The sequence below is a fragment of the Streptomyces sp. NPDC030183 genome, from assembly GCF_055573455.1.
On sequence record NZ_JBVIBK010000020.1, the window covers coordinates 115,742 to 171,930 of the forward strand.

The window sequence follows — 56,189 nt, forward strand, 5'->3', positions numbered from 1 at the left end:
GTGAGGCCGCTTCGTCCGAGGGCGGGGCGATGGGGGCGGTCGGGTGGGGTGCGGGCGCCGTGTAGGCCGTCCCGTCCGCCGGTGGCGCGAAGGGGGCGGCGGCCGTGGACGCGGCGACGGGTGGCGGGGTCCACGCGGGAGGGGTCACGTCGGCGGGGGCCGCGAACCCACCGGGGCCGGCCCAGGGCCGGGGTGCCTCGGACTCGGGGGCGGAGTCCGTCGTGGTACCGGCGGTGGCCGATTTGTCGAGCGACACCCGGTCGGCGCCCGCCACGTCGGCGCCCCCGGTCTTGTCGAGCACGACCTTCCGAGCGGGCGCGGCATCCTCGGCGTGCGAAGGGGCGCCGCCGGTGCCCGGCACGACCACCTCCGGCCGCGCCGGAACAACGCGTTCGGCCTGGGGCGCCGCATCCTCGGGCTGGGGACGGAAGTCCTCGACCTGCGGAACAGCGCCCTCAGGCCGCGGGGCACCGCCCTCCACCTGCTGGGCAGCACCCGCAGCACCCGCCGCCGCCGGAACAGCGTCCGCAGGCGGCGAACCCGCACCCTCAGCCCCCGGAGCAGCGTCCTCACCCCGCAGACCGACACCGCCGGCCCGCAAACCCACACCCTCAGGCCCCCCACCGGCGGCCTCGACCCCGGCCCCCGCTATCGCGTCCTCCCCCGAAGGCGCCCCGGGGCCGCCTCCCGGCAGTGGTGTGTCAGCCGGTGGCGTTGGGAAGCTGGCCTCGTCGGACGGCATGCGCGGGTCCCCCTCTGTTCCGTTCCGCGTCGTGGCGCTGCGTCTCGTGGTCCCGTCGGATCGCTGACCGGTCGTACCGGATGACGGGTACAGAATCAGCCGCGCGTTCGGTCATGCTAAAGCCCTGGGCATTCGACGCGGATCGCCGCCTACGATGATCCCCGAGTCATCGATCAGCCGATCACCCGCGTCCCCCGACGACGACCTCGGTCCGGGCCGGACGCCGTTCCCGGGAGGAACCTTGACCGACCACCGCAGCGCGCCCGGCGGACCCGTCGCACCCGGCACGCCCGTGACACCCGCCCCCGGCACCCTCGCCGCCTCCGGCCCCACCACCGCGCCCGGCGGCTCCGGCGCCCGCGACCTGCACGCCTTCATCGCCGGCCTGCCCAAGGCCGAACTGCACGTGCACCACGTCGGCTCCGCCTCCCCCCGGATCGTCTCCGAACTCGCCGCCCGCCACCCCGACTCCAAGGTGCCGACCGACCCCGAGGCACTCGCGGACTACTTCACGTTCACGGACTTCGCCCACTTCATCCAGGTGTACCTGTCCGTCGTGGACCTGATCCGCACCCCGGAGGACGTCCGGCTGCTGACGTTCGAGGTGGCCAGGGACATGGCCCGGCAGCAGGTGCGGTACGCCGAGCTGACCATCACGCCGTACTCCTCGACGCGTCGCGGTATCGACGAGCGGGCGTTCATGGACGCGATCGAGGACGCCCGCAAGGCGGCCGAGGCCGAGTTCGGGACCGTGCTGCGCTGGTGCTTCGACATCCCCGGCGAGGCGGGACTCGTGTCGGCCGACGAGACCGTCCGGCTCGCCACCGACGACCGGCTGCGCCCTGAGGGCCTGGTGTCGTTCGGGCTCGGCGGTCCCGAGGTCGGCGTACCGAGGCCGCAGTTCAAGCCGTACTTCGACCAGGCCATCGCGGCCGGCCTGCACTCCGTGCCCCACGCCGGCGAGACCACCGGCCCGGAGACGGTCTGGGACGCGATCAACGACCTGCGCGCGGAACGCATCGGACACGGCACGAGTTCCGCCCGCGACCCCGAACTGCTCGCCCATCTCGCCGAGCACCGGATCCCCCTGGAGGTCTGCCCCACGTCGAACATAGCGACACGCGCGGTCCGCACCCTCGACGAGCACCCCATCAAGGAGTTCGTGCGGGCTGGGGTCCTGGTGACCGTCAACTCCGACGACCCGCCGATGTTCGGGACGGACCTCAACACCGAGTACGCGGTCGCCGCGCGGCTCCTCGACCTCGACGAGCGGGGCGTCGCCGAGCTCGCCAAGAACGCGGTGGAGGCGGCCTTCCTCGACGAGCCCGGCAAGGCGCGGCTCGCCGCCGAGATCGACACCTACACCTCGGCCTGGCTGGCCCCCTGACCCGCACCGGAAGACGACCCGCACCGGAAGCACCATGAACCCCCTGCGCACCCTCACCGCCGTGGCCCATCGCGGCGCCCCGTACCGCCATCGCGAGAACACCCTGGACTCGCTGCGGGTGGCGCTCGCGCTGGGCGCGGACGCCGTCGAGTTCGACGTACGCACCACCCGTGACGGTGTGCCGGTCCTGCTCCACGACTCCACGCTGAAGCGGCTGTGGGAGCTCGACCGGCCGCTGGCGGCGCTGTCCGCCGCCGAGGTGCGTGGGCTCACGGCGGACGGTGTACCGACGCTGGCCGAGGCGCTGGCCGCCACCGGGGACAGCCGGGTCATGGTCGACCTGCCCGGTGCGGCCGACCCCCGGGCGATTCGGCAGGTGGTGGGCGTCGTCCGGGAGTGCGGGGCGCAGGAGCGGGTGTACTACAGCGCGGGCGCCGACACGATGCTCGCGGTGCGGGCCGCCGCCCCCGCCGCCGAGATCGCCCTCACCTGGAAGACCCTCGCCCCGCCCCGTCCCGCTCTCCTCGACGCCGTACGTCCCCGGTGGCTCAACTACCGTTTCGGGCTGGTGAGCCGGGCCCTCGCGGACCACGTCCACCGCGACGGCCATCTGCTGTCCGTCTGGACGCCGGACACCCGGCGCTCCATGCGGCGGCTGGCGGACCTCGGGGTCGACTCCATCACCACGAACCGCATCGACACGCTGTGCGCGCTGCGGAACGGGAACTGACGACCGCTCGCCCGGGCCACGCCGCCCTCACACCTCTCAGACCGTGGCCGCCACCGGCGCCGTGGCCGACGGCAGCGCCTCCAGCCGCCTGATCCGCTTCCACACGACGTACAGCGGAATCACGCCGAACACCCCGAACGACATGTCGATCAGCGACCACCAGAAGGGGATGCCCCGGATGGGCCCGCAGATCAGGGCCAGCGGGATGATCCCCGCGCAGGCGATCATCCCGACCTCGACGACCCAGATGTTGCGCACGGGGTCGCGGTACGGCCCGTAGAAGGCGACCGCGATGACGAGGTGCGCGAAGGCCAGCCAGTCCGTGCCGTACAGCAGGAACGGGTACTGGGCATCGGCCTCGTCCAGTCCGGCGCGCACCCGCCCGATCCACTCCGTGAGCCCCGGCAGCTGGTCCCCGACGGACAACGATCGCATCAACTCCTCGGTCCAGCGCAGCTCGTGGACGAGCGGGAACGCCGTGGCACCGCTCAGTACCAGGCAGACGACGAAGAAGACCAGCCATGCGCGGATGCCCTTGACCAGGGCGGCTCTGTCGCTCATGGCAGGAGCGTACGCCCGGAGTTGAACGCGTTCAAAACCACCCCCCCTCTGCCAGCGAGGGGAGTGATTCGTGACGACCATGTGCGCAGCCCTTGAAGAAGGCTTGCGGCCCTTTACCGACTGCCGTAGTTACGTGAATCATGAACCTGTTCAACCGTGCTGCGTCCTCGCGCCGCCCGGCTCCCCCCACTGCCCGACAACTCCCCGACGAATCAACGGCGTTCGCCGCCACCGGCACGCTGGATCCCGCTCTGGCGGGGCTGACCGGAGAATGGATCATCGACCGGGCGCACAGCCGTATCGGTTTCTCCGTCCGCCACGCCCTGGTGACGACCGTGCGCGGAGCTTTCACGCAGTACACGAGCCGGCTCTATTTCGACGGCCGTGACCCGTCCCGCTCACAGGCCGAGATCCTCCTGTCCACCGCGTCCGTCGACACCGGCGTGGAACAACGCGACGCCCATCTGGTCGGCCGCGACTTCCTCGATGCCGCGACCTACCCCCGTATGCGCTTCGCCAGTACGGCGGTCCAGCTCGTCGGCGACGACGTCTACCGCATGACCGGCGATCTGACGATCAAGAACATCACCCGTCCCGTCGACCTCGAACTCACCTACATCGGCCATGTCGTCGACCCGTTCGGATACGAGCGGGTCGGCTTCGACGGCACGACCACGATCAACCGTTCCGAGTGGGGTCTGACCTACAACCAGCGGCTCGCCGAGGGCGGCGCCATGGTGAGCGAGAAGGTCCGTCTCCAGTTCGACCTGGCCGCGATCCGCCAGTTCCCGGGCGCCTGACGGGCGCGCGACACCACCGCCCGGGGCACCCGCCCCGGGCGACTCGGCGACTCGAAGACCGGGCGGCCTCCGACGCGGGAACGGGCGGTCACCCCCCGGCGGCCTCCCGCGCGATCCGCTCGAACTGGGCGCCCATGGCCTCGGAGAGCGCCTGGGCGGCCGAGAGCGGTCGCACCATCACCGTGAACTCGTCGATCCTGCCGTTCTCGTCGACATGCAGGAAGTCACAGCCCTGGAGCTGCTTGCCGGCCACCGCGGCGGTGAACACCAGCGCGTGGTCGCGGCCGTCCGCGTTGGCGATCTCCCGGACGTAGGTGAAGTCCTCGAAGACCCGGGACACGGCCCGCAGGATCGCGGCGGTGATGGCCTTGCCCTCGTACGGCTTGAAGGCGACGGGGCTCGTGAAGACCACGTCGTCGGCCAGCAGGGCGACGGCGGCGTCCATGTCGCCGCTCTCGACGGCCTTGCGGAAGGAGTGCATGAGGTCCACCTCGGCTATTCAAGAAATTGGCTATATGAGGTGAGGCTAGAGGCGTACGTCTTCCCGTGTCCACAGGCACAGAGCAGGGGGTAGGTCACCTCGTTGAGTAGTCACAGCGCTGCTAGCGTGGACCCCATGGCTTTGCGGAACGCGGTGATGGCCGCGCTGCTGGAGGGCGAGGCGTCCGGGTACGACCTCGCGAAGGCGTTCGACGCGTCCGTCGCCAACTTCTGGATGTCGACGCCCCAGCAGCTCTACCGGGAACTGGAGCGCATGGAGGCCGAGGGACTGGTCGCGGCCCGCGTCGTCGAGCAGGAGCGCCGCCCCAACAAGAGGCTGTTCTCGCTGACGGACGCGGGGCGGGCTGCCGTGCGCGCCTACACCACCGAACCCCTGGGCAAACCGTCCGCGATCCGCGACGAGTTGATGGTCAAGGTGCAGTGCGTGGACGCGGGCGACATCGAGGCCGTCCGCAAGGCCGTCGCCGAACGCATGGAGTGGGCCACGGCCAAGCTGGCCCGTTACGAGCGACTGCGTCGGCGTCTGCTCGACGGGCGCTCGGAGGAGGCGTACTTCGCCGAGGCCGAGCGCGTCGGCCCCTACCTCACCCTGCTGCGCGGCATGTCGTTCGAGCGGGAGAACCTCCAGTGGGGCGACATGGCGCTCCGCCGCCTCGACCAGCGCGCGGCCCTGCTCCACACGGAGAACTGACCGCCCGGGCACCCTCCGGCCGGCGACGCGCTCGACGCGTCGCTACTCAACCAGGTGAGTGGTCCGGTGTGGTCACGGGCACCGGCAGCAGATCGGGCCGCTTGGGCCGACGGCCGTCGCCGGAGGACCGGCCGCGCAGCCGGCGCAGAAGCCAGGGGCCGAGGAAGGTGCCGGCCCAGCGCACTTCGGCGCCCACGGCCCGCAGCGCCGAGGCCGCCGCCCCCTCGGCCGGCAGCGGCAGCGTCCACCGGTCGTCGGTGCCGGGCAGGCCGAGCGCGTACGCGACGGCGTCCGCGATGCGGTCGTGTCCGAGCGGCCCGGCGTGCAGCCGGTCGGCGCTCCACAGCCTCGGGTCCGTCACCACGGGATGGGCCGCCGTCTCCGCCACCACCACACCGTGGCGCGCGGCGGCCTCCCGGACGCGTTGGTTGAGCGCGACGACCCGGCGGCCGAGCGGACGGGCCACCGGCGTGACGCGCCCGATGTCCGGGAACATCAGCGTCGCGACCGTGGCGCCCTGCGCGGTGAGCGCGGCGAACATGGCCTCCAGATGACCGGCCACCTCGTCCACGTCGCAGCTCGGGCGGAGTACGTCGTTGACCCCGGCCACCACGGTGGCGAGGTCCGGCCGCATCGCGAGCGCCGGGGCCAGTTGCTCGGCGCGCACCTCGCCCGCCTTGCGGCCGCGCACGGCGAGATTCGCGTACAGCAGAGCGGGGCTGTGCCGGGCGACCCGCTCGGCCAGCCGGTCCGCCCACCCCCGCAGCCCGTGCACGTCGTCGCCGTCCCCGACGCCCTCCGAATGACTGTCCCCCAGGGCGACGTACCGCAGATACGCACCGCTCGACACGGGCCGACCGCCTCCTCGTCAACGCCGCCCCTCTGAGGGCGAACTCCCACTCACCTAGGCAACCACACACCTAGGTGCATTGTTGACTATCACGATAACGCCGGGTCCCGAGCCCCCACAACATCGGCCGTCACAGCCCCACGATCCCGTTCCACCGCTCGGCGAACCCGGGGCGCTCCCCCGGCGTGATGTCGCGGGCGATCGCGAGGCGGGACCGCATGGTGTCGTCGGGGAAGATCAGGGAGTCCTCGGCGAGCGCGGCGGTCTCCGCGTCCGGGGCGGAGGCCAGGACGTCGCGGGCGGCGGGGACGGGGCAGACGTAGTTCACCCAGGCGGCCAGCTCCGCGGCGACCTCGGGGTCGTAGTAGTGATCGACGAGGCGTTCCGCGTTGGCCTTGTGGCGGGCCAGAGCGGGAATCATCAGGGACTCGGACCACAGCTCGGCGCCCTCCTCGGGGACGACGAACGCGATGTCGGGGTCGTCGGCCTGGAGCTGGATCACGTCGCCGGAGTACGCCTGGCAGGCGAGGACGTCACCGGACGCCAGGTCCTTGATGTAGTCGTTGCCGGTGAAGCGGCGGATGTGGCCGCCTCGGACACGGGTCTCCACCTGGTCGCAGATCCGGTGGAAGTCGTCCGCGGTCCAGCGCGTGACGTCGACGCCGTTGCCCTGCATCAGCAGCGCGAACGCCTCGTCCAGTCCGGAGAGCAGGGTCACGCGCCCCTTGAGGTCGTCCGCCCACAGGTCGGACAGCTGGCGCAGCTCGCGGCCCACCTTCCGCCGGTTGTAGGCGATCCCGGTGATCCCGGACTGCCACGGCACGGTGAAGGCGCGCCCCGGATCGAAGGCGGGCGAGCGCAGTTGCGGGTCGAGGTGGGCGGTGACGTGGGGCTGCGCCGCCCGGTCCATCTCCTGCACCCAGCCCAGCCGTACGAACCGGGCGCACATCCAGTCGCTGAGCACGACCAGATCGCGCCCGGTGTCCTGGCCGTTCATCAGCGCCGGGCCGACCTTGCCGAAGAACTCGTCGTTGTCGTTGATCTCCTCGACGTAGTCGACCCGGATCCCGGTCCGCCGTTCGAACGCCGCCAAGGTCGGCCTGCGCGACTCGTCCACGTCATCGGTGTCGATGTACAACGGCCAGTTCGCCCAGCTGACCCGCTTCTCCACGGTGGACCGGTCCTGTCCGGCCCGGTCCCCTGGCGCGACATACGCGGCAGGCACCCCGCACCCGGCGAGCCCGCCGGCCAGCGCACCGGAACCAAGGGCGCGCAGAACACAACGACGGGATGGAGGACGGGCGTTGCCCCGCGGTACGAACATCACCGCAGCATGCCGCCCGGCCTCCACCCCGTGCAACGAGGCCGACCGCCCGTCAGTCCAGGGACGTCATCACGTGCTTGATCCGGGTGTAGTCGTCGAACCCGTAGCCCGAGAGGTCCTTGCCGTAGCCGGACTTCTTGAACCCGCCGTGCGGCATCTCCGCGACCAGCGGGATGTGGGTGTTGATCCACACGCACCCGAAGTCCAGCGCCTTGGACATCCGCATCGCCCGGCCGTGGTCCTTGGTCCACACCGACGAGGCCAGGGCGTACTCGACGCCGTTCGCCCACTCGACGGCCTGGGCCTCGTCGCTGAACGACTGCACCGTGATGACCGGCCCGAAGACCTCCTTCTGGATGATCTCGTCGTCCTGCTTCAGGCCGGAGACGACGGTCGGCGCGAAGAAGTAGCCCTTGTCACCGACCTGCTTGCCACCGGCCTCCACGCGCGCGTGCGCCGGCAGCCGCTCGATGAACCCGGAGACCTGCTTGAGCTGGTTGGGGTTGTTGAGGGGACCGAACAGCACGTCCTCGTCGTCCGGCTGCCCGGTCTTCGTGTCGGCGGCGGCCTTGGCCAGCGCCGTCACGAACTCGTCGTGGATCGACTCCTGCACCAGCACCCGGGTGGCCGCCGTGCAGTCCTGCCCTGCGTTGAAGAAGCCCGCCACGGAGATGTCCTCGACGGCCTTGGCGATGTCGGTGTCCTCGAAGACGACGACCGGTGCCTTGCCACCCAGCTCCAGGTGGACCCGCTTGAGGTCCTTGGACGCGGACTCGGCGACCTGCATGCCCGCCCGTACCGAACCGGTGATGGACGCCATCGCGGGCACGGAGTGCTCGACCATGAGGCGGCCCGTGTCACGGTCACCGGTGATGACGTTGAAGACGCCCTTCGGGAGGATCGCCCCGATGATCTCGGCCATCAGGACCGTGGACGCCGGCGTGGTGTCCGACGGCTTCAGGACGACCGTGTTGCCCGCGGCGATCGCCGGGGCGAACTTCCACACGGCCATCATCATCGGGTAGTTCCAGGGCGCGACCTGGGCGCAGACGCCGACCGGCTCACGGCGGACGATCGAGGTCATGCCCTCCATGTACTCGCCGGCCGAGCGGCCCTCCAGCATCCGGGCCGCACCCGCGAAGAAGCGGATCTGGTCGACCATCGGCGGGATCTCCTCGGACCGCGTGAGTCCGATCGGCTTGCCTGTGTTCTCCACCTCGGCCGCGATGAGCTCCTCGGCCCGCTCCTCGAACGCGTCCGCGATCTTCAGCAGGGCCTTCTGGCGCTCGGCCGGTGTGGTGTCCCGCCAGCCGGGGAACGCGGCCGCTGCGGCGGCCATGGCCGCGTCGACGTCGGCCTCGCCGGACAGGGGCGCGGTCGCGTAGGCCTCGCCGGTCGCGGGGTTGACCACCTCGGTGGTCCGTCCGTCGACGGCGTCGCGGAACTCCCCGTCGATGTAGTTACGCAGACGACGCAGCTCGGTGCTCACTGCCGTGCCCTCCAGATGTGGGTTGCAGATGGGGGTGTCCATCCTTTGAGACACCACCCTAATCCGCCGCCCGACGTTTTCAACACCCCCGACGCCAGACTGGCTGCGAAATCCGCAAGCCACGACCCCGTAAACAACGAATTTCATCGATCCTGCCTTGCGGAACTGTCGATGTCTCGTGCACAGTGTGCTCGTGGCCAGTCGAAGCGCAGAGCAGAGGGACTCCCGCGAGCCCCGGAGGGACTCCAAGGAGCCCAGGAACGGCACCCCCCAGTTGGACGCCGTCTCCCTCGCCATCGTCCAGCAACTGCAGGAGGACGGCCGCCGGCCGTACGCCGCGATCGGCAAGGCCGTCGGCCTCTCCGAGGCGGCCGTGCGCCAGCGCGTGCAGAAGCTGCTGGACCAGGGCGTGATGCAGATCGTCGCCGTCACCGACCCGCTCACCGTGGGTTTCCGGCGCCAGGCGATGCTCGGCATCAACGTCGACGGCGACCTCGACCCGGTCGCGGACGCGCTGACGGCCATGTCGGAGGTCGAGTACATCGTGATCACCGCGGGTTCGTTCGACCTGATGGTGGAGGTCGTCTGCGAGGACGACGACCACCTCCTCGAGGTGATCAACAAACGCATCCGGACCCTGCCCGGCGTGCGCTCCACCGAGAGCTTCGTCTACCTCAAGCTCAAGAAGCAGACCTACATGTGGGGAACCCGATAACCGTGAGGACGCGATAACCGTGAGCCCCAAGGACCTCAGCAAGACCGCGTACGACCACCTGTGGATGCACTTCACCCGCATGTCCTCGTACGAGAACTCCCCGGTCCCCACCATCGTCCGGGGCGAGGGCACGTACATCTACGACGACAAGGGCAAGCGGTACCTCGACGGTCTGGCCGGTCTGTTCGTGGTGCAGGCGGGCCACGGCCGCACCGAGCTCGCGGAGACCGCGCTGAAGCAGGCGCAGGAGCTGGCCTTCTTCCCGGTGTGGTCCTACGCCCACCCGAAGGCCGTCGAGCTGGCCGAACGCCTCGCCCACCACGCGCCCGGCGACCTGAACAAGGTCTTCTTCACCACCGGCGGCGGCGAGGCGGTCGAGACCGCCTGGAAGCTCGCCAAGCAGTACTTCAAGCTGGTCGGCAAGCCGACCAAGTACAAGGTCATCTCCCGAGCGGTCGCCTACCACGGCACCCCGCAGGGCGCCCTGTCGATCACCGGCCTGCCCGGCCTCAAGGCCCCCTTCGAGCCGCTGGTCCCCGGCGCGCACAAGGTACCGAACACCAACATCTACCGCGCCGCCCTCTTCGGCGACGACCCCGAGGCGTTCGGCCGCTGGGCCGCCGACCAGATCGAGCAGCAGATCCTCTTCGAGGGCCCCGACACCGTCGCGGCCGTCTTCCTGGAGCCGGTGCAGAACGCCGGCGGCTGCTTCCCGCCGCCGCCCGGCTACTTCCAGCGGGTCCGCGAGATCTGCGACCAGTACGACGTGCTGCTCGTCTCCGACGAGGTCATCTGCGCCTTCGGCCGCCTCGGCACGACGTTCGCCTGCGACAAGTTCGGCTACGTCCCGGACATGATCACCTGCGCCAAGGGCATGACCTCGGGCTACTCCCCGATCGGCGCCTGCGTGATCTCCGACCGCATAGCCGAGCCCTTCTACAAGGGCGACAACACCTTCCTGCACGGCTACACCTTCGGCGGCCACCCGGTCTCCGCGGCCGTCGGCCTCGCCAACCTCGACCTGTTCGAGCGCGAGGGCCTGAACCAGCACGTCCTCGACAACGAGGGCGCGTTCCGCTCGACGCTGGAGAAGCTGCACGACCTGCCGATCGTGGGCGACGTCCGCGGCAACGGCTACTTCTACGGAATCGAGCTGGTCAAGGACAAGGCGACGAAGGAGAGCTTCGACGACGACGAGACCGAGCGGATCCTGTACGGCTTCCTGTCGAAGAAGCTCTTCGAGAACGGTCTGTACTGCCGCGCCGACGACCGGGGCGACCCGGTCGTCCAGCTCGCCCCGCCGCTGATCTCCGACCAGTCGACCTTCGACGAGATCGAGCAGATCCTGCGCGCCACGCTGACGGAGGCGTGGACCCTGCTGTAGCCCCGGCCGCACACCGGCCGTCCGGCGCCGCGAACGGCCCGGGATGCCCCCGTACGAGTGAGATGGGGGCGTCCCGGGCCGCGTGACGTCCGGCCCCGCCACCCCGCTTGCCTAGCGTGCCTGGTAACCGATCAGCCCTGCTTTCGTTCCCCCGGACGGGGACTCCCCACGGCAATCCCTGATCCGAACCGAGGTGTACGCCCATGGTGGCCCCGCCGGACAACGACGTGCTCTGGGCACGTGGTCTGACCTACGCGCACGACGGCTCGCCCGCGCTGCAAGGCGTGTCGATGGGCGTACGGGAGGGCGAGATCCTCGCCGTGACCGGTCCGCGCGGCAGCGGCAAGACCACGCTCCTGCGCTGTCTGTCCGGACAGCTGCGGCCCCAGCAGGGCGAGGTGTGGTTCAACAGCATCCCGGTGCACACCATGGGCACGGTCTCGCGGGAGCGGCTGCGCCGGGACCGCTTCGGCTGGATCGACCCGGAGCCCGCGCTCGTCCCCGAACTGAACGTCTGGGAGAACACCGCCCTGCCGCTGATGCTGCGCGGCACGGGCCGCCGGGCCGCCAAGGCCGCCGCCCTGGAGTGGCTGGAGCGCCTCGACATCCGCGACACGGCCCGCAAGCGGCCGCACGCCCTGCTGCAGTCCGAGCGCCAGCGGGTGGTCGTCGCCCGCGCCCTGGTAGCCGCGCCCACCGTGCTCTTCGCCGACGAGCCGACCGCCCCCCTGCACCGCGCCGAGCGCTCCCACGTCCTGCGCACGCTCACCGCGGCCGCCCGCTCGCACGACATCACGGTCGTCCTCGCCACCCACGACGCGGACACCGCCGCCCTCGCCGACCGCACGGTGGCCCTGCTGGACGGCCGGTGCGTGAAGACCGTCCACCTCCCGTCCGCCGCCGACGGCGGGCCCAGGCCGACCTGGCGGGGGGAGAGCCGGACCGCCGCACGGGGCCGCACCACCGCACGGGGCCGCACCCCCGGGACGGAGGACGGCGGCGCCCCCGCGCGGGAGGACGACCGCGCCCCCGCGCGCGGTCACGCCCGGTCCGCAGCGCGCGGTGAATCGCGGCCCACGGCACGTGGTGAGGCCAGGTCCCCCGCCGAGGGCGAGCGCCTCGCCAGCACCGTGGGCAAGGCCCGGCACGCCGCCGGGGACGGCGGCCGGCCCGCCTCCGAGACCGAGCGCCCGACCGCCGCCCCCTCCGGCCGACCGGCCGATGCCCGAGCCGACCGGCCGGCCGCCGCGGCTCCCGAGGGCGACGGACGAACCGTCGCGGGGGACGGCGGCTCCGGCAAAGGAGACCGCCCGTCCGCCGCCGAGGGAGGAGGCCGGGCCGCGTGCTCGCTCTCCGTCTAGCCCGCCGCGCCCACCCGGTCGTCCAGCTCCGCCGGCTGCTGGTCGCCGCCGCCTCCGGCGGCACGGGATTCCTGCTGCTGTGCGCCCTGGGGCACGCCCTGTCGCATCCGCACGCCCCCTCCGGCTCGGTGCTCCGGCTGCTGTGGTGCCTCGCGCCCGCCGCCGCCACCGTCCACTTCGCGGTGACGGTCGCCCGCACCGATCCCGGCACCCGGCCGCGCCCCGGCCTCTCCGCCATCGGCCTCGGCCCCGTCCGCCTCATGGCCGTCTCCGCCGTGACGACCGCCCTGTCCACCACCCTGGGCTCCCTGCTCGCCCTGTTCTTCTTCCTCCATCTGCGCGGCGACCTCACCGGCATGCCCTTCGACGGCATCGCCGCCGACGTCCTCGCCGCCGACCGCCCCCTGCCGCTGCCGGCCGCCCTCACCCTCCTGGCGCTGGTCCCGGTCGTGGCGTCCGTGTCGACGGCGCTCCTCCTGCGCCCCCGGGGCCCCCGGACCCGGCCCGCCGGACCCAGGGCGCGCTTCATGGCGTACGACACCTTCGACATCCGCCGCCAGGTGCGGGAACCCGCGGGCGCGACGAGGTTCGAGGAGGAGCCGGAGCCCGACGAGGAGACCTCCACGTCCGCCGGGGCCGACCAGCCGCCGGCCCCGCGCCCCGCGCCCGGCGGCCTTCCCTGGGGCGTCGCCGTGCTCGCCGTCGGCCTCGCCGTCGAGACCTACGCCGGGCAGTCCGACGCCGGGCAGTCCGACGCCGGTTCCGCCCTCGCCCTCCCCGGCGGTTTCGCCGACAGCCCCGCCGGGGTGCTCGGCGGCTGGCTGCTGACCGCGCTCGGCCTGGTCCTCGCCGGCCCCGGGCTCACCCACCTCACCGGCCGGCTGCTCCAGGCCGTACGGCCGGGGGCGCTCAGGCTGCTGTCCGGGCGGGTCCTCCAGGCGGAGGCCCGGCGGATCGGGCGGCCGCTCGGGGTGGTGTGCGCGGTGGCCTCCGGTGCGTACGCCATGGTGACGCTGTCCTCCGGCGCGCGCCCCACGGTCGGTCCGCTCACCCTGCTGGGCGCGCTCGTCGTGACCGGCTGCACCGTCCTCACCCTCGCCACGGCCGCCGTCGAGGCCCGCCGGGCGCACGCCGACACCACGGCCGCGCTGCTGCGGCTGGGGGCGCCCGCCGCCCTCCCCCGCCGGGCGGCCCTGCTCCGCGCGGGCGCCCTGCTCGCCGTCTTCGGCCCGCTGACCTGGACGGTGGCGGAGCTGGCGGCTCTTCCGCTGGCCTCCTGACCCACCGTTCGGGGGCGGCTTCGAGGGCGCCGGAAAACTCGTACGAAAAAATCCGCGACCGGCGATGAGTTTCGCCGAGGGACCCGGTCTACCCCTGCAAACGGACCGAGACCCAAGACGGACCGACCGACGCCCAGGGGAGAGACCCGCATGTACCAGCAGATGATCTTCGTGAACCTGCCCGTGAACGACCTCGACGCCTCCAAGAAGTTCTTCACGGAGCTCGGGTACTCCATCAACCCCCAGTTCAGCGACGAGAACGCCGCCTCGGTCGTGATCAGCGACACCATCGTGGCGATGCTGCTCACCAAGCCGTTCTACGCGACCTTCACCAAGAAGGAGATCGCGGACGCCACCCGGACCAGCGAGGTGCTGCTGTGTCTGAGCGCCGAGAGCCGCGAGAAGGTGGACGAGCTGGTGGAGAAGGCGGTCGCCGCCGGAGGTACGGCCTCCGAGAAGGTCCAGGAGATGGACTTCATGTACGGCCGCGCCTTCGACGACCTCGACGGCCACACCTGGGAGGTCGTGTGGATGAACCCCGATGTCATCGAGGGCTGAGTCCCGGGGGTCCGGCCGTGCCTAGCATGGGCGGGTGCAGACGATGCCCGCCCATGCGGCCCACCACGACGACCGCGAGATCGAGACGATCGAGGAGTTCGACGCGACCGTCTCGGCACGCGGCACCCTCTCCGGATACCGCGTCCAGGCCGTCGACCTGACGGACCGTACGCGCGAACTGCTGGCCACCGACGCGGCGGGTGCCGTCTTCCTCGGCTGCCCGATGCGCGAGGACGCGGCGGCGAAGATCCGCGCGGACGGCGCCCTGGTCTTCCCGCCCGTACCGGGCCTGCCCTTCAACCCGTACCGGGGCCTGCTCTACTCCCCCGACGAGCTCTTCGCGTCCCTGTCCGAGGGCGGTTACGAGGCGACGCCGGACGCCCGCTCGTACGCCTGGTTCCAGCGGACCAAGGCCGACCGGGACATCTTCGCCTCCACCCTGCGCGCCGTCCACGACGACTCCGTCTCCGACGCGCTCGACGAACTCCTCGTGGGCGCGCGGGTGGTCGGGGTGATGGGCGGCCACGCGATGGCCCGCGGCACCGATGCCTACGCGGGTGCCGCCCGCCTCGGCCGGAGCCTCGCCCGCTCCGGTCTCACGGTCGCCACCGGAGGCGGCCCCGGCGCGATGGAGGCCGCCAACCTCGGCGCCTACGCCGCCCCGTACGACGGCGAGATGCTCACCGAGTCCCTGCGACTGATCGCCAAGGCACCGAAGTTCACACCGTCGATCACCGACTGGGCGACCGCCGCGTTCGAGGTGCGCGCCCGCTGGCCCAAGGGCGGCACCTCCGTGGGCATCCCCACCTGGTTCTACGGGCACGAGCCGCCGAACCCGTTCGCCTCCCACATCGCCAAGTACTTCGCCAACGCCACCCGCGAGGACGGCCTCCTCGCCCGCTGCGACCACGGCGTCGTGTTCCTCCCGGGCGCGGCCGGCACCGTCCAGGAGATCTTCGACAACGCCACCCCCAACTACTACGAGTCGCGCGGCGAGCCAACGCCCATGGTCCTCGTCGACCGCGCCCACTGGACGGAGAGGCTCCCCACCTGGCCCCTGCTGCGTTCCCTGGCCCGCGGCCGTTCCATGGAGTCCCGGATCGCGCTCGTCGACCGGATCGAGGAGGCCCCCGAGGCGCTGGAGCGGCTCCGGGCATGAGGGCGGGTGTGGGGCGAACAGGGAGTAAACGCGTGGGCTGCTCATCAATGGACACAGCCAACGGCTCGGACACTTCTTCGGATTGACAGTACTTACGGCGCGCTTATAAACCTGTGAGGCACATGGGGAAGCCGCTTCACCGGCGGCGCCTCCGTCACCCCCACTCCCCTGTGCTCCCCGTGAAGGGCAAACGTGTCCACATCTCCCCGAATCGCGCGAGCCGCGCGTTGTCTCGGTGTCGCCTCCGCCTCCGCCGCACTCGTGTTCGGCGTCGCGGGCAATGCCATGGCCTGCAGCATCAAGGACTTCTCCGCCGTGGCGGCGTGCGACGGCGGCCAGGGCGTCATCCGTGTGACCGATGTGGACCCGCTGGGCGTCCCTGCCGAAGTCACCGTGTACCTGGAGAACAACGGGGCCGACCTGCGCAAGGTCGGCACCCAGGTCATCGAGGGCTCCACCGCCGAGGGCGTGACCGTCACCTTCGACGAGAAGTGGACGCCGAAGGCCGAGTACCGCATCCACGTCGCGGCGGACACGTACGTCGACGACGACCTGCCGATCCTGGTCGCGCCCGACAAGTCCTGCACCAAGGCGGACGACACCCCGCCGGCCGGCTCCGAGGAGCAGGACAAGCCCGGGCAGCCCGAGAAGCCGGGCAAGCCCGATGGGCCTGGGAAGCCCGATGAGCCCGGGAAGCCCGCCGAGAAGAGGCCGGCCGAGGAGGGGAAGGGTCTCACGCCGTCCACCTCGGAGAGCGATACGCCCGCGGGTTCGGGCGGCACCAACAACCTCCCTTCCCCCGAGGATGACTCCAACCTCGCGGAGACCGGGGCCGACTCCCGCACCGGTCCCATCGCCGGTGCCGCGGCGGCCTTGGTCGTCCTGGGCGCCGGTGCCGTGTTCTACAGCATGCGGCGCCGCGGGTCGTCCATGCGCTGACCCTCCCCGTACGGCCGTGCGGCCCGCGCTCCTCGTCGAGGGACGCGGGCCGCACGCGTGCCGGGAAGTCTTGCACCGGGCGGCTCGCCCGCGCGGCTCACCCGAAGCTCGCCCGCTCCAGCCAGAAGTCCAGCAGTTCACGGTCGCCCAGGACCTCCAGCCGGCCCCCGTCCGGGGGCAGTCGGCGGTAGAAGGCGAACAGCACCTCGGTGAGCGGGCCGCGCAGCGCGACGGTCGCCTTCTCGTGGCCGCGCCGCCAGCGCACGCCGTCCTCGGTCAGCTCGACGATCCACTCGGCGTTCACAGCGTCGGCGGCGTCGGTGGCGTGGAGGTGGATGCTGCGGCCGGGGCCGCGCAGTTCGGCGGCCGCGTCGTGCGGCATCGTCCGCTGGACGAACTCGACGATCTCCAGCCACTCGTCGATCGCGTCGGCGGCGATCTCCGGCGCCACCTCGTACGGCAGCCCGGCGGCGAGCGTCGCGTCGGCCCGGTGGACGACCAGCTCATGGGTCATCCGGCGGGCCCAGAACCCGGCGGTCCGCTCCCAGCCCCAGGACCACACCGGTGTTCCGGGCCCGGCCTCCCTCAGTGTGGCGAGCAGTTCCTCCCCCGTCCGAGCGAGCCAGGCGTCGAGCGCGGCCGGGTCCCCCTGCCGCTCGGGGCCCTCGTACAGCGGCACCCGTTCCTCGGGTACCTCCTCCTCCGCCCGCGTGCGTACGTTGAGTTCGACCCAGCGCAGGGAGCCGCCGGTGTGCCGGACGAGCTGTTCCAGCGACCAGTCGGGGCAGCTCGGCACGGTCGCCGACAGATCCGCGCCGGAGGTCACGACATCCCTCAACCGCCTCAACTGGCGTTCGATCTCGGCGCAGTAACGGTCATGGCGGGCCTGGGGTGAGAGCGTACGCAGCATCATGGTCCCGGACCCTATGCGGGTGGATCACCGCCGAGCACGAGGATTTCGGCGGCGTCGAAGGCCACGCCCACCCGGTCTCCGGGGTCCGGCGCGTCCCGCAGCGCGCACGCCGCCTCCAGCCGTGGCGCGCCCTCGGGCTGGAGGTGCACGGCGACATGGGTGCCCCGGAAGGTCCGCGCGGCCACGGTGCAGGCAAGTCCGTCGGCGGCGTCGACCAGCCGTACGCCGGCGGGCCGCACCAGCAGCGCGCCGGGCCCCTGCGGCGAGCCCTCGGGCACCGGCACCTTGCCCCAGGGAGTATCGGCGGCCTGGCCGGTCACCGTCGCGTCGACCACATTGTCGAAGCCGAGGAAGCGGGCCACGAACTCGTCCGCCGGCCGCTGCCACACCTCCAGGGGCGTACCGGACTGGGCGATCCGTCCGTCCCGCATCACCACGACCCGGTCGGCCAGCGCGAACGCCTCGCCCTGGTCGTGGGTGACGGCCAGCACGGTCGTGCCCAACTCCGCGAAAAGTTCCCGGAGTTCGACGACGAGTCGTTCCCGTAGCGAGCGGTCCAGCTGGCCGAGCGGCTCGTCGAGCATGAGCAGCCGGGGGCGCGGCGCGAGGGCCCGCGCCAGGGCGACTCGCTGCTGCTCACCGCCGGACAGTTCCCCGACCCGGCGGCGCGCGGCTCCGGGCAGTCCGACCAGCTCCAGCAACTCCCGTACGCGCAGGGCGCGTTCGTCCTTGGCGGCGCCGTGCATCCGTGGACCGAAGGCGACGTTGCCCGCGACGTCCCGCTGCGGGAAGAGCTGATGGTCCTGGAACATCAGGCCCACCCCGCGTCTGTGCGCGGGCACGCCCGACTGGTCGTGCCCGTCCAGCGACACCCGTCCGGCGTCGAGGGGCTGGAGCCCGGCGACCGCCCGCAGCAGGGTCGACTTGCCGCTGCCGCTCGGCCCCAGGACGCATACGATCTCGTGCTCGGCGACGTCCAGATCGACTCCGTCGAGCACCGGCCGCCCGTCGAACCGTACCGTCGCGCCCTCGATCCTCAGCAACATCAGAACTCCCCCGTGCGATCGGTGCGGAGGCGCTCCAGGACCAGCAGGGCCACCGCGCACACCACCATCAGAATCGTCGAAAGGGCCATGGCCTGGCCGTAGTTGAGGTCGCCGGGCCGTCCGAGCAGCCGGGCCACGGCGACCGGCAGGGTCGGGTTGTCGGCGCGCGCGATGAACACGGTCGCCCCGAACTCACCGAGCGACACGGCGAAGGCGAACCCGGCCGCGACCAGCAGCGCCCGCCGGACGAGCGGCAGGTCGACCTCGCGCCACACCCGCCACGGGGACGCCCCGAGGACGGCCGCCGCCTCGCGCAGCCGTTCGTCCACCGCCCGCAGCACGGGCAGCATGGTCCGTACGACGAAGGGGACGCCCACCAGGGCCTGGGCGAGGGGCACCAGGATCCAGGAACTGCGCAGGTCGAGCGGCGGTTCGTCCAGCGCGATCAGGAAGCCGAAGCCGACGGTGACGGCGGACACCCCGAGCGGCAGCATGAGCAGCGCGTCGAAGCCCCGGACGAGACGGTCGGTCACAGGGGTCTTCCCGTCGTCGCGCGGGCGGGTGCGCAGGGTGAGGGCGGCGGCCGCGAGGCCGCCGACGAGGACGGCGATGGCGGTCGCGGCGCAGGCGTAGCCGAGCGAGTTGCCGATCGCCTCGATCGGCGCCACCAGGAAGATCCCGCTGTCGCCGCTGGTCAGCGCCTTGTAGTAGCCGAACCCCGGAGCGTCGAGCGACCGTTCGACCAGGACGCCCAACGGCAGCAGGATCAGCAGGGCCACCGTGGCGAGGACCCCGGCCAGCAGCGCCCACTGCCCCGCGCCCCGGGGCCGTCGTGCCGTGAGCGACGCGTCGACCAGGCGCAGCGCGACCTCCCGCCGCCGCACGGTCCAGGCGTGCACGGCGAGGATCAGCCCGACCGCGGCGAACTGCACGAGGGTCAGCACGGCGGCGGTCGTCAGGTCGAAGATCTCCGAGGTCTGCCGGTAGATCTCCACTTCGAGCGTGGAGAAGGTCGGGCCGCCGAGGATCTGCACCACCCCGAACGAGGTGAAGGTGAAGAGGAACACCATCAGGGCGGCGGCGGCCACGGCGGGTCCGAGAGCGGGCAGGGTGACCTTCCGCCAGGCCGCGAGCGGGGACGCGCCGAGCATCCGCGCGGCCTCCTCCTGCCTCGGGTCGAGCTGCGCCCACAGTCCGCCGACGGTCCGGACGACGACCGCGTAGTTGAAGAACACATGGGCGAGCAGAATGGCCCACACGGTGGTGTCCAGCCGTACGCCCCACAGCTCGTCGAAGAGTCCGCCCCGCCCGACGAGCGCCAGGAACGCGGTACCGACGACCACGGTCGGCAGCACGAAGGGCACGGTCACGACCGCGCGCAGGACGTCCTTGCCCCGGAAGTCGAAGCGCGCGAACACATAGGCGCCGGGCAGCGCGATCAGCAGGGTGAGCGCGGTCGAGACGAGCGCCTGCCAGGTGGTGAACCACAGCACGTGCCGGATCCCGGAGTCCCCCAGTACCTCCGCGATCCGGCCGAACCGCCATCCCCCGCCGCGCCCTTCGGTGCGCAGCCCGCGTACGACGATGGCGGCGACCGGGTAGGCGAAGAACACCCCGAAGAACGCGACGGGCAGGGCCATCAGCCCGAGCCGCGCCGCGCCGCGCCCACGGGTTCCCCGCCCGGGCACGGCTCCCGCCGCCCCCGGAGGCTCCTCGGCTACTTCAGTACGAGCGAGGTCCATGACTTGACCCACTCGTCGCGCTTCTCGGCGATCTTCGCCGGCGCCATGGTCTCCGGGTCCTTCGCGGCCGGGCCGTACTCGGTGAACTCGGCGGGGACGGTGGCCCCTTCGAGCACCGGGTACACGAACATGTTGAGCGGCATGTCCTCCTGGAACTTCTTCGAGATCAGGAAGTCGATGAGGGCCTTGCCGCCCTCGGCGTTGCGCGCGTTGCTCAGCAGTCCCGCGAACTCGATCTGCCGGAAGCAGGTCCCGGTGGCGACGCCGGTGGGCGCGGTCTTCGGACGCGGGTCGGCGTAGATGACCTCGGCGGGCGGCGAGGAGGCGTACGACACGACGAGCGGCCGGTCGCCCCCCGCCTTCTTGCCGTCCGTCGACCCGGAGAACTCCTGGTAGTAGGCCTGCTCCCAGCCGTCGACGACCTTGACGCCGTTGGCCTTGAGCTTCTTCCAGTAGCTCTCCCAGCCGTCGTCGCCGTACTTCGCGGCCGTACCGAGGACGAATCCGAGGCCGGGCGAGGAGGTGGAGGCGTTCTCGGTGACGAGCAGGTCCTTGTACTCGGGCTTGACCAGGTCGTCGAACGTCTGCGGCGGCGCGATCTTCTTCTCGCTGAAGTACGCCTTGTCGTAGTTGACGCAGATGTCACCGGAGTCGATGGGGGTGACCCGGTGCTTGCCCTTGTCGAGCTGGTACGCGGCGCCGACCTTGCCGAGGCCCTTCGCCTCGTACGGCTGGAAGAGGCCGTTGTCGAGCGCGCGGGACAGCAGCGTGTTGTCGACGCCGAAGAAGACGTCGCCCTGCGGGTTGTCCTTGGTCAGGATCGCCTGGTTGACGGCCTGGCCGGCGTCGCCGCTCTTGAGGACCTTGACCTTGTAGCCGGACTCCTTCTCGAACGCCTTCAGGACGTCCTTGGAGTAGCCGAAGGAGCCGTGGCTGACGAGGGTGACCGTCTTGGAGCCGCCGGACCCGGCGTCGTCGGACGACGACGAACCGCACGCGGACAGCGTGACGAGCCCGAGGCCGACGGCCGCGGCGACGAACGTTCTCATGTGCACTGATGTCCTCCTGGGGGTGGCCAGGAAGAGACGCGGCCCTGCCCGGGACTCCTCGGCGGGTTCCCGGGCAGGGCGCAACAGCTTGAGTGAAGACCGAACTTCCTACCCAGAATGACCTGGGCGAGGTTCAGAGGGTCTGCGGCCCGGATGCCGCACTCTCAGCGCTGTGGCGCTCCCCTGTCGGAATATGAAGATGTGTACGAAGGTCACCCTACCCCGTGGCCGGATTCCGACTCCCGCCCGTCCCCCGCTGTCGGCTACCGCTCGGCCACCCCTCGGTTACCGCTCGGTGGCTGCGAGCTGGCCGCAGGCCCCGTCGATCTCCTGGCCCCGGGTGTCGCGGATGGTCACCGGTACGCCGTGGGCGGCGATGGCCTCCACGAACGCCTTCTCGTCCTCGGGCCGGGAGGCGGTCCACTTGGAGCCGGGCGTCGGGTTCAGCGGGATGAGGTTGACGTGCACCGGCTTGCCCTTGAGCAGCCGGCCGAGCCGGTCACCGCGCCATGCCTGGTCGTTGATGTCGCGGATCAGCGCGTACTCGATGGACAGCCGCCGCCCGGACTTGGCGGTGTACTCCCATCCGGCGTCGAGGACCTCGCGCACCTTCCACCGGGTGTTGACCGGTACGAGGGTGTCGCGCAGCTCGTCGTCGGGGGCGTGCAGCGAGATGGCGAGCCGGCACTTGAAGCCCTCGTCGGCGAACCGGTGGATGGCGGGCACCAGCCCGACCGTCGACACGGTGATCCCGCGCTGCGACAGCCCGAGCCCGTCCGGCTCCGGGTCGGTGAGCCGGCGGATGGCGCCGACGACCCGGTTGTAGTTGGCGAGCGGCTCGCCCATCCCCATGAAGACGATGTTGGAGAGCCGGGCGGGCCCCCCGGGGATCTCCCCGTCGCGCAGCGCCCGCATGCCGTCCACGATCTGGTGGACGATCTCGGCGGTGGACAGGTTCCGGTCGAGCCCGGCCTGCCCGGTGGCGCAGAAGGGGCAGTTCATCCCGCATCCGGCCTGCGAGCTGATGCACATGGTGACCCGGTCCGGGTACCGCATCAGCACCGACTCGACGAGCGTCCCGTCGAACAGCCGCCACAGGGTCTTGCGGGTGGTGTCCTGGTCCGTCGACAGATGCCGTACGACGGTCATCAGCTCGGGAAGCAGCGCCTCCTGGAGCTTGGCGCGCGCACCGGCGGGGATGTCGGTCCACTGCTCCGGGGTGTGCGCGTACCGCGCGAAGTAGTGCTGCGAGAGCTGCTTGGCGCGGAACGGCTTCTCACCGATCGCCGCCACCGCGTCCTTGCGCTCGGCGGGCGTGAGATCAGCAAGATGCCGCGGCGGCTTCTTGGCTCCACGGGGGGCGACGAAAGTAAGTTCTCCGGGCTTCGGCATAACCCTCCCAGTGTCGCAGATCAACTCGGGGAGCCCAGGCCAGAGCGGGGTGGGGGTGGTCACCCGTGGGTGGCGCCTGTCAGCGTTGGCGGGTCTCGGACGGCCCGGATACGGCCCAGCGGCGATCACTCGTCAGCTGTCCGCCGCTCGTCGAACCTCATCTGGCAGCTGCATGACAGAAGACCCCACCACCGACCGCAGCCACTAGTGGATGCTGGCGGGCTTGCCTCGCGCACCCCGAGTACGTCGAACGATCTTCAGCCGGGCTTGGAGGTTGGACGTCACCTCGGGGCTGAAACGCACCTTACGCGTAGGCCTTCGATTTCAGCTTCATGCGCGAGCACGGTTGCTGGCGGATTGATAGTGGCTCGTGCACAGTATGCGCAGAACAAAGAATGCGCGAGCAGCAACTTGATCAGCACAGCAGGGGCAACAACAGGTGATTTGAGCGGAGCAGATTTAGGCCGCATCGGCCTCCCACTCCCATCAAGAACGGCGCGTCGGGCTCACTTGAGCTGAGCGGCGACGGCGCAGGTCCGTCACCTCATTGCGGCTGGCAGTAAACCTCGGGTACGTGTCCCAGACTTCGCTGCGACTGACAACGAATCGTGCGGCGGCAGGTCGCTCGCCCGAAGGCGGGAAGGGAGTCGGTTTTTTGAAGAGCCTGATGAGGGCCCTGGCAATATCCCGGGCATTGATTGCAGTAAGTAATAGCAAAAGTATTGAGGCGTCAGATATGAGGAGAATCCATATCGGACTCATTAATACCTCCATGCACGGCACTTAAGGCATCTGGTGCCCTAGTTTGCCAGGCCGTTGAGGTCGTCTGGAGGGCGCAACCAGCTCACTCGTGCAGCGCATTTGCCAGATCCGCTCACGCCCCCAACTCGATCACGAGGTCGGTGGAGTCTCAATGACCGAGTCAAGGGTCTCTGCTGGGCCGAGGGCGTTGTCAGGCGTCTGTGTCGGCGGCCTCTTCAGGTAAGTCCATGGCGTGGTTGTGGAAGAGGCGTTCGGCGTCGCGGCATGGGACGTTGAAGAAGGCTCGTTGAGCTTCGGCAAGATCGCAGTTTTCAGCAGGCCCATGGTCACGAACACGGCTTCCACTCCGTGGCACCCGTTGTCCTTGAGGAACTGCTGGAGCAGGTCCGAGTCGCCGGTGGTCTCCCAGACGGGCCGGGCGGCTTCCTGCATGGCGGCGATGCGCGCCACAGGATGCGAACCTGCGCTCCGGCCTTCGCCAGGTGAAGCACATCCGGGGCGAGACCGTGTTCGCCTCGTCCAAGTGCGACAAGGAACGCGACGTATGGTCCGTCCTCGGTTGCTGAGGCTCGGCGGGCTCACATGGATGCCTGCAGGCCAGTTGAGATCACGCTGCCGTGGAGGAAGCCGGTCGCCCGACGGTGTCGGCCCGTCGGCTCTTCACGAACACCGCGAGCGGGGTCGTGTGGGTCAACACCCAGGAGTGGAAGCCCGCACGCCATGGCTGGTCTAATCCCGACGCCAGGGACGACGGCAAGTACGAGGTCGCCGCGTGAGCACGGCATGCACGCGCTGAGACGCTTCTACGCGTCCGTTCTGCTGGTCACTGGACAGAGCATCAAGGCCGTCAGCCACCCTGCTTCGCCAACGCGTGTATCGATCACATCGCATGGACATGCACACCGACATGTGGGGGACGCCGACAAGGAAGCAACTTCAGGACCAGATCAGGACTCTCAACGATAAGCTCATTGAGCATGAAAAGGACGCCTATAGGGCACTGACGCCCGCACTCGATCGGTTCGCCGAAACTTTCTACCGTGATCGCAACAACGATGACGAGTGGGAGGCGCAGGCCAACAAGGCGGAGGCACTGGCCATCTCCGAGCGCCTAGAGGCTTCCCTGCGGCTCCTACTCCGCTTGATGCCGTCAGTCGACAGCAGGTTTGAGAGCCACCGCGATCAGTTCGTAAGTGTGGCGGACCGAGTGCCACTCACTTGGGACGCCGTCCGCGCGCTACGCGGGGAGGCTATACAAGACCTCCTGATAGACATCAACAAGCTGTACTGACGGCCCAGAAACGTCCCAGCAGCTCAAGTAGGCCCCCTCTCGGCACCAAAGGCGCAAGTAGGGGGCCCATTCGCGTCTGGTGAATGCCGGTTCTCCGGGCCTCGGCACCCACCCCGTGTCGCAGATCGACTCGGGTGCCCGACGGCCGAGGGTCCCGGCGTCCCGAGTCTCCTCCTTTCCCGGCCCCCGCTCCCCTTCGCACGGATGTGCATGCACCGAGAACCGAACACCTTCCCCGTGCGTGGTACCGGAGGACGTACACGGGAACGGGGGGACGCGAGTGGGATCCGAGGTACGCGTGAGGACTGTGGCGCTGGCCGCCCTGGTGGCCGGGGCCATGGTCACGGGGGCGGTGTCGGCGGACGGCGGGCAGTCTGCCCTGGCCGCCGGCTCCGCCGCGCAGCAGGGGGCCGGGAACACCACGGGAACGAGGGCCGGGGCCGAGCCGGCGGCGACCGTCACCTTGATCACCGGCGACCGCGTGGCCGTCGGCTCCGACGGCCAGGTCGTCGAGATCGTCCGCGGCAAAGGCCGCGACAAGATCGGCTTATCGGTGCGGCGCACGGCCGGTCACACCTATGTCGTCCCGCAGGACGCCCTGCGCCCCATCGCCGACGGGCTGCTCGACCGGCGGCTCTTCGACGTCGCGCGGCTGATCGAGGACGGATACGACGACGCGCGCCGCGGCACGCTGCCGTTGATCGTCGGCTACCGGAAGGGCATGGGGGCGAAGGCCCTCGCCGGCGCCCGCGACCCGTTCGCGGACGTGGCCGTCCGGGAGCGTCGGGCGCTGCCCGCCGTCGGCGGTGAGGCGTTCGAGGCGCCCAAGGCCGACGCCCCGGCGCTGTGGGCGGCCGTCACCGGCCGCTCCCCTGCCCGGACGGCGGGCGGCTCGGCCACGGCCACCCCCGAGCGGCCCCTCGCCCATGTCTGGCTGGACGCCAAGGTCCGGGCCGCCCTCGCCGAGAGCGTGCCGCAGATCGGCGCGCCCGTCATGTGGAAGTCCGGCTACACCGGCAAGGGCGTCAAGGTGGCGGTCCTGGATTCGGGTGTCGACCAGACCCACCCGGACCTCAGGGGCCTGGAGATCGCCCAGAAGAACTTCAGCGGGGCCCCTGACGCCAAGGACCGCTGGGGACACGGCACCCACGTGGCCTCCATCGTGGCCGGCAGCGGCGCGAAGTCCGGCGGCCGCTACAAGGGCGTGGCGCCCGACGTGAAGCTGCTCGACGGCAAGGTTTTGGCCGACAACGGCCTCGGCGACACCTCGGGCATCGTCGCCGGCATGCAGTGGGCCGTCGACCAGGGCGCACAGATCGTCAACATGAGCCTCGGCGGCGGCGATGCCCCGGGCCTCGACCCGATGGAGGCCGCCGTCGCCCGGCTCTCCGGCAAGGCCCTGTTCGTGGTGTCCGCCGGCAACAAGGGCGGCGACGGGCCCGGCACCATCCAGTCGCCCGGCAGCGCCCCCGCGGCGCTCACCGTCGGTGCCGTGGACAAGCAGGACCAGCTCGGCGACTTCTCCAGCCTCGGCCCGAACCGCGACAGCACACCCAAGCCGGACATCACCGGCCCCGGTGTCGAGATCACCGCCGCCCTGACCACACAGAGCGAACAGCCCTCCGGTGAGGGATACGTCGCCCAGACCGGTACGTCCATGGCCGCCCCGCATGTCGCGGGCGCCGCCGCCCTGCTGCTCCAGCAGCACCCGGACTGGAGCGGGACCCGGCTGAAGACGGTCCTGACCGGCTCGGCCAAGCCGAATCCGCGGCTGCACGCCCACCAGCAGGGCGCCGGCCGGGTCGACCTGGAGCGCGCGGCCACGGCCCACACGGTCTCCGAGCCCGGCTCCCTCGGCTTCGGCCTGCAGTCCTGGCCGCACACCGACGACAAGCCGGTCGCCAAGACCCTCACGTACCGCAACCTCGGCACCCATGCCGTCACCCTGAAGCTGACTGTCGCCGCGACGAATCCGTCGGGCGGCCCCGCCCCCGCCGGCATGTTCACCGTCAAGGACACCCAGCTCACCGTTCCGGCCGGCGGCACCGCCAGGACCACCGTCACCGCCGACACCCGCAAGGGCACCGTCGACGGCGTCTTCGGCGGCACCGTGCTGGCGTCCGGGGACGGCCAGGAGGTACGCACCGGTCTGGTGGTCGAGCGCGAGGTGGAGTCGTACGACGTCACCGTGCGGCACATCGACGCCGACGGGGCGAAGGCGGACACGTACGCGACGGTGATCACCCGCCGTGACGGGGACGGCGGCTACGTGGAGCTGCCGAGCCGCCCCGACGGCACGGTGGTCCAGCGGCTGCGCAAGGGCTCCTACCACCTGGAGAGCCTGGTCTTCGCCGAGGACAACGAGCTGGGCTTCTTCGTGCAGCCGGTGCTGGACGTGACCAAGGACGTCAAGGTCACCCTCGACTCCCGCAAGGCGAAGCCGCTCGCCGTGAAGGCCCCGGACAAGGCCGCGAAGCTCGTCACGTCCGTCGCCAGCTACTACGACGAGGCCCTGGGCTCGGGCAACTCCTGGTTCACCGACGGAGTGCCGCCGATCCGCACCGCCGCCCTCGGCCCGGCGTCCCCGACGCTGCGGGCCCAGTACAACGGTGTGTGGAAGAGGCCGGGCGCGGCCGGCAAGAACGTCGACTACCGGCTCGCCTTCCACCGCGAGGGCAGCTTCTTCACCGGGCTCGACCGCACCGTCACCCGAGCCGAGGTCGCCGAGGTGAAGCTCGGCTTCGGCGCCTCCGTGAGCGGGGCCGAGGGCCGCGTCCACGTCAGGCCGCTGGACGAGCTCGGGAACAGCACGCCCGCCCAGGAACCGCAGCAGCACAAGCTGCCGCTGTCCACCACCCACTACCTCAGCGCCGAAGGGGTGCGCTGGTCCTGGACGGCCGCACAGCTCGACGCACGCGGCGAGGCGCGCATGATCTACCGGAAGGAACGGGTCACCTACAAGCCGGGCTCCAGCCAGACGCTGAAGTTCAACACCGCGGTGGTCGGCCCGGACCTCCCGCCCGGTGGACTCGGCGGTCAGGGCGCCGAGCGGACCGGTGACACCATCAGCGCGATGGTCCCGCTGTTCACCGACAGCAGCGGCAACCCGGGGTTCTCGGCCGTCACCGGCGGCGTCGCCCGGCTGGAGTCCGGCGGCCGGATCCTCGGCGAGGGCCCGGCCACGGACATGCTGACCGCCGAGGTTCCCGCCGCGTCCGCCGCATACCGTCTGACGGTCGAGGCGAAGCGCTCCACCGCGGACACCTCCACCAGCACCGAGGTCGCCGCGGTGTGGACGTTCACCTCGGCGCGGCCGGCCCCGAACCGGACGGTGACGCTGCCGCTGTCGGCCGTGCGGTTCACGCCGAAGCTGAGCCTGACCGGGACCGCCCCGGCGGGCGGCACCCTCACGGTGCCCCTGAAGGTGAGAGGCGCGGCCGCCGCGGCCGGGCAGGTCGCCGCGCTCACCGTGAAGGTCTCGTTCGACGGGGGGAAGACCTGGAAGACGCTGGCTGTGAAGACCGACGCGAAGGGGGCGCGCACGGTCAGCGTGAAGCACCCGGCGAGCGCCAAGGCCGTGTCCTTCCTGGTGGACCTGAAGGACAAGAGCGGCAACACCGTACGCCAGACGATCACCAACGCCTACCGGCTCACCAAGTGAGGTGACCCAGGTGAGGTGACTCAGGGGCGGCGACCGTCGCCCCGACACCGCCGCCCGCCCGGCCCGGCTCCCGCACCACGGGGGCCGGGCCGGATCCGTCGGCGGCTACGCCGACGCGTGCTCCAGACGGTCCTTCAGATGCATCTCGTTGCGCGGCAGTTCCTTGCGGATCTGGGGCCGTACGACGAGGGGGACGAGGACCTTGCCGATGCCCCGGCCGTCGAAGCCGACCTCGACGGTGACACGCGAACGGCGGCCGTCGTCGAGCGGGGTGATCTCCCCGTGCACATGGGTGCGGACTGGGCCGTCGACGCCCTCCAGGCTCCAGGCACGCGGCGGCTCGTACTCGGTGAACTGCATGGTCATCGGGATGTTCCGGCGGCCGAAGTGCCGGGTGACCCGTACCCGGGAGCCGACACCGACGGGGTCGGTGCCCAGCGGCTCGCTCGCGACCGCGCTCTCCTGCCACTCGGGCAGATGGGAGAGGTCGCTGACATACGCCCAGACGTCCTCCGGGCGGCGGTCGATGTCGATCGATTCACGGAAGTCGGACATGTTGCCCGCCCCCTTTCGGCGTGATCCCCCTGGAAAAATCGTCCCACTCGACCGGCGGCACGGCCACGCCTCTGCCCGAGCACGAGCACGAGCACGAGCGAAGACAGAAGGGCGAAGGGACCGAGCAGCGCCCGTGTGCGGCGCGAACGGCGAAGGCCCCCGCCCTGTCGCCAGGTCGGGGGCCCGCGTGCACCGCGTACCCGTGGGGCGTTCCGGTCAGCCGGAGCCCACGAACAGCACCAGCAGCAGCCAGACCACCGGCGCCGTCGGCAGCAGCGAGTCCAGCCGGTCCATGATCCCGCCGTGGCCCGGCAGCAGCGTGCCCATGTCCTTGATGCCGAGGTCCCGCTTGATCATTGACTCGCCGAGGTCACCGAGGGTGGCGCTGGCGGCGACCGCGAGGCCCAGGAGCAGGCCCTGCCACCACGTACCGCCGTCGATGACGAACTGCATGAGCAGCGCGCCCGCGACCATGGCGAAGGCGACCGCGCCGAGCAGTCCCTCACGGGTCTTGCCCGGGCTGATGCGGGGGGCGAGCTTGTGCTTGCCGAAGCGCCAGCCGACGGCGTACGCGCCCGTGTCGCTGACCACGGTCAGCACCAGGAAGGTGAGGACCCGCTGCGGTCCGTCGTCCGCGGTGAGCATCAGCGCGACGAACGTGGCGAGGAACGGCACGTAGAACGCGGCGAAGACGCCCGCCGTGACGTCCTTCAGGTAGTTCCCCGGCGGTTCCGTCATCCGCCAGACGAGGACGGCGAGCGCGGTCAGCGCCATGGCCACCCACGCGCCCTCCGGCCCGCGCACGTACCCGGCGACGACCATGGCGGCGCCGCCGACCGCGAGCGGCACGAGCGGCGCCTTGATGCCCTTGCGTTCCTGCAGGCGGGAGGTGAGTTCCCACAGGCCGACCACGACGGCGACCGCTATGACGCCGACGAAGACGGCCTTGACGATGAACAGCGACGCGACGATGACCACGCCGAGCCCGACACCGACCCCTATGGCGGCGCTCAGGTCACGGCCCGCGCTCTTCTTCTGCGCGGCGGGCTGAGGGGCGTCGGGCATGGGCTCCGGCTTCTGCGGCGCCTCCCCATGGGGGTGCGCCGACGGCGTCTCGTCACGGAACAGGGGACCGGCCTGCCGAGCGGCCCCCCGGTCGTCGTCCTGGTTCCCGCCATGCGCGGGTACGTCGGGCACGATGGGCATGGGCTGAGTCTGCATCGGATGCCGGTCCTCAGCCGCATCGTACGGGTGACCCGCCGGGGCATGCCCCTGGACAGGTCCCCGGTCGGTCGGCGCCCAGTACCCGGCTTGTGGCGGCGCGCCCCAGGAAGAGTCGTTCATCAGACCTCGAGGAGCTCGGCTTCCTTGTGCTTGAGCAGCTCGTCCACCTGGGCGACGTACTTCGCGGTGGTGTCGTCGAGCTCCTTCTCCGCACGGCGGCCCTCGTCCTCGCCGACCTCGCCGTCCTTGACGAGCTTGTCGATGGCGTCCTTGGCCTTGCGGCGCACGGAACGGATCGAGACCTTGGCGTCCTCGCCCTTGGTCTTGGCCACCTTGATGAACTCGCGACGGCGCTCCTCGGTGAGCTCGGGGAACACCACACGGATGATGTTGCCGTCATTGCTGGGGTTGACGCCCAGGTCCGAGTCGCGGATCGCCTGCTCGATGTTACGCAGCGCGGTCTTGTCGAACGGGGTCACGACGGCCATGCGCGGCTCCGGCACGGAGAACGAAGCCAGCTGGTTGATCGGCGTCAGCGCGCCGTAGTAGTCGGCCACGATCTTGTTGAACATCGCCGGGTGCGCACGACCGGTACGGATCGCGGCGAAGTCGTCCTTGGCGACGACGACGGCCTTCTCCATCTTCTCCTCGGCCTCGAGGAGGGTCTCTTCGATCACCACTTGCTCCTGCGTGTCTTGAGTAGGCCCGGCTGCTGTACTTGGTCACGTCGGCGGCCGGCTGCGTCGCGTCTTGTTCCTGCACGGTTCCCGACCGGTAGGACATTGTCCATCCCCCGGTCAGGCTCCGTCCCCCGGGCAGGGGAAGGACCCGGTCAGGCCCGGCTTCCCTGATCACCCACGAGAGTGCCGATCTTCTCACCCTTGACGGCCCGCGCGATATTGCCCTCCTTGAGAAGCTCGAACACGAGGATCGGGAGCTTGTTGTCGCGGCAGAGGGTGATGGCGGTGGCGTCCGCGACCTTGAGTTCGCGGGTGATGACCTCGCCGTAGCCGAGGGAGTCGAACTTGACCGCGTCCGGGTGCGTCTTGGGGTCGGAGTCGTAGACCCCGTCCACGCCGTTCTTGCCCATCAGCAGCGCCTGGGCGTCGATCTCCAGGGCGCGCTGGGCGGCGGTGGTGTCGGTGGAGAAGTACGGCATGCCCATACCGGCGCCGAAGATGACCACGCGGCCCTTCTCCAGGTGGCGCACGGCGCGCAGCGGGATGTACGGCTCGGCGACCTGGCCCATGGTGATGGCGGTCTGGACCCGGCTGTCGATGCCCTCCTTCTCCAGGAAGTCCTGGAGGGCGAGGCAGTTCATGACCGTGCCGAGCATGCCCATGTAGTCGGAGCGGGCCCGGTCCATGCCGCGCTGCTGGAGTTCGGCACCGCGGAAGAAGTTGCCGCCGCCGATGACGACCGCGATCTCCGCGCCGTCGCGGACGACCGCCGCGATCTCCCGGGCGATGGCGTGCACCACGTCCGGGTCGACGCCGAGGCCACCACCCCCGGAGAACGCCTCTCCGGACAGCTTCAGCAGAAACCGGCCGTGTACTTTGCCGTCGTCGCTCTTCTGGGGCTTGGTGGTCATGGAGATCTCGCCTCTTTACGTGTCGCACATACGAAGAAGGCCATTGCCGGTGGGGTGATGTTCGCATCCCATGCGCGGCAATGGCCTCCTCGTCAGATCTGCTGTCGTCCGTCACACGCGCGCGTGCGACGGCGTACGCGAACGACTGCTTCCGACCCTATCGGGACCGGGCGTCCGTCGCGGTACGGACTCAGATGCCGACCTTGATGCGCGTGAAGCGCTTCAGGGTGACACCGGCCTCGTCCAGAACCTTCTGGACGGACTTCTTGTTGTCGAGCGCGTACGGCTGACCGAGCAGCGTGGCGTCCTTGAAGAAGCCGTTGAGGCGACCCTCGACGATCTTCGGCAGGGCGGCCTCGGGCTTGCCCTCGGCGCGGGTGGTCTCCTCGGCGACGCGGCGCTCGGACTCGACGACCTCGGCCGGCACGTCCTCCTTGGAGAGGTACTTCGGCGCGAAGGCGGCGATGTGCTGGGCGACACCCTTGGCCAGGTCGGCGTCGGCCTTGTCCAGCTCGACCAGGACACCGATCTGCGGGGGCAGGTCGGGCATGGTGCGGTGCATGTAGGCGTAGACGAAACCGTCGGCGAACTGCGCGAAGCGGTCCAGGACGATCTTCTCGCCGAGGTTGGCGTTGGCCTCGTCCACGAACGCCTGGACGGTCTTGCCGGCCTCGATCTCGGAGGCGAGCAGGGCCTCGATGTCGGCGGGGGAGGTCGCGGCGACGTGCGCGGCGATCGCGTTGGCGGCGGCCTGGAACTTGTCACCCTTGGCGACGAAGTCCGTCTCGCACTTCAGCTCGACCAGGACACCGGAGGTGTTGTCGTCGGCGATGAGGGAGACCACGGCGCCGTTCTCGGCGGAGCGGCCCTCGCGCTTGGCGACGCCCTTCTGGCCCTTGATGCGGAGCGCCTCGACGGCCTTGTCGACGTTGCCCTCGGCCTCGTCCAGCGCCTTCTTGCAGTCCATCATGCCGGCGCCGGTGAGCTCGCGGAGCTTCTTGACGTCGGCGGCGGTGTAGTTCGCCATGAGTCTGTGAGTCTTTCTCGAAGTCTGGGAGATCGGAGATCCGCGCGGTCCGGGATCCGCATCGGGATGTCGGTACCCATCCAGGTACGGATCCCCGACTCGGCGCTGACCTACGGGTGAACGGCGGGAGCGGAGTTCATGTCACCACTCCCGCCGTCAACACGACGGACGCTGACTGGGTCAGGCCTGCTCGGCCTCGGCGGCCGGGGCCTCGGCAGCGGCCTCGGCGGGGGCCTCGGCCGGAGCCTCGGCGGCGGCCGGGGCCTCCTCCGCCTTCTTCTCACCCTCGAGCAGGTCGCGCTCCCACTCGGCGAGCGGCTCGCCCGCGGCCTTCTCGCCCTTCTCACCGGTGGCGACGCGCGAGCGGGAGATGAGGCCCTCGGCGACGGCGTCGGCGATCACACGGGTGAGCAGGGTGACGGAGCGGATCGCGTCGTCGTTGCCCGGGATCTTGTAGTCGACCTCGTCGGGGTCGCAGTTGGTGTCGAGGATGGCGACGACCGGGATGTTGAGCTTCCGGGCCTCGCCGACCGCGATGTGCTCCTTCTTGGTGTCCACGATCCAGACGGCGCTGGGCACCTTCTGCATCTCGCGGATACCGCCGAGGGTCTTCTCCAGCTTGGCCTTCTCACGCGAGAGGACCAGGAGCTCCTTCTTGGTCAGACCCGACGACGCGACGTCCTCGAAGTCGATCTGCTCGAGCTCCTTGAGGCGCTGCAGACGCTTGTAGACGGTCGAGAAGTTGGTGAGCATGCCGCCCAGCCAACGCTGGTTGACGTAGGGCATGCCGACGCGGGTGGCCTGCTCGGCGATGGCCTCCTGCGCCTGCTTCTTCGTGCCGACGAACATGACCGTGCCGCCGTGGGCGACGGTCTCCTTGACGAACTCGTAGGCGCGGTCGATGTACGACAGCGACTGGAGCAGGTCGATGATGTAGATGCCGTTGCGCTCGGTGAAGATGAAGCGCTTCATCTTCGGGTTCCAGCGACGGGTCTGGTGACCGAAGTGGACGCCGCTCTCCAGCAGCTCCCGCATCGTGACGACGGCCATGGCCGTTCTCCTTGATTTTTCTCGGTTGTGCCGCGGACACCGGACGGCATCCGCGCCTGACGCCCACGATGCGCCGTTGCCGCTAAGGACCGAGGGGCGCTGATACGGACCGCTGAGGGCCACGTACCGGGGCGTGCGAAGTCGACCCGGTGACCCGGATCGCCTTCAGAAGTGTACGGGACCCGCGAGGCGCCGGGTGACGCCGATATCCACAACCGGCCAGTACTCCACAGATCCCAGCCATGATCGCTCCGCTCGGGCGACCCTTCGAGCATGTCTGACGAACGGAACGAGCAAGGGATTCGCCGAGGTCGCGGGGTCGGTCCATGGCGGTCGGATCGGTCGGCGCTGTCGACTGGCCTGCTGTTGGTGCTGCTTTCGGTCCTGCTGTCGGTGCTGCCGGCCATGACGTCGACGTCGGCGCCCCGCGCGGCGCCGGGCGCGCCGGACCCGCCCGGTGGGGCGGCCGAGGTCCCCGCGATCGGCCGGGCGTGGCCGGTCGGGCTGCGCCCCCTGGTGGTACGGGCGTGGCAGCCTCCGCCGACCCCGTACGCCCGAGGGCACCGGGGCGTCGACCTGTCGGCCCCCGCCGGCTCCCCCGTACGGGCCGTCGCCCCGGGCGTGGTGTCCTTCGCCGGCCGGGTGGCAGGCCGAGGAGTCATCTCGGTCGAACTGAAGAACACGGGCGCCCCTCCCCTGCGGACGACCTATGAGCCGGTACGGGCATCCGTACGAAAGGGCGACGAGGTGGCACCGGGGGACATCCTGGGCACCCTGGAGACCTCCCCCTCCCACTGCCCCACGAGCTGCCTCCACTGGGGCCTGCGCAGAGCCGACGCCTACCTGAACCCCTTGTCCCTGCTCCCGCCCTGGCTGCTCCGCAGGGGCCCGTCCCGCCTGCTCCCGGTGCGGGGGTAGGGGCCGACGCAGTCGGCGGGAGTGACACGGAGCCGGTTGTCGCGGGCCACGCCGACGCCGGCCGCACGCCCGGCGGCACGCAAAGGTGGCAGGGCCGCCGGGAGCGCCAGGAGCGTCCGCGCGGTCAGCAGGTCAATCGGGCAGCAGGTCTATCGGGCAGCAGGTCTATCGGGCAGCAGGTCAGCCCCGGACGCCTCGCAGGGCCATCGTGACCGCCGCGTCGGTGATGGCGGCAGGGTCCTCCGCCGCCCCCAGTTCGATGCGCCGCACGGCGGCGTCCACCACGCCCTGGAGCAACATCGCGGCCAACCGGGGTTCGGCCTGCCCCAACGCCGCCAGCGCCTCGACGATCATCGCCACCAACCCGCCGTGCGCGGCCCGGATCTTCTCCCGGGCGCCCGCGTCCAGCTCGCTGGCCGAGATCGCCACGACAGCCCGGTGCCGTCGGTCCCCGACCAGCTCCAGCTGCTTGCGGACGTACGCCTCGACCTTCTCCTCGGGCAGGTCGACGGCCGCCATCGCCGCCTCGACCTCCGCCGACCAGAGGGGGAAGTCGACCTCGCACAGCTCTTCGACCACGGCTGCCCGGGACCGGAAGTACTCGTAGACGGACGACCGCGCCAGCCCCGTGCGCTCGGCGAGGGCCGGGAACGTCAGCGCCTCCGTCCCGCCCTCGGACAACAGGGACCGTGCCGCGTCCAGCAGGGCGGCTCGCTGCATCGACCGGTGCTCGGCCACGGAGGCCGCTCGAATCCTTGGCACGTAAACCACTCTACGGACGGACCGCCGCCCACGGGAGTGCCTTCCCCCGACCGGCCGTCCCCCGAGGCCCCGCACCAGCCACGACCCGCTCAACGGCCGAAACTCGCCAGCTTCGCCCGCAGCTGCAGCACCGACTTCGTGTGGATCTGACTCACCCGGCTCTCGGTCACCCCCAGCACATTGCCGATCTCGGCGAGGGTGAGCCCCTCGTAGTAGTAGAGCGTGACGACGGTCTTCTCCCGCTCGGGCAGCGTGTTGATGGCCCGGGCCAGAAACCTCCGCAGCTCCCGGTCCTCTGCCACCTCGACGGGATTGTCCGCGGCGGTGTCCTCCAGCGTGTCCATCAGGCTCAGCCGGTCACCGCCCTCGCCCCCGACATGCAGCAGCTCCTCCAGGGCCACCACGTTGGCCAGCGACAACTGGCTGAAGACGGAGTGGAGTTCGTCGACCGGGATACCCATCTCGGCGGCGACCTCCCCCTCGGAGGGGGTACGTCTGAGGCGGGACTCCAGGGTGGCGTAGGCCCGCTCCACATTGCGGGCCTTCTGCCGCACGGAGCGCGGGATCCAGTCCAGCGCGCGCAGTTCGTCGATCATCGCGCCCCGGATCCGGGTGATCGCGTACGTCTCGAACTTGATCTCCCGGTCGATGTCGAACTTCTCGATCGCGTCGATGAGCCCGAAGACCCCGGAGGAGACGAAGTCCGCCTGCTCCACGTTGGCCGGCAGGCCGACGCTCACCCGGCCCGCGACGTACTTCACCAGCGGTGAGTAATGGAGGATCAGCTGCTCGCGCAGTCGTTCGTCGTTCGTCGTCTTGTACGTCCGCCACAGCTCGTCGAGTGTCGAGGGGGCGGGCGGGCGCACGGTGCCGCGAGCGGCGGACGGTACCGCCGCCCGGTCAGACCCGGAGGTGTGCTGGGGCATTCGTCGCCTTGTGCCGTTCTGCCGTGAACTGGGGATGCCTGGGTGAGCTGTCGGTCTGATGTCGAGATGCCTGTCTGAGTCGGAATCCTCGTGAGCGTAGCGTGACTGGGGAGTCGCAGTGCGCGAAGGGCGAGGGATCACCCGCGCGCAGATACGTTCCACTGGGAGCGCCCCGAGGCCGGGACGATCGCACTGTGTGACGGAGGCGTGGTGCCCAACTGCCGGAAACCGCAAGGCTGTCGGCATTCCCCCGGACGGCCGAACACGCTGGGTCAACTTGGCCTCCGATCCGACGAAACGGAGATCATCGCCTGGCGTGTCAACTTCCAGGTGTCGCCGTGTCGTTCGACGTAACCAAGTGCGCGGAGTTCGTACAGTCTCCCGACCGCGTCGTCCACGGTCGTCCCGGCGCCCCTGGCCACCGCGTCGACGGCCGCCGCGCCGCGCCCCGGCAGCGCGGCGAGGACCTGTCGCGCTCCGGGTTCGAGCAGGTCACGCGGGAGGACCGGGCCCCGCTTGGCGGGCGCCAGCTCGCCCATGTCTCCGACCAGCTCGACGATCTCCGCGGCGTCCGACACGAGCACCGCGTCGCCCCGCAGCAGTTCGTGCACCCCTGCCGACAGTGCCGAGGTCGCCGGTCCGGGCACGCCCATCGTGAACCGCCCCAGCCGTTGCGCGGCCCGGGCCGTGACCAGGGCGCCGCTGCGGTGGGCTGCCTCGACGACCACGGTGCCCCGGGTGAGGGCGGCGATGACCCTGTTTCGCAGGATGAAGCGGCTCTGGGTGGGATGCTCCCCCGGCGGCAGTTCCCCGACGACGAGTCCCTGTTCGGCGATCCTGTTGATCAACTGGGCGTGCCCCCGTGGATACGGCCGGTCCACCCCGCAGGCCAGTACGGCGACGGTGGCACCGCCGACGCCGAGCACGCCCCGGTGAGCGGCGCCGTCCACGCCGTAGGCTCCGCCGGACACCACCACCCAGCCGCGCTCGGCCAGGCCCGCGCCCAGTACAGCCGCCATGTGCGCCCCGTACTCCGTGCAGGCCCTGGCTCCGACGACGGCCACGGACCGCAGGGCCCACATCCGGGCGTTGGCGCGCCCCCGCACCCAGAGCCCGACCGGCCGCGCATCCCCGAGATCATCCAACTGCCCGGGCCACTCCGCGTCCCCGGGCACCAGAAACCTGACGCCGGCCGCTCCGGCCTGAGCCAGGTCCGCTTCGGGATCGGCGCGCCCCGCGCGGGACAGCAACCCCGCCCACCGCTTCTCCGACGCGCCCGGCAGAGGCACGCCTCCTTCGGAGAGCCGCCGCACCGTGTCCCTGGCTCCGAGGTCCCGCAGCCATCGCCCGGCGAGTTCGTCCCCGGGCTCGATGACACGGGCGAGGAAGGCCCGGTCGACCCGCTCGGCGTCCAGCGCACCGCCACCGGTCATGGCCCACCCGCCGAGGCGTCGCAGCGCTCCGGGTTCATACCAGGGCTCCGATCGCCATGGGCACTCCGCGCGGGACGCCCGTACGCAGTTGCAGAGCCAGGTTGACGTCCGCCGCGTCAGGGCGCTCGTGGCCGACGAGGTCCGAGATCGTCCATGCGACCCGCAGCACCCGGTCCAGTCCGCGTGCCGTCAAGATGCCCCTCTCCAGACTCCGCTCGGCCTCGTCCATGGCGCCCGACTCCGCATGCCACCGACTCCGCAGCTCACGCCCCGGGACCTCGCTGTTCGTGCGCCAGGGGGTGCCGGCCAGCCGCGCCGCGGCTCGCTCCCTGGCGGCCCGCACACGATCGGCCACCGTCGCGGTGGATTCACCGCGGGCACCCTGCCGGGTGAGCTCGGTCCGAGTGACCCGGTCGACCTCGACCCGGAGATCGACCCGGTCCAGCAGCGGCCCCGACAGCCGGGCCTGGTAGCGACGGATCGAGGCGGGCGGGCACTCGCAGAGGTCATCCGTCCGCGAGAAGCGCCCGCACGGGCAGGGATTGGCGGCGAGCACCATGAGGAACTTCGCCGGGAACCGGACGACGCCGGAACTGCGCGCGATCACGACATGGCCCGCCTCCAACGGCTGACGCAGGGCATCCAGCGCCTGGCTGCTGAACTCGGGAGTCTCGTCGAGGAAGAGCACTCCGCGGTGGGCCAACGACACCGCCCCGGGCCGCGCGATGCCCTGACCGCCCCCGACGAGGGCCTGCATGGTGGCCGAATGGTGCGGCGCGCAGTAGGGCGCCACATCGACCAGCGGTTTTCCCGCCGGCAGCAGACCCGCGATCGAGTGGACTGCCGTGACCTCCAGGGACTCCTCCCTGCCCAGCGTCGGCAGAATGGCCGGCAGCCGCTCCGCGAGCATCGTCTTGCCGGCTCCCGGTGGGCCCTCCAGGAAGAGGTGGTGCCCACCGGCCGCGGCCACCTCGACCGCGGTCCGCGCCGCGAGCTGACCGACGACATCGGCCAGGTCGTGCCCCTGGTCCTGCTGGGCGGCGCCCGTGGCGTGCATACCGGTGGCCGCACCCGTGCCCGGCATGCGCAGCCCCGCCAGCAGGGGATCCGGACGTCCCTCGTCGGGCTCCTCGTCCGGCACGGGCTCGTCGGCGAGGACGGCGATCAGTTGCCGCAAGGTGCGAACGCCCAGGACCGACACCCCGGGCACCAAGGACGCCTCCGCGGAGGAACACTCCGGCACGACCACCTGTTCGTATCCGGCCTCCGCGGCGGCCAGTACGGCGGGCAGGATGCCGCGCACCGGGCGGACCCTCCCGTCGAGTCCCAGCTCACCGATCATCACGATGTCGGAGAGCACCCGGGGATCGATCCGCTCGGAGGCACCCAGCACCGCGCAGGCCACGGCCAGATCGAAGCCGCTGCCGGCCTTGGGCACCGACGCGGGACTGAGCCCCACCGTCAGCTTCTTCTGGGGCCAGTCGGCGCCGGAGTTCACCACCGCCGCCCTGACCCGGTCCTTGCTCTCCGTCAGGCTCTTGTCCGGCAGGCCCACCAGTGTGAACGCGGCCACGCCCGGTTCCAGGTCCGCCTGGACCTCGACGACGACTCCCTCCACGCCCACGAGGGCCACGGAGCAGGTGCGGGCGAATCCCATCAGGCCACCCCCCGCACGTGTTCCACGACGGGCGCGCCGCGGTGGGGCAGGACGACTCCGACCACGTCGATGCGGACGCCGCCCGGTGGGGCCCCTCCGTGTTCCTGGAGCCAGCGTTCGGCGAGGCCGCGCAGGCGTTCCGCCTTGGTGGCCGTGACGGCCGCCATCGGGTGTTCGAAGGGGCCGGCCCTTCGGGTCTTGACCTCGCAGACGACCAGCGCATTCCCGTCCCGGGCCACGATGTCGATCTCACCGGTCCTGCCGCAGCGCCAGTTGCGCTCCAGGACGGTCATCCCGGCGTCGGTCAGCCGCCGCGCGGCCAACTCCTCGCCGTACCTGCCGAGTGCTCCTCGTGCGTTGCCCATGTCGGCACCACCTCCGGCGCCCACACTGAGGCCATCCTGGCCCGCTCAAGGATCTTGGTGGAAAACCCGCCGATTGTGGACAACCTCGTCACCCGTTCGAATGACGACCAGCTCAGCTGCCCGGCAGCTCCAGATCGCTCTTGTTGAGCTCCTCGATGTTCACGTCCTTGAACGTGAGCACCCGCACCTGCTTCACGAAGCGGGCCGGGCGGTACATGTCCCACACCCAGGCGTCCGCCATGGACACCTCGAAGAACACCTCGCCCTGCACCGAGTGCACCTGCATCTCATAGTCGTTGGTGAGGTAGAAGCGCCGCTCGGTCTCGATCACATATTTGAACAGACCGACGACATCGCGGTACTCCCGGTAGAGCTTCAGCTCCATCTCGGTCTCGTACTTCTCGAGGTCCTCGGCGCTCATGGCATGTTCCCCTTCAGCCGTGCGATCCCACCATTGTGCGCCAGCCCCGCACGCCTCTAGACAATTTCGGTCTCGAGGACCACGGGCTGGGCCGGGGGACCCTCGTCGAGCAGCGTGCGCAGCAGTTCGGCGAGTCTGGTCGGGTACACAGTCTCATGGGTGCGGGTGAGTTCTCCGCACGTCCACCAGCGTGCTCCCGCGACACTGCGCCGTTCCAGTCGGGTCAGCCCCGTCGCACCGGGCAGCGGCTGGTGCGCGACGGCCGTACGGGCCAGGTAGTACCACTCGTCCTGGTCCCAGCGCCGCCCGGCGAACGGGAAGGAGCACCTCCGCCGCCACAGGACCTGGCCCAGCTCGGCGTCGGTGATCCCGGTCTCCTCGGCGAGTTCCCGCAGCGCGGCCTCCTGAAGGGTCTCCGCGCCCTCTACCCCGCCACCGGGGGTGAACCACCAGTCGTCCGACGGATCGTCCGGTTCATGGCCGTGCAGCAGCAGGATGCGGTCCAGCGGATCCAGCAGGATCACCCGGGCCACCTTGCGCAACCCACCCTCGTAGGTGTCCTCGGCCGCGTCCCCGTCATCCCGGTCGTCACCGCCGTACGGGCTGTACGAGGCCCCGTACGACGACCCCGGCGACACCGGCGGCTGCGCGTACGACGGCTTCGGTGACGCACCGTGCGACGGCTCACGGGGTGGCTCAGCCGACACCGGCGGGCTCCGTCCGCGCGCGGTCACGGCCGCCGAGCCACTTGGCCACGGGGCCGTAGGCCGCGCCGAGCAGGACCAGCAGCATGCCCACGACCAATGCGGCGGTGATCAGCCGCAGCGGGCCGGGAGAGGACAGCGCCCCCAGCTTCTCGAAGCCGGTGGGGCGGGCCAGCATGCCGTCCATGGGCCAGACGACGGCGTCCACGCGCGCGTCCACGTTGCCCCGCGGCACCGTGCCCTGGCCGGCCTCGGTGAGGTGGGCGGTGGAGTCCAGGGAGCCGCTGCGTTCGTCGCCGAGGAGGAAGAGGCGGCCCTTGGGGACCGTGATCTCGGGGATGCCCGTCAGCTCGGCGTCCTCGCCCTTCGGCAGATACGCCTCGTCGATCTTCTTGCCGTTGACGGTCAGCTTGCCGTCGGTGCAGCAGGCGACCGTGTCCCCGCCGACCGCGACGACCCGCTTGACCATGGGCGAGTTGCCCCACGCCTCTTCCCGGAAGACCACGACGTCACCGCGCTGCACGTCGGCGCCGTCGATCCGCTCGGCCAGGATGCGGTCGCCGGAGGTGATGGTCGGGGACATGGAGTCGGTGGGCACCGTGTAGGGCTGGTAGACGACGGCGCCCCAGAGGAAGCCGCCGAGGAAGAGCACACAGCCGAGGGCCACGGCCAGCCCCGACAGCTTGCTGCCGAGCCGTCCGCGGCCCTCGTCCGTACGGCCTGTCGTCCCGCTCATCCCAGTGCTCCCCCTGTTCGGAGACCCGATCGCCCGCGCCGTGCGGAGCCGCGGGTGATCGGCGATCTGGGACGGCACCCTACCCGGCGGTACCCGTACCAGAAACCCTCGGGCTCTCGGCCGCGAGGAGACGGCGCCGACGCCACAGCACCAGCGGAGCAGCGCCCGCGAGACCGAGCGCGCCGGGCGCGGCGGCGCTCAGGTTCTGGTCGAAGGTGTCGGGAATCGGCAGCGTGGACCAGCGGGTGGGCGGCCAGGCGACCACGATGGCGCGGCCGACGACGTGGTCCACCGGGACCATGCCCTTGTTCTTGTCGTTCTGGTGGTAGCGGGAGTCCAGCGAGTTCTGCCGGTGGTCACCCATGACCCAGATTTTGCCCTTGGGCACCTTCACCTTGAACTGGCCGCCGGTGTCGTCGACGGTGCAGGGGGTGTTGCCCGGGTAGACGTACGGCTCGTTCAGCGCCTTGCCGTTGACCTTCAGGGGGCCCGTGCCCTTGCACTCCACGGTGTCGCCGGCGACGCCGACGACCCGTTTGATGAGGTCTTTCTCCTCCGCCGACGGCATCAGGCCGATCCAGCCGAGGACCCGCTGCACCGGGTTGGGCTCCAGGGTCGGCTCGCCGTTCAGCCAGCCGGCCGGGTCGTGGAAGACGACCACCTCGCCGCGCTCCGGCTCGGAGCCGAACCAGGGGGTGAGCTTGTCCACGAGGACCCGGTCGCCCTCCTGGAGGGTGTTCTGCATCGAGTCCGACGGGATGGAGAACGCCTGCACCAGGAAGGTCTTGATCAGTAGTGCGAGGACCAGCGCGATCCCGATGAGGATCGGCAGTTCCTTCCAGAAGGAGCGCTGCTTCTTCTTGGGCGTCGGGTTCTGCTCGCCGTCGTCCGTCGAGGTCCGGGCGCCTTCCCCGCCGTCCGCGCCGTCCGGGTGGTCACTCCCGTCGGACACGGAACCCTCGGCGTTCTCCGCGGCCGGGGAAGCCGCCTCGTCGGACTGCTCGGGCCGCTCCTCGGAACCACCGTGCCCGGACCGTGCGCCGACCGCCAAATCCCCCACATCCACTCCTCACGCCGTACCGCCGCCCACGCCACATCCGGTGCAGGCCCACCACTCCCATAACGAGCGGGAGTTCCGCAGGGGTCGGGAGGGGGATCAATCCGTTTCGATCCGCGGGGGCCACCCTATGCGAAGCGCCGAGGGCGGTGGGCGACCCGCTCGGCACGGCCGAGAACGTGTCAGGCTCCTCCAACTGCCCCCAGTGGCCGACCGGCCAGGCGATGACCACGGCTCTGCCGACTACGGAGTCCTCGGGGACCGTGCCGCTGAAGGGGGCCGTCTTGGAGTCGTCCGCCTGGTGGGCGCGGGAATCGGCCGAATTCTCGCGGTGGTCGCCCATGACCCAGAGCCGTCCCTGGGGCACGGTGACCTGGAACTCCTGGGTGGAGGGCTTGTTGCCCGGGTGGACGTAGGCCGTCTCGTCCAGCGGCATGCCGTTGACGGTGACGCGGCCTTGGAGGTCGCAGCACTTGACGGTGTCGCCGCCGACCGCGACGACCCGCTTGATCAGGTCCTTCTCGTCATCGGACGGGAGCAGTCCGATGAACTGCAGGCCCTCCTTGATCTGCTTGATGACGATGGGGTCCTCGCTCGCGGTCGTGGTCTGCTCGTCCTCCAGCCAGCCGCCCGGGTCCTTGAACACGACGACGTCCCCCCGGACCGGTTTCGAGCCGAACCACGGGGTGAGCTTGTCGACCAGGACGCGGTCGCCGATCTGGATCGTCTGCTCCATGGAGCCCGACGGGATCACGAACGCCTGGACGAGGAAGGTCTTCAGGACCAGCGCTATCACGACGGCGACGCCGACCAGGAGCGGGATCTCCTTGACCGCCGAGCGACGCCTGCGCCGTTTGATCTTGCGGGCGAGCTTGCGCCGCTCCACCCGGCTCGGGCGGGCGGCCCCGCCGGCCCGCCGGGTGCCGGTGGGCAGCAGATTCTCGGACGGGGTGCTGGAAACACCCCGGGGCCTGCCACGGTTACCCATGCGCACCGCCGGCGGCGGGCACGCGCGCGTAGGCGTCAGGACGGTGCAGACGCGTCCAGTGGTCCGCGGGCCAGGCGATCCAGTCGGCCCGGCCGATCACGGCGTCGAGGGGGATCATGCCGCCGCCCGGGGATCCCAGGTGGTCGCGGGAGTCGCTGGAGTCGCCGCGGTGGTCACCCAGGAGGAACAGGCGCCCCTCGGGCACGACCACGTCGAAGGGCACGCTCGACGGGGTGTCCCCCGGGTACAGAAACGACGACTCGTCGACCGACCGGCCGTTCACCTCAAGCCTCCCCTCCTGGTCGCAGCAGACCACCCGATCTCCCCCCACGCCGACAACGCGCTTGATGTAGTCGGCGTTCCCGAAGTAGCCGGTGCCGTCGAAGACGACGACGTCACCTCGCCGCGGCTCAGAACCGAAACGGTACGCCAACTTATTTACGAGAACGCGGTCCCCGATCCTCAATGAACGCTCCATGGAGCTGCTCGGAATCTGGAACGGCTGCATCACGAAGTTGCTGAAGAGCGTCAGAAAAAGCAGGCAGATCAGTACGGCAAGGGTGTATCGCCCGCCCGGAACGGACTCGGCCGCCCTGCCCGCCCACGCGAAACGCGACCGCCCCTCCGGCCGCTCCGTGTCCGAGGTCTCCTCGGAACCGGCCGGGACGGATGGCGTCCCGGCTTCGGAAGGGCGGGGGGAGCGGTCGCGCTCCATGTGCTGCTGTGCCTCGGTGTCCATCGGGGCCAGATCGTATCCGGCCCCTCTGTGACACGTGAGCGCGCGATCAGTTCTCGCGCTTCTCCTTGATCTTCGCCGCCTTGCCGCGCAGCTCGCGCAGGTAGTACAGCTTGGCGCGACGGACGTCACCGCGGGTGACGAGCTCGATCTTCTCGACGATCGGGGTGTGCACCGGGAAGGTGCGCTCGACGCCGACGGAGAACGAGACCTTGCGGACCGTGAAGGTCTCGCGGACACCGGCGCCCTGGCGGCGGATCACAACGCCCTTGAACTGCTGCACACGGGAGCGGTTGCCCTCGATGACGCGGACGTGGACGTTGACGGTGTCACCCGGGCGGAAGGCCGGGATGTCGCTGCGCAGCGACGCGGAGTCGACGGAGTCGAGCAGGTGAGACATTGCGTCTGCTTTCTTCGCCCATGCCACAGGTCATAGGCGGGAGCTAGGTTTTCCAAGAGGATGCTGTCCGTGTCGGGGCGGGCGTCGTGTCCCCCTGTGGCAGGGGCGCACGCCGGACGACGCACAACAGCGGCCTATTCTTCCACGCCCTCCAGCCGACGCCAAAATCGGCCGTGAGGCTCGCCCTCGGGGTCGGGGGCCCAGCCCAGGATGGAGAGCATCTCGCGGTCCTTCTTGTCGAAGGCCTTGGGGTCGCAGCGCTCGATGAGGTCGGGCCGGTTGGCGGTCGTGCGCCGCAGTGCCTCGTCGCGGCGCCAGCGGGCGATCTTGCCGTGGTGGCCGCTGAGCAGCACCTCGGGGATGTCCCGGCCGCGCCACTCGGGCGGCTTCGTGTAGACCGGCCCCTCCAGGAGGCCGGCCATGGCGCCGGGCGCGAAGGAGTCGTCGCGGTGGGACTCGGCGTTGCCGAGGACACCGGGCAGCAGCCGGGCGACGGCCTCCGTCATGACGAGGACGGCCGCCTCGCCGCCGGCGAGCACGTAGTCGCCGATGGACACCTCATGGACGGGCATGCGGGTGGCGTACTCGTCGATGACGCGACGGTCGATGCCCTCGTATCGGGCCGGCGTGAAGATCAGCCAGGGGCGCTCGGAGAGATCGACGGCGAGGGCCTGGGTGAAGGGGCGGCCGCTGGGGGTGGGGACGATGAGGGTGGGCCGGCGGGCCCCTGTCTCGTAGCCGTCGGCGAGGACGGAGTCCAGCGCGTCACCCCAGGGCTCGGTCTTCATGACCATGCCCGGACCGCCGCCGTACGGTGTGTCGTCGACGGTGTTGTGCCGGTCGTACGTCCAGGTGCGCAGATCATGCACGTGCACATTCAGCTGTCCACGCGCGCGTGCCTTCCCGACGAGGGAGACGTTCAGGGGGTCGAGGTACTCGGGGAAGATCGTGACGACGTCGAGCCGCATCAGGCCTCGTCCCGGGACGAGGCGATCTCCGCGCGGTCGTCGATCAGTCCGGCGGGCGGGTCGATGACCGCGCGCTGCTCTTTCAGATCGATCTCGGTGACGATCTCCTCGACGAAGGGAATCATCACCTCGCTGCCGTCGGGCCGCTCGACGATGAAGAGGTCCTGGGAGGGCAGGTGCGAGATCTCGGTGATCCGGCCGACCTCGGTCCCGTCCTCGGTGACCACGTCGAGGTCGATCAGCTGGTGGTCGTAGTACTCGTCCTCTTCCTCGGGCAGTTCGTCCGGGTCCACCTCGGCGATCAGCAGGGTGTTGCGCAGCGCCTCCGCTGCGTTGCGGTCCCGCACGCCCTCGAAGCGCAGCAGGAGACGGCCGCTGTGCACCCGGCCGGTCTCGATGGTCAGGGGCCCCGCCGAGGCGGGGTCGGTGGCCAGTACGGCGCCGGGCGCGAGCCTCAGCTCCGGCTCGTCCGTACGTACCTCGACGGTGACCTCGCCCTTGATGCCGTGGGCGCGGCCGATCCGTGCGACTACCAGCTGCACTGTGCTTGATCTCCTGTCATCGGTCGGTCCGGCCGACCGTACGACGTCGGGCCGGGGACGGCTCGATGGCCTTCCCCGGCCCGAGCCGGTGCTGCGCAATTGCGTCAGCGGACGTGGTCCACGTCGACGAGGTCGACACGGACGCCGCGGCCGCCGATGGCGCCCACGACGGTGCGCAGGGCGCGGGCGGTACGGCCGTTGCGGCCGATCACCTTGCCGAGGTCGTCGGGGTGGACCCGGACCTCGAGGACGCGCCCGCGACGGAGGTTGCGCGAGGCCACCTGTACGTCGTCGGGGTAGTCGACGATGCCCTTGACGAGGTGCTCGAGAGCCTCCTCGAGCATGCTCAGGCCTCGGTCGACTCAGACGAAGAAGACTCGGCGGCGGCCTCGTCCTTCTTCTCAGCCTTCTTCTTCTGGGTGATGGCCTCACCCTTGCCCTCGTCGTCGCCGCCGAGGGACTCGAACGACGGACGCGTGGACTTCGGCTCGGCGACGAGGAGCGGCGCCGGGGCGGGCTCGCCCTTGAACTTCTGCCAGTCGCCGGTCTTCTTCAGGATGGCGAGCACGGGCTCGGTCGGCTGCGCGCCGACACCCAGCCAGTAGGCGACACGGTCCGCGTCGACCTCGATGACCGACGGGTTGTACGTCGGGTGGTACTTGCCGATCTCCTCGATCGCACGACCGTCACGACGGGTACGGGAGTCGGCGACGACGATGCGGTAGTGAGGCGAACGGATCTTGCCCAGACGCTTCAGCTTGATCTTGACTGCCACGGGAGTGGGTTCTCCTGGATTTGACGTGGTTGGGCACGGCGAGAATGCCGCGTGGGGTTGCGGTACCCGAGTGCCCGATGGACGCGTCAGCCGGAGGAGAGAGGGGTCCTGTGCGGCTGTCGAGTACAGCTAGCCATTGTGCCACACCCCGCGGGTCGCGCTTGCCGCGAGGGGCTGTGCGCGGCCATGACTGACCGGCACCCCGCGCCGGGGGTGCGTCGCGCCCACCGCCGTGTGGAGGATGCCGCCGGGACGGCACCCTCCACTCCCGACTCGGCGTGAGGCTCGAGGTACGACTCGACGTACGGCTCACTGGTACGGCCGCCACGAGCAGCCGTCTGTTCAGTTCGCCGTCGCGTCACGCCGCGCCCACGACCTCCGGGATCCGGAAGGGCTTGCCGCAGCCGCCGCAGACGATGGGGGCCTGGGCGAGTACGGAGGGGACGACCCGGACGTTGCGGCCGCAGTCGCAGACCGCCTTGACCCGGACACCGCCGCCGGAGGAGCCGTGGCGGGCGGCCGGGCCCCGGAAGCTGCGGGCCGTGTCGGCGGAGGTGGCCGCCGTGTGGGCCTTCAGGGCGCGCTGCAGTCTCTCGATGGTCGGGCGGTAGCGGCGCTTCGCCTCGGGGTTGAGGGTGACCAGCGAGAAACCGCTGCTGGGGTGCGGTTCGTCGGGGTGGTCGAGACCCAGTTCCTCGGCGATCGCGAGGAACCTCCGGTTGTGGTAGCGGCCGGCGCGGGAGGTGTCGCGGACCCCGCGGGCGGCGGCGATGCCGTGGACTGCCTCATGGAGCAGTCGCTCGAAGGAGAGCTCGTGCCCGCAGGCGGACGAGGACTCTCCGATCAGGGACTCGGGAGCGGCAAGATCCGGCAGCTCGGGGTGGTACCGCTGAATGTCGGCCCACGCCTGCGCCAGCTCTGCGGCGAGAACGGGTGGTGTCTGTGTCGTGCTCACGTAATGACAACGAGCCTGAGTGCCCCTGTGTTCCGATTCCGGGGCATCCCAAATAATTTGCACGTACCCGTCAGTTGCCGCTAGTGCGTCCCGACGAGGGCGGGTGCGCTGATCTGCGGAGAAGCCTCGCAGCTCCACGCAAGGCGGTACGTAGTAACACGTACGCCCCGGCGCGTAGACAAGGTCCGCGCGCCGGGGCACCTGTGGTCGTCAGATGCGCAAGGGGCGTTTCGGTCGCTCTCGCGACGGAACGGATCGCTCTAGTAAGCGCGCGCCACGACTGCGACGTTACCGGGTGCGTCGTAGGAGTCGGGCACCGACCCGTCCTCGGCGACCAGACACCGTACGGACGCGGCGTGCTCCGCGAGCTCGGCCTCGCCCTCCTCGCCGAGCGTGGACCAGGGGATGCGCGCCCAGCCGCCCGCGCCGGCTGCCTCGATGGCCTCGCCGATCGTCGACACCTCGGTCGTACGGGACTCCCGGCGCTCGCGCGACTGCCTCAGGAGCAGTGCCTGGTCCTCTTCGAGGATCGTGGGCAGCAGCTCCACGAGGGAGTCGACGGCAACCGCTTCCTTGCCGCCGGGGATGCGGCGGGCGAGCATCGCGGTGCCGTTCTCCAGGTCGCGGGGGCCGACCTCGATGCGGACGGGGACGCCCTTGAGCTCCCAGTCGACGGCGCGGCGGCCGAACGGCACGTCCGTGCGGTCGTCCACGTGGACGCGTACGCCCGCGGCCTTCAGCCGGTCGCCGAGTTCGCGGACCTTGGCCAGAACCGCGTCGTCGCCCTTGATCGCGAGGACGACGGCCTGGGTGTGGGCGAGGCGCGGCGGCACCCGCAGACCGTTGTCGTCGCCGTGCATCATCACCAGGGCGCCGATCATGCGCGTGGTGGAGCCCCAGGAGGTCTGCCAGACGAGTTCCTGTCTGCCCTCCTTGGACAGGTAGCTCGTGTTGAACGCCTTGGCGAAGTTCTGGCCCAGCTCGTGGCTGGTGGCCATCTGCAGGGCCTTGCCGTCGCCCATCATGCCTTCGAGGGTGAGGGTGTTGATGGCGCCGGCGAAGCGCTCCTTGACGGTCTTGCGGCCGGGGACGACGTCCATCGCGAGGACGTTCGTCATGAAGTCCTCGTAGACCTGCCGATGGATGTGCGCGGCGAAGTCGCGCGCCTCCTCGTACGTCGCGTGCGCCGTGTGGCCCTCCTGCCAGAGGAACTCACTGGTACGCAGGAACAGCCGGGGCCGCAGTTCCCAACGGACCACGTTGGCCCACTGGTTGATCAGCAGGGGCAGGTCGCGGTAGCTCTGGACCCACTTCGAGAAGTAGTCGTTGATGATCATCTCGGAGGTGGGGCGGACCACCGCGGGCTCTTCGAGTTCCTTGCCGCCGCCGTGCGTCACCACGGCCAGTTCGGGCGCGAAGCCCTCGACGTGCTCCGCCTCCCTGGTCAGGTAGGACTGCGGGATCAACAGGGGGAAGTAGGCGTTCTGCGTCCCCGTCTCCTTGATCCGATCGTCCATCTCCTGCTGCATCCGCTCCCACAGCCCGTACCCGTACGGTCGGATGACCATGGTGCCGCGCACCGGGCCGTTGTCGGCCAGCTCCGCCTTGGTGATCAGGTCCTGGTACCAGCGCGGGAAGTCGTCCGCCCGCGGCGTGAGAACGGGTGCTTTTGCCATGGCGCGATCGTACGGGGCCACGTTGCGGGGATGTGAATTCTTTTGCCCGCGCACAGACAGTCCGCAAGCCGGTGTCCGCGACCCCTGGACGGCGCGCCAGGTGCGGAGTTATCTGGCATACGGGGGGAGTGCGAGCGCACTGTCACGGGGGCCCAGAAAACGGGCACAGAGACGACTCTCGGCGGATTGGGGCGCTTTCGATATGACACCTACGCTCGTGCGGCAGCAACTGCCTCGCCCGGGGACCGCACCCCGTGTGGACCAGTGTGCACGCGCGCGTGACTGGGCCGAGATCCAGGAACGGATGCTGGTCCCGCTCTACGAGGCGGTCTACCGCCGGCTCGACGTGGGCTCCGGCACCCGGCTGCTGGGCCTCGGCTGCGGGTCGGGGCTCGCTCTGGTGATGGCGGCGTCGCGGGGCGCCGCGGTCACCGGTGTGGACGGTTCGTCGCCCGAGAGGACGGCTCTCGCGCGGGAGCGGCTGCTGCCGGAGGGATGGGGCGCACGTACGCGTGCCGACGCCCGCGTCGTGGAGGGCGCTCCCGAGGACGCGGGCGGGGCCGTCGGCACGCCGTACAACCTGGTGACCGCCTTCGAGCCGATCGGCTGTCTGGCCGGGGACTCCGAGGGGCTGGGCGAACTGCTGGCCCGCGCGACCCCGCTCGCCGGGCGCGGCAGCCCCGTGGTCCTCGTGGGATGGGGTCCCCCCGAGCGCTGCGCGACGTCCTCGGTGCTCCGTGTCGCCACGAAGCTCGCCGATCCGCTGCGTGGCACCGGTGGCTGGCGCCTCGCGCTGCGGGACGACCTGGAGGAGGTCGCCCAGCGGGCCGGCCTCAGGCCGGACGGCTCCGGACGGGTGGCCTGTCCCTTCGGGTACGCCAACGTGGACAACGCGGTGCGGGGGCTGCTGTCGACGGGGTTGTTCGACGCGGCGATCGTGGCCACGGACCAGGTCCAGGTGAACAAGGAGCTGACCGAGGCCCTCCACCAGCACCGCCGTCAGGACGGCACGGTGTGGATGCCGAACGTGTTCCGGTACCTGATCGCGCGGACGCCCTGAGGGGCGTGGACGGCCCCGAGATGGGTGCGCCGAGAAGGTCTTCGGCACGTTCGGCCGATGCACGTGTGAATGGTGTGGAGAAAGCGGGACAGGGTGCCTCTCACTTCGCCAAATGGAGGACCATCCTCATAGCCTGACGCACCGTCCGGCCGAAACACGCACTCGGATGCCGACAACCACGATGTGCCGTCCACGCACGGCACGGGCGCCGCGCGCCCGGCCACACCCCCCGGCCGACCGCGCGGCGCCCGCCGCCACACCTGACACGCCACTGGGGGCGTCCTCCGCGCGGAGGACGCCCCCAGTGGCGTGTGTGCGGGGGCCGCGGCCCTGCACGGCCGCGAACGGGCCGTGCACCGCCGCGAACGCGGGCGGAACGGTCGCGCGCGGCGACCGGTCAGCCCATGAACTTCTTGAACTCGTCCGGCAGTTCGAAGTCCTGCCCGGCCTGCTGACCCGGCAGGCCGAAGGCACCACCGGGTGCGCCCTGGGCTGCGGCCGCCCGGCGGGCGGCCTCCTCCTGCTCCTGCTGCTTGCGCTTCATCGGGTTGCCGGAGCGCTGCTTGCCCTTGGCCTTCTTGGGCTGCTTCTTGGAGCGGCCTGGGCCGCCGCCCATCCCGGGAATGCCCGGCATCCCGGGCATGCCGCCGCCCTGGGCCATGCGGGACATCATCTTGCGGGCCTCGAAGAACCGCTCGACCAGGTTCTTCACCGCGCTGACCTCGACACCGGAACCCTTGGCGATACGCGCCCGGCGGGAGCCGTTGATGATCGTCGGGTCCTGGCGCTCGCCCGGGGTCATCGACTTGATGATCGCGGCGGTGCGGTCGACGTCGCGCTCGTCGATGCTGTTGATCTGGTCCTTGATCTGACCCATGCCGGGCAGCATGCCGAGCAGCTTGCTGATGCTGCCCATCTTCCTGACCTGCTCCATCTGGGCCAGGAAGTCGTCGAGGGTGAAGTCCTGGCCCTTCTTGGACGCCAGCTTGGAGGCCATCTTGGCGGCCTCTTCCTGGCTGAAGGTCTTCTCCGCCTGCTCGATCAGGGTGAGCAGGTCACCCATGTCGAGGATGCGGGAGGCCATCCGGTCCGGGTGGAACTGGTCGAAGTCGTCGAGCTTCTCGCCGTTCGACGCGAACATGATCGGCTTGCCGGTGACCTGGCGGATCGACAGGGCGGCACCACCGCGGGCGTCACCGTCGAGCTTGGAGAGCACCACGCCGTCGAAGCCGACGCCGTCGCGGAAGGCCTCGGCGGTGTTGACCGCGTCCTGACCGATCATCGCGTCGACGACGAACAGGATCTCGTCCGGGGAGACGGCGTCCCTGATGTCCGCCGCCTGCTGCATCATCTCCTGGTCGATGCCGAGGCGACCCGCGGTGTCGACGACCACGATGTCGTGGACCTTCGACTTCGCGAACTCGATGGAGTCCTTGGCGACCTTCACCGGGTCGCCCACGCCGTTGCCCGGCTCCGGGGCGTAGACCGCCACGCCCGCGCGCTCGGCGACGACGCTCAGCTGGTTCACCGCGTTCGGCCGCTGGAGGTCGCAGGCGACCAGCAGCGGGGAGTGGCCCTGCTCCTTCAGCCACCGGCCGAGCTTGCCCGCGAGGGTCGTCTTACCGGCACCCTGGAGACCCGCGAGCATGATCACGGTGGGCGGGTTCTTGGCGAAGCGGAGGCGGCGGGTCTCGCCGCCGAGGATCCCGACCAGCTCCTCGTTGACGATCTTGAGGACCTGCTGGGCGGGGTTCAGCGCCTTGGAGACCTCGGCGCCGAGCGCGCGCTCCTTGACGTTCTTGATGAAGCCCCGGACGACCGGCAGCGCCACGTCCGCCTCGAGGAGGGCGATGCGGATCTCGCGCGCCGTGGCGTCGATGTCCGCCTCGGAGAGGCGCCCCTTGCCACGCAGGTTCTTGAAAGTCGCTGAGAGGCGATCGGAGAGCGTATCGAACACGGCGGTGTCGGTCCTCGGAGTCGGGGGCAGGCTGACGTGCCCTCCAGGGTATCTGTCTGGGTGTGGTCGGGTCTCCACCCCTGTGGACAACGCTGCCCGGCAGGGGGCCACGGGGACGCATCCGCCCCGTGACCCCGCGGTTCAGCCGCGCAGCGTCTCCTCCAGTTTCCGCGCCACGGAGGACGCCTCGTCGCCCGGGAGGGGGGCGCCGTCGCGGCCGGTGACGTAGAAGGCGTCCACCGCGTTGGCGCCCAGCGTGCTGACGTGGGCGCTGCGCACCCGCACGCGCGCGTCCTCCAGCGCCCGCCCGATGCGGTGCAGCAGTCCGGGGGCGTCCTGGGCGCGGACCTCGATGACCGTCGCGTGCCGGGAGGCGGCCCCGGCCACCGTGACGCGCGGCGGGGGCGCGACCACACCCCGGCGCCGGGGGTAGGCGGCGTCGCGCTCGGCGAGCCGCCCCGCGATGTCCAGCGAGCCCTCGAGGGCCCGTACGAGGTCGGCACGGAGCCGGGCCGCCTGGGGCAGCGAGCCGTATTCGGCGGCGACCCGCCAGTCCAGCAGCAGGACGGAGCCCTTGACACCGTCCGGCAGGTCGAGCGCCCTCAGTTCCGCCGTGCGCACCGTGAGCCGGTGCATGGCGAGGACGCCGGCGACGGCGGGCAGGACGCCCGGCTGGTCGGGCACGGCGATGAGCAGCTCCACACCGAGCGGCTCCGGGTCGGCCTTCTCGTCCTTCTCGTCGTTGTCCTCCGTCGGCGCCTCCGTCTGCGCGCGCAGGGACAGCACCGGACCGCCGGTGCGGAACGCCTCGATGGCGAGCCGCTCCTGTTCCGCGGTGGGCGCGGCGGGCTCCGGCTCCTCGGGGACGTCCCCGGCGAACAGCGCGGCGACCCGCTGGACCAGGTCGGACACGAGCGAGGCCCGCCACGAGGACCAGGCGGCCGGCCCGGTCGCCAGCGCGTCGGACTCGGTGAGGGCGTGGAGCAGTTCGAGGGTGCCCGGCGACCCGACGGCCTCGGCCACGGACCGCACGGTGGCCGGGTCCTCCAGATCACGCCGGGTGGCGGTGTCGACGAGCAGCAGGTGGTGGCGGACGAGTGTGGCGAGCACGGCCACGTCCTCGCGGTCGAACCCGATCCTGGCCGCCACGTCCTTGGCGATGATCTCCCCGGCCACGGAGTGGTCGCCGGGCCAGCCCTTGCCGATGTCGTGCAGCAGCGCGGCGACGAGGAGGAGGTCGGGGCGGTGGACGCGGCGGGTCAGCGCGGAGGCGCGGACGGCGGTCTCGATGAGGTGCCGGTCGACGGTCCAGATGTGCACGGCGTTGCGCTGCGGGCGGCAGCGGACCCGCTCCCAGTCGGGCAGCAGGCGGGTGATGAGGCCCTCGGCCTCCAGGGCCTCCCAGACGTCCACGGTCGGCCGTCCGGACCCCAGCAGGGTGACGAGCTGCTCCCGGGCCTCGGCGGGCCAGGGCGTGGGCAGCGGCCGCGCGGTGGCCGCGAGCCGCCGTACGGCGTGCAGGGACAGCGGAAGTCCGGCCTGGGCGGCAGCGGCGGCGGCACGCAGCGGCAGCACCGGGTCCCGTTCGGGCCGGGCGGCGCGCGCGAGCACGACCTCGCCGTCCTGCTCGACCACGCCCTCCGCCAGCGGCGACCGCTCGGCGGTCGGCTTGCCGCCGCCGAGCATGGCGCGCAGCCGGGGTCGCACGGCGCGCGAACGCAGCACGCGCCCCACTTCACGCCAGGTGACATCGCTGGCGTACGAGATGACGCGCGCCGCCTCGTACACCTGGCGCAGCAGGGTGTCGGCGTCGAGCAGCCCCAGGTCGGCCGCGACCTGGTCCTGCTCCTGGAGCGCGAGCCGGTCGGTCGCGCGCCCGGTGGTGAGGTGCAGCGCGTCCCGTACGTCGAGGAGGCGGCGCCGGGCGTCGGCGAGGCCCTCGCGGGGCGCGTCGGCGAGCCAGGAGGCGGCGACCGCGCGCAGTGCGGTGGCGTCACGCAACCCGCCGCGCGCCTCCTTCAGGTCGGGTTCGAGGAGGTACTGCAGCTCCCCCTGTCGCTCGGCGCGCTCGGCGCACAGCTCCTGGAGTTCGGGGAGGCGTTTGGGTGCCTGGTTGCGCCAGTCGGCGAGGACGGCGGTGCGCAAGCCCGCGGTGAGTCCGAGGTCACCGGCGAGGTGCCGGGCGTCCAGCAGCCCCAGCTGCACCTTGAGGTCCTCGGCGGCGGTCTTGCGGGCCTCGGCAGGGGTGCGGACCGAGTGGTCCAGGGCCAGCCCCAGGTCCCAGACCGGGTACCAGACCCGGTCGGCCAGGGCGGCCACGGCCTTGTCGTCGGACCCGTCGTGCAGGAGCAGCAGATCGAGGTCGCTGCGCGGGGACAGCTCGCCGCGCCCGTATCCCCCGACGGCGACGAGGGAGACGCCGCGCAGTTCGCCGGCGCCCGCGCCGAAGAGTCCGGCGAGCCAGTCGTCGGTCAGCTCGGCGAGGGCGGCACGGCGCGGCGGCCCGGACCGCGCCCCCTCCTGGAGGAGGCGCAGCCGGGCCGCCGCGTAGCCGCTGGGTCCCGAGTCCTCTGCATCCGTACGTACGTCCGTACTCGTCACCCAGTGACTCCTGTTCTTCTGTTCGGTCAGAGCGCGTCCGGGCCGCGCTCGCCCGTCCGGACCCGTACGGCTGTCTCGACCGGGAGGGACCAGACCTTGCCGTCACCGATCTTGCCGGTGCGGGCGGCCTTGACGATGACGTCGATCAACTGCTCGGCGTCGTCGTCCTCGGCCAGTACCTCGATCCGGATCTTGGGAACCAGGTCGACCGTGTACTCGGCGCCGCGGTACACCTCGGTGTGTCCCCGCTGCCGACCGTACCCACTGGCCTCGGTGACGGTAAGTCCGTGCACCCCGAACGCCTGCAGGGCTTCCTTGATCTCGTCGAGCCGGTGGGGCTTGACGACGGCGGTGATCAGCTTCATGCCTCGACCTTCTTGCTCTGGGTGGCGGCGGCGACGGTGCTCGTGGCGCCGGAGGTGATGTGCGAACCGGCGGCCGAGCTGAAGTCGTACGCGGTCTCGGCGTGCTGGGTCTGGTCGACACCGGTGACCTCGTCCTCCTCGGACGCCCGGAAGCCGATCGTCTTCTGGATGGCGAAGGCGATGAGCCAGGTCACCACGAAGGTGTAACCCATGACGGAGAAGGCGCCGGTGGCCTGCTTGCCGAACTGGTCCCAGCCACCTGCCTCGGTGGCGAGGAAGCCGACCATCAGGGTGCCGATGACACCGCCGACCAGGTGGACGCCGACGACGTCGAGGGAGTCGTCGTAGCCGAGCTTGTACTTGAGGCTGACGGCCCAGGAGCAGACGGCACCGGCGACGACACCGATGAGGAT

The 56,189-nt window shown here is 70.8% G+C and carries 53 protein-coding genes and 2 pseudogenes (1 of these 55 cut by a window edge); 15 read left to right on the forward strand and 40 right to left on the reverse strand.

Going from position 1 to position 56,189, the window contains the following annotated elements; genetic code table 11:
• Positions 1-361, reverse strand: a pseudogene (locus tag ACZ4Z2_RS24270) (hypothetical protein); the annotation flags it as partial.
• A gap of 622 nt (positions 362-983) precedes the next feature.
• On the opposite strand from ACZ4Z2_RS24270, the gene ACZ4Z2_RS24275 reads away from it, so the two are divergent.
• Entirely contained in the window at positions 984-2,129 is a 1,146-nt protein-coding gene (locus ACZ4Z2_RS24275; protein WP_468078753.1) for an adenosine deaminase, read from the forward strand.
• Positions 2,130-2,163: 34 nt separating this feature from the next.
• Positions 2,164-2,859 (forward strand): glycerophosphodiester phosphodiesterase, encoded by a 696-nt coding sequence (locus ACZ4Z2_RS24280; protein WP_468078754.1) that lies wholly within the window; start codon positions 2,164-2,166, stop codon positions 2,857-2,859.
• Positions 2,860-2,895: 36 nt separating this feature from the next.
• Here ACZ4Z2_RS24280 and ACZ4Z2_RS24285 read toward each other — a convergent pair whose 3' ends face one another.
• Complete coding sequence (locus tag ACZ4Z2_RS24285; RefSeq protein ID WP_468078755.1) at positions 2,896-3,420, reverse strand: hypothetical protein; 525 nt, start codon at positions 3,418-3,420, stop codon at positions 2,896-2,898.
• A gap of 140 nt (positions 3,421-3,560) precedes the next feature.
• Between ACZ4Z2_RS24285 and ACZ4Z2_RS24290 the strand changes: the two genes are divergently transcribed.
• Positions 3,561-4,220, forward strand: coding sequence for a YceI family protein (locus ACZ4Z2_RS24290; protein WP_468078756.1), 660 nt, complete (start codon positions 3,561-3,563; stop codon positions 4,218-4,220).
• A gap of 88 nt (positions 4,221-4,308) precedes the next feature.
• Here the strand turns inward: ACZ4Z2_RS24290 and ACZ4Z2_RS24295 are convergent, their stop codons facing one another.
• A complete protein-coding gene (locus ACZ4Z2_RS24295; protein WP_468078757.1) occupies positions 4,309-4,701 on the reverse strand; it encodes a nuclear transport factor 2 family protein in 393 nt (130 codons plus the stop codon).
• 135 nt (positions 4,702-4,836) lie between these two features.
• Between ACZ4Z2_RS24295 and ACZ4Z2_RS24300 the strand changes: the two genes are divergently transcribed.
• Positions 4,837-5,412, forward strand: coding sequence for a PadR family transcriptional regulator (locus ACZ4Z2_RS24300; RefSeq protein WP_468078758.1), 576 nt, complete (start codon positions 4,837-4,839; stop codon positions 5,410-5,412).
• Between the two features lie 46 nt (positions 5,413-5,458).
• On the opposite strand, the gene ACZ4Z2_RS24305 is transcribed toward ACZ4Z2_RS24300, so the two are convergent.
• The 3 genes from ACZ4Z2_RS24305 to ACZ4Z2_RS24315 form a co-directional block, all read right to left on the reverse strand.
• Positions 5,459-6,262 carry an SGNH/GDSL hydrolase family protein gene (locus ACZ4Z2_RS24305; RefSeq protein ID WP_468078759.1) on the reverse strand — a complete coding sequence of 268 codons (804 nt, stop codon included), beginning with the start codon at positions 6,260-6,262 and terminating at the stop codon, positions 5,459-5,461.
• A gap of 130 nt (positions 6,263-6,392) precedes the next feature.
• A complete protein-coding gene (locus ACZ4Z2_RS24310; RefSeq protein WP_468078760.1) occupies positions 6,393-7,586 on the reverse strand; it encodes a polyamine ABC transporter substrate-binding protein in 1,194 nt (397 codons plus the stop codon).
• Between the two features lie 52 nt (positions 7,587-7,638).
• A complete protein-coding gene (locus ACZ4Z2_RS24315; RefSeq protein WP_359701623.1) occupies positions 7,639-9,075 on the reverse strand; it encodes a gamma-aminobutyraldehyde dehydrogenase in 1,437 nt (478 codons plus the stop codon).
• Positions 9,076-9,253: 178 nt separating this feature from the next.
• Between ACZ4Z2_RS24315 and ACZ4Z2_RS24320 the strand changes: the two genes are divergently transcribed.
• The 7 genes and pseudogenes from ACZ4Z2_RS24320 to ACZ4Z2_RS24350 all read left to right on the forward strand — a co-directional run bounded on the left by ACZ4Z2_RS24320 (position 9,254) and on the right by ACZ4Z2_RS24350 (position 16,471).
• On the forward strand, positions 9,254-9,790 hold the full coding sequence (locus ACZ4Z2_RS24320) for an Lrp/AsnC family transcriptional regulator (protein WP_079058513.1): 537 nt from the start codon (positions 9,254-9,256) through the stop codon (positions 9,788-9,790).
• A 19-nt stretch (positions 9,791-9,809) separates the two neighbouring features.
• Complete coding sequence (locus ACZ4Z2_RS24325) at positions 9,810-11,174, forward strand: aspartate aminotransferase family protein (protein ID WP_468078761.1); 1,365 nt, start codon at positions 9,810-9,812, stop codon at positions 11,172-11,174.
• 203 nt (positions 11,175-11,377) lie between these two features.
• A pseudogene (locus tag ACZ4Z2_RS24330) lies at positions 11,378-12,079 on the forward strand (ABC transporter ATP-binding protein); the annotation flags it as partial.
• A 437-nt stretch (positions 12,080-12,516) separates the two neighbouring features.
• Positions 12,517-13,815 (forward strand): hypothetical protein, encoded by a 1,299-nt coding sequence (locus ACZ4Z2_RS24335; RefSeq protein WP_468078762.1) that lies wholly within the window; start codon positions 12,517-12,519, stop codon positions 13,813-13,815.
• 150 nt (positions 13,816-13,965) lie between these two features.
• Positions 13,966-14,373 (forward strand): VOC family protein, encoded by a 408-nt coding sequence (locus ACZ4Z2_RS24340; protein WP_055517195.1) that lies wholly within the window; start codon positions 13,966-13,968, stop codon positions 14,371-14,373.
• A gap of 34 nt (positions 14,374-14,407) precedes the next feature.
• The gene (locus ACZ4Z2_RS24345) at positions 14,408-15,532 is read left to right on the forward strand and encodes an LOG family protein (protein WP_468078763.1); all 1,125 of its coding nucleotides are present in this window, start codon (positions 14,408-14,410) and stop codon (positions 15,530-15,532) included.
• 192 nt (positions 15,533-15,724) lie between these two features.
• Positions 15,725-16,471 (forward strand): LAETG motif-containing sortase-dependent surface protein, encoded by a 747-nt coding sequence (locus tag ACZ4Z2_RS24350; protein ID WP_468078764.1) that lies wholly within the window; start codon positions 15,725-15,727, stop codon positions 16,469-16,471.
• A gap of 97 nt (positions 16,472-16,568) precedes the next feature.
• On the opposite strand, the gene ACZ4Z2_RS24355 is transcribed toward ACZ4Z2_RS24350, so the two are convergent.
• From ACZ4Z2_RS24355 to ACZ4Z2_RS24380, 6 genes are all read right to left on the reverse strand, one after another.
• On the reverse strand, positions 16,569-17,384 hold the full coding sequence (locus ACZ4Z2_RS24355) for a maleylpyruvate isomerase family mycothiol-dependent enzyme (protein WP_468078765.1): 816 nt from the start codon (positions 17,382-17,384) through the stop codon (positions 16,569-16,571).
• Positions 17,385-17,395: 11 nt separating this feature from the next.
• Positions 17,396-18,430 carry an ABC transporter ATP-binding protein gene (locus ACZ4Z2_RS24360; protein WP_468078766.1) on the reverse strand — a complete coding sequence of 345 codons (1,035 nt, stop codon included), beginning with the start codon at positions 18,428-18,430 and terminating at the stop codon, positions 17,396-17,398.
• Positions 18,430-20,172: an ABC transporter permease gene (locus ACZ4Z2_RS24365; RefSeq protein ID WP_468078767.1), complete on the reverse strand. Its 1,743-nt coding sequence runs from the start codon at positions 20,170-20,172 to the stop codon at positions 18,430-18,432. The genes ACZ4Z2_RS24360 and ACZ4Z2_RS24365 overlap by 1 nt, the downstream gene beginning before the upstream one ends.
• Positions 20,148-21,221, reverse strand: a complete 1,074-nt coding sequence (locus ACZ4Z2_RS24370; protein ID WP_468078768.1) for a thiamine ABC transporter substrate-binding protein — start codon at positions 21,219-21,221, stop codon at positions 20,148-20,150. The genes ACZ4Z2_RS24365 and ACZ4Z2_RS24370 overlap by 25 nt, the downstream gene beginning before the upstream one ends.
• Positions 21,222-21,506: 285 nt before the next feature.
• Positions 21,507-22,613: a dual-specificity RNA methyltransferase RlmN gene (gene rlmN, locus ACZ4Z2_RS24375; protein ID WP_468078769.1), complete on the reverse strand. Its 1,107-nt coding sequence runs from the start codon at positions 22,611-22,613 to the stop codon at positions 21,507-21,509.
• An 891-nt stretch (positions 22,614-23,504) separates the two neighbouring features.
• Positions 23,505-23,825 carry a hypothetical protein gene (locus ACZ4Z2_RS24380; RefSeq protein WP_468078770.1) on the reverse strand — a complete coding sequence of 107 codons (321 nt, stop codon included), beginning with the start codon at positions 23,823-23,825 and terminating at the stop codon, positions 23,505-23,507.
• A gap of 445 nt (positions 23,826-24,270) precedes the next feature.
• Here ACZ4Z2_RS24380 and ACZ4Z2_RS24385 point away from each other — a divergent pair, with 445 nt between their 5' ends.
• A complete protein-coding gene (locus ACZ4Z2_RS24385; protein WP_468078771.1) occupies positions 24,271-24,666 on the forward strand; it encodes a hypothetical protein in 396 nt (131 codons plus the stop codon).
• Between the two features lie 298 nt (positions 24,667-24,964).
• Positions 24,965-28,327, forward strand: coding sequence for a S8 family serine peptidase (locus ACZ4Z2_RS24390; RefSeq protein ID WP_468078772.1), 3,363 nt, complete (start codon positions 24,965-24,967; stop codon positions 28,325-28,327).
• Positions 28,328-28,432: 105 nt separating this feature from the next.
• Here ACZ4Z2_RS24390 and ACZ4Z2_RS24395 read toward each other — a convergent pair whose 3' ends face one another.
• The 6 genes from ACZ4Z2_RS24395 to rpsB all read right to left on the reverse strand — a co-directional run bounded on the left by ACZ4Z2_RS24395 (position 28,433) and on the right by rpsB (position 33,774).
• A complete protein-coding gene (locus ACZ4Z2_RS24395) occupies positions 28,433-28,882 on the reverse strand; it encodes an SRPBCC family protein (protein ID WP_468078773.1) in 450 nt (149 codons plus the stop codon).
• 216 nt (positions 28,883-29,098) lie between these two features.
• Positions 29,099-30,226 carry a phosphatidate cytidylyltransferase gene (locus tag ACZ4Z2_RS24400; RefSeq protein WP_468078774.1) on the reverse strand — a complete coding sequence of 376 codons (1,128 nt, stop codon included), beginning with the start codon at positions 30,224-30,226 and terminating at the stop codon, positions 29,099-29,101.
• Positions 30,226-30,783 carry a ribosome recycling factor gene (gene frr, locus ACZ4Z2_RS24405; RefSeq protein ID WP_055517210.1) on the reverse strand — a complete coding sequence of 186 codons (558 nt, stop codon included), beginning with the start codon at positions 30,781-30,783 and terminating at the stop codon, positions 30,226-30,228. The genes ACZ4Z2_RS24400 and frr overlap by 1 nt, the downstream gene beginning before the upstream one ends.
• Positions 30,784-30,938: 155 nt before the next feature.
• The gene (gene pyrH, locus ACZ4Z2_RS24410) at positions 30,939-31,697 is read right to left on the reverse strand and encodes a UMP kinase (RefSeq protein WP_468078775.1); all 759 of its coding nucleotides are present in this window, start codon (positions 31,695-31,697) and stop codon (positions 30,939-30,941) included.
• Positions 31,698-31,887: 190 nt separating this feature from the next.
• A complete protein-coding gene (gene tsf / locus ACZ4Z2_RS24415; protein WP_055713313.1) occupies positions 31,888-32,724 on the reverse strand; it encodes a translation elongation factor Ts in 837 nt (278 codons plus the stop codon).
• 180 nt (positions 32,725-32,904) lie between these two features.
• Positions 32,905-33,774, reverse strand: coding sequence for a 30S ribosomal protein S2 (gene rpsB, locus ACZ4Z2_RS24420; protein ID WP_468078776.1), 870 nt, complete (start codon positions 33,772-33,774; stop codon positions 32,905-32,907).
• A gap of 273 nt (positions 33,775-34,047) precedes the next feature.
• On the opposite strand from rpsB, the gene ACZ4Z2_RS24425 reads away from it, so the two are divergent.
• Positions 34,048-34,692, forward strand: a complete 645-nt coding sequence (locus ACZ4Z2_RS24425) for a murein hydrolase activator EnvC family protein (RefSeq protein ID WP_468078777.1) — start codon at positions 34,048-34,050, stop codon at positions 34,690-34,692.
• Positions 34,693-34,872: 180 nt separating this feature from the next.
• Here the strand turns inward: ACZ4Z2_RS24425 and ACZ4Z2_RS24430 are convergent, their stop codons facing one another.
• From ACZ4Z2_RS24430 to proS, 18 genes are all read right to left on the reverse strand, one after another.
• Positions 34,873-35,430: a TetR/AcrR family transcriptional regulator gene (locus ACZ4Z2_RS24430; protein ID WP_468078813.1), complete on the reverse strand. Its 558-nt coding sequence runs from the start codon at positions 35,428-35,430 to the stop codon at positions 34,873-34,875.
• A gap of 113 nt (positions 35,431-35,543) precedes the next feature.
• Positions 35,544-36,380 (reverse strand): RNA polymerase sigma factor WhiG, encoded by an 837-nt coding sequence (gene whiG, locus ACZ4Z2_RS24435; RefSeq protein ID WP_055541821.1) that lies wholly within the window; start codon positions 36,378-36,380, stop codon positions 35,544-35,546.
• A gap of 272 nt (positions 36,381-36,652) precedes the next feature.
• On the reverse strand, positions 36,653-37,813 hold the full coding sequence (dprA, locus tag ACZ4Z2_RS24440; protein WP_468078778.1) for a DNA-processing protein DprA: 1,161 nt from the start codon (positions 37,811-37,813) through the stop codon (positions 36,653-36,655).
• A gap of 34 nt (positions 37,814-37,847) precedes the next feature.
• Positions 37,848-39,470 (reverse strand): YifB family Mg chelatase-like AAA ATPase, encoded by a 1,623-nt coding sequence (locus ACZ4Z2_RS24445; RefSeq protein WP_468078779.1) that lies wholly within the window; start codon positions 39,468-39,470, stop codon positions 37,848-37,850.
• Positions 39,470-39,835: a YraN family protein gene (locus ACZ4Z2_RS24450; RefSeq protein WP_468078780.1), complete on the reverse strand. Its 366-nt coding sequence runs from the start codon at positions 39,833-39,835 to the stop codon at positions 39,470-39,472. The genes ACZ4Z2_RS24445 and ACZ4Z2_RS24450 overlap by 1 nt, the downstream gene beginning before the upstream one ends.
• 112 nt (positions 39,836-39,947) lie before the next feature.
• Entirely contained in the window at positions 39,948-40,256 is a 309-nt protein-coding gene (locus ACZ4Z2_RS24455; RefSeq protein ID WP_005311352.1) for a DUF2469 domain-containing protein, read from the reverse strand.
• Between the two features lie 56 nt (positions 40,257-40,312).
• On the reverse strand, positions 40,313-40,798 hold the full coding sequence (locus ACZ4Z2_RS24460; RefSeq protein WP_468078814.1) for an NUDIX hydrolase: 486 nt from the start codon (positions 40,796-40,798) through the stop codon (positions 40,313-40,315).
• 154 nt (positions 40,799-40,952) lie between these two features.
• Positions 40,953-41,696, reverse strand: coding sequence for a signal peptidase I (lepB, locus tag ACZ4Z2_RS24465; protein WP_468078781.1), 744 nt, complete (start codon positions 41,694-41,696; stop codon positions 40,953-40,955).
• A 79-nt stretch (positions 41,697-41,775) separates the two neighbouring features.
• Positions 41,776-42,747, reverse strand: coding sequence for a signal peptidase I (gene lepB, locus ACZ4Z2_RS24470; RefSeq protein WP_468078815.1), 972 nt, complete (start codon positions 42,745-42,747; stop codon positions 41,776-41,778).
• Complete coding sequence (gene lepB, locus ACZ4Z2_RS24475; protein WP_468078782.1) at positions 42,632-43,741, reverse strand: signal peptidase I; 1,110 nt, start codon at positions 43,739-43,741, stop codon at positions 42,632-42,634. The genes lepB (ACZ4Z2_RS24470) and lepB (ACZ4Z2_RS24475) overlap by 116 nt, the downstream gene beginning before the upstream one ends.
• On the reverse strand, positions 43,734-44,480 hold the full coding sequence (lepB, locus tag ACZ4Z2_RS24480; RefSeq protein WP_468078783.1) for a signal peptidase I: 747 nt from the start codon (positions 44,478-44,480) through the stop codon (positions 43,734-43,736). Before lepB (ACZ4Z2_RS24480) ends, lepB (ACZ4Z2_RS24475) begins: the two co-directional genes overlap by 8 nt.
• Positions 44,481-44,526: 46 nt before the next feature.
• Positions 44,527-44,877: a 50S ribosomal protein L19 gene (gene rplS, locus ACZ4Z2_RS24485; protein WP_053848457.1), complete on the reverse strand. Its 351-nt coding sequence runs from the start codon at positions 44,875-44,877 to the stop codon at positions 44,527-44,529.
• Between the two features lie 134 nt (positions 44,878-45,011).
• Positions 45,012-45,845, reverse strand: a complete 834-nt coding sequence (gene trmD, locus ACZ4Z2_RS24490; RefSeq protein ID WP_468078784.1) for a tRNA (guanosine(37)-N1)-methyltransferase TrmD — start codon at positions 45,843-45,845, stop codon at positions 45,012-45,014.
• Positions 45,845-46,387, reverse strand: coding sequence for a ribosome maturation factor RimM (gene rimM / locus ACZ4Z2_RS24495; RefSeq protein WP_468078785.1), 543 nt, complete (start codon positions 46,385-46,387; stop codon positions 45,845-45,847). The genes trmD and rimM overlap by 1 nt, the downstream gene beginning before the upstream one ends.
• A gap of 104 nt (positions 46,388-46,491) precedes the next feature.
• Positions 46,492-46,731 carry an RNA-binding protein gene (locus tag ACZ4Z2_RS24500; protein ID WP_033526925.1) on the reverse strand — a complete coding sequence of 80 codons (240 nt, stop codon included), beginning with the start codon at positions 46,729-46,731 and terminating at the stop codon, positions 46,492-46,494.
• 2 nt (positions 46,732-46,733) lie between these two features.
• Positions 46,734-47,162: a 30S ribosomal protein S16 gene (gene rpsP / locus ACZ4Z2_RS24505; protein ID WP_468078786.1), complete on the reverse strand. Its 429-nt coding sequence runs from the start codon at positions 47,160-47,162 to the stop codon at positions 46,734-46,736.
• 358 nt (positions 47,163-47,520) lie between these two features.
• Positions 47,521-48,117 (reverse strand): hypothetical protein, encoded by a 597-nt coding sequence (locus ACZ4Z2_RS24510; protein ID WP_468078787.1) that lies wholly within the window; start codon positions 48,115-48,117, stop codon positions 47,521-47,523.
• A gap of 260 nt (positions 48,118-48,377) precedes the next feature.
• Positions 48,378-49,793 (reverse strand): proline--tRNA ligase, encoded by a 1,416-nt coding sequence (gene proS / locus ACZ4Z2_RS24515; RefSeq protein ID WP_468078788.1) that lies wholly within the window; start codon positions 49,791-49,793, stop codon positions 48,378-48,380.
• Positions 49,794-49,995: 202 nt separating this feature from the next.
• On the opposite strand from proS, the gene ACZ4Z2_RS24520 reads away from it, so the two are divergent.
• Entirely contained in the window at positions 49,996-50,853 is an 858-nt protein-coding gene (locus tag ACZ4Z2_RS24520; protein WP_468078789.1) for an SAM-dependent methyltransferase, read from the forward strand.
• 397 nt (positions 50,854-51,250) lie between these two features.
• Here the strand turns inward: ACZ4Z2_RS24520 and ffh are convergent, their stop codons facing one another.
• From ffh to ACZ4Z2_RS24540, 4 genes are all read right to left on the reverse strand, one after another.
• Entirely contained in the window at positions 51,251-52,810 is a 1,560-nt protein-coding gene (gene ffh / locus ACZ4Z2_RS24525) for a signal recognition particle protein (protein WP_468078790.1), read from the reverse strand.
• A gap of 141 nt (positions 52,811-52,951) precedes the next feature.
• Complete coding sequence (locus ACZ4Z2_RS24530; protein WP_468078791.1) at positions 52,952-55,411, reverse strand: [protein-PII] uridylyltransferase; 2,460 nt, start codon at positions 55,409-55,411, stop codon at positions 52,952-52,954.
• Between the two features lie 26 nt (positions 55,412-55,437).
• Complete coding sequence (locus tag ACZ4Z2_RS24535) at positions 55,438-55,776, reverse strand: P-II family nitrogen regulator (RefSeq protein WP_003997576.1); 339 nt, start codon at positions 55,774-55,776, stop codon at positions 55,438-55,440.
• A protein-coding gene (locus ACZ4Z2_RS24540; RefSeq protein WP_468078792.1) for an ammonium transporter crosses the window boundary here: on the reverse strand, positions 55,773-56,189 show its end. It continues 876 nt past the right edge of the window; the window shows 417 of its 1,293 coding nt (coding positions 877-1,293); the start codon falls outside the window, past its right edge; it ends in the stop codon at positions 55,773-55,775. The genes ACZ4Z2_RS24535 and ACZ4Z2_RS24540 overlap by 4 nt, the downstream gene beginning before the upstream one ends.

What these genes read in the sequence shown, in the direction of transcription:
- lepB (WP_468078781.1), bottom strand. Translation starts at nt 41,696, where the DNA reads ATGAGCGGGACGACAGGCCGTACGGACGAGGGCCGCGGACGGCTCGGC.
- ACZ4Z2_RS24290 (WP_468078756.1), top strand. Translation starts at nt 3,561, where the DNA reads ATGAACCTGTTCAACCGTGCTGCGTCCTCGCGCCGCCCGGCTCCCCCC.
- rplS (WP_053848457.1), bottom strand. Translation starts at nt 44,877, where the DNA reads ATGTCTCACCTGCTCGACTCCGTCGACTCCGCGTCGCTGCGCAGCGAC.
- ACZ4Z2_RS24370 (WP_468078768.1), bottom strand. Translation starts at nt 21,221, where the DNA reads ATGAGAACGTTCGTCGCCGCGGCCGTCGGCCTCGGGCTCGTCACGCTG.
- ACZ4Z2_RS24310 (WP_468078760.1), bottom strand. Translation starts at nt 7,586, where the DNA reads ATGTTCGTACCGCGGGGCAACGCCCGTCCTCCATCCCGTCGTTGTGTT.
- pyrH (WP_468078775.1), bottom strand. Translation starts at nt 31,697, where the DNA reads ATGACCACCAAGCCCCAGAAGAGCGACGACGGCAAAGTACACGGCCGG.
- ACZ4Z2_RS24535 (WP_003997576.1), bottom strand. Translation starts at nt 55,776, where the DNA reads ATGAAGCTGATCACCGCCGTCGTCAAGCCCCACCGGCTCGACGAGATC.
- ACZ4Z2_RS24450 (WP_468078780.1), bottom strand. Translation starts at nt 39,835, where the DNA reads ATGGGCAACGCACGAGGAGCACTCGGCAGGTACGGCGAGGAGTTGGCC.
- lepB (WP_468078783.1), bottom strand. Translation starts at nt 44,480, where the DNA reads ATGGACACCGAGGCACAGCAGCACATGGAGCGCGACCGCTCCCCCCGC.
- ACZ4Z2_RS24445 (WP_468078779.1), bottom strand. Translation starts at nt 39,470, where the DNA reads ATGGGATTCGCCCGCACCTGCTCCGTGGCCCTCGTGGGCGTGGAGGGA.
- ACZ4Z2_RS24395 (WP_468078773.1), bottom strand. Translation starts at nt 28,882, where the DNA reads ATGTCCGACTTCCGTGAATCGATCGACATCGACCGCCGCCCGGAGGAC.
- rpsB (WP_468078776.1), bottom strand. Translation starts at nt 33,774, where the DNA reads ATGGCCGTCGTCACGATGCGGGAGCTGCTGGAGAGCGGCGTCCACTTC.
- ACZ4Z2_RS24355 (WP_468078765.1), bottom strand. Translation starts at nt 17,384, where the DNA reads ATGATGCTGCGTACGCTCTCACCCCAGGCCCGCCATGACCGTTACTGC.
- whiG (WP_055541821.1), bottom strand. Translation starts at nt 36,380, where the DNA reads ATGCCCCAGCACACCTCCGGGTCTGACCGGGCGGCGGTACCGTCCGCC.
- proS (WP_468078788.1), bottom strand. Translation starts at nt 49,793, where the DNA reads ATGGCAAAAGCACCCGTTCTCACGCCGCGGGCGGACGACTTCCCGCGC.
- ACZ4Z2_RS24500 (WP_033526925.1), bottom strand. Translation starts at nt 46,731, where the DNA reads ATGCTCGAGGAGGCTCTCGAGCACCTCGTCAAGGGCATCGTCGACTAC.
- ACZ4Z2_RS24280 (WP_468078754.1), top strand. Translation starts at nt 2,164, where the DNA reads ATGAACCCCCTGCGCACCCTCACCGCCGTGGCCCATCGCGGCGCCCCG.
- lepB (WP_468078782.1), bottom strand. Translation starts at nt 43,741, where the DNA reads ATGGGTAACCGTGGCAGGCCCCGGGGTGTTTCCAGCACCCCGTCCGAG.
- tsf (WP_055713313.1), bottom strand. Translation starts at nt 32,724, where the DNA reads ATGGCGAACTACACCGCCGCCGACGTCAAGAAGCTCCGCGAGCTCACC.
- ACZ4Z2_RS24300 (WP_468078758.1), top strand. Translation starts at nt 4,837, where the DNA reads ATGGCTTTGCGGAACGCGGTGATGGCCGCGCTGCTGGAGGGCGAGGCG.
- ACZ4Z2_RS24360 (WP_468078766.1), bottom strand. Translation starts at nt 18,430, where the DNA reads ATGTTGCTGAGGATCGAGGGCGCGACGGTACGGTTCGACGGGCGGCCG.
- ACZ4Z2_RS24295 (WP_468078757.1), bottom strand. Translation starts at nt 4,701, where the DNA reads ATGCACTCCTTCCGCAAGGCCGTCGAGAGCGGCGACATGGACGCCGCC.
- rlmN (WP_468078769.1), bottom strand. Translation starts at nt 22,613, where the DNA reads ATGCCGAAGCCCGGAGAACTTACTTTCGTCGCCCCCCGTGGAGCCAAG.
- ACZ4Z2_RS24365 (WP_468078767.1), bottom strand. Translation starts at nt 20,172, where the DNA reads ATGGACCTCGCTCGTACTGAAGTAGCCGAGGAGCCTCCGGGGGCGGCG.
- ACZ4Z2_RS24400 (WP_468078774.1), bottom strand. Translation starts at nt 30,226, where the DNA reads ATGAACGACTCTTCCTGGGGCGCGCCGCCACAAGCCGGGTACTGGGCG.
- ACZ4Z2_RS24385 (WP_468078771.1), top strand. Translation starts at nt 24,271, where the DNA reads ATGCACACCGACATGTGGGGGACGCCGACAAGGAAGCAACTTCAGGAC.
- ACZ4Z2_RS24520 (WP_468078789.1), top strand. Translation starts at nt 49,996, where the DNA reads ATGACACCTACGCTCGTGCGGCAGCAACTGCCTCGCCCGGGGACCGCA.
- ACZ4Z2_RS24425 (WP_468078777.1), top strand. Translation starts at nt 34,048, where the DNA reads ATGTCTGACGAACGGAACGAGCAAGGGATTCGCCGAGGTCGCGGGGTC.
- ACZ4Z2_RS24285 (WP_468078755.1), bottom strand. Translation starts at nt 3,420, where the DNA reads ATGAGCGACAGAGCCGCCCTGGTCAAGGGCATCCGCGCATGGCTGGTC.
- ACZ4Z2_RS24340 (WP_055517195.1), top strand. Translation starts at nt 13,966, where the DNA reads ATGTACCAGCAGATGATCTTCGTGAACCTGCCCGTGAACGACCTCGAC.
- dprA (WP_468078778.1), bottom strand. Translation starts at nt 37,813, where the DNA reads ATGACCGGTGGCGGTGCGCTGGACGCCGAGCGGGTCGACCGGGCCTTC.
- ACZ4Z2_RS24455 (WP_005311352.1), bottom strand. Translation starts at nt 40,256, where the DNA reads ATGAGCGCCGAGGACCTCGAGAAGTACGAGACCGAGATGGAGCTGAAG.
- trmD (WP_468078784.1), bottom strand. Translation starts at nt 45,845, where the DNA reads ATGCGGCTCGACGTCGTCACGATCTTCCCCGAGTACCTCGACCCCCTG.